Below are 52608 nucleotides of genomic sequence, written 5' to 3' on the forward strand. Positions count from 1 at the left end.
CTATTGCCGTGAGTGAAATCGGCAATATTTCTGAACGCAGAATATACCAGCTGGTTTCCGGTCTTCGGGGTTTGCCCACCTTTCTGGTCAATTCGCCCGGACTTAACAGCGGTTTTATGATTCCCCAGTATACCGCGGCGAGTATTGTAAGTCAGAATAAGCAACTCTGCACGCCGGCTAGTGTCGATTCTATTGTGTCTTCCAATGGTCAGGAGGACCATGTAAGTATGGGAGCCAACGCGGTGACCAAGCTCTCCAGAGTGGTAGATAATCTGGAACGCATACTGGCGATTGAACTTTTTAATGCCTCTCAGGCGATGTATTTTAGACTTCCTTTGAAAAGTTCAGAAAGCCTTGAAGATGTACTGAAAGCCTTTAGGACTCAGGTGCCCTTTGTGAATGAAGATAAAGTGATGGCCTCAGAAATACAAAAAGCAATAGATTTCATAAGAAATCATAAAATATAGTCAGTCGAGTAAGAATAACCCTAAATTTGCACAAAAAATAAATTATGACTAATAAAATGATTTCGTTTTTAAGCGTATTCGCAATTTTCCTTATAACCTCATGTGCCACTACGGTGGATTTTCCTACTTCGGAAACCGTTCCAGGTGCTGAAATAAGCGCAAAGATTAAAGTAGATGACAACAGCAATTACAGGATTGATCTGACGGCTGTTAACCTGACTTCTCCAGATCGCCTGAACCCTCCAAGAGAAATGTATGTGGTATGGATTGAAACCTCGAGAGGGACAAAAAACCTGGGACAACTGAAAATGTCCAGCGGTCTGTTTTCAAATGTCAGAAAAGGAACCTTAAATACCACCACCCCCTTTAAACCCCAAAGAATTATCATTACTGCGGAAAGTACTTCGGCTAACAATGAACCGAGTTCGTATGTAGTGACGTCTTCCAAAAACTTTGAAATGGATTGATTTCAGTAGATTCGTAAATAAGCATAACAACAAAAAACCATCCGCTTGTAGCGGATGGTTTTTTATTAAAAGAATTTAGAAGTTTCAAAAATTACATGTCGTCTTTAGCTTCTTCCAAAGTGATTACGCGTGTCACGGCATTAAAAGGACCTGGAATAGGTTCTAAATTTTCATCAACTAAAGTAAGCTGAATCTTATTTTTTCCCATGGGCATATTCTCAATAACGTGAGGGACCCATTCTGTAATTAAGTAATCGCTGCCATCGTTAACAGTAACTTTTACTTTATTACCTTCCTGGCTAATCTCTGTTCCTACTAAAAAGAAATCTAAAAGTACCTTTTTAGTATCTTCACCTTTATAAGTGCCTTTTGGTCTACTGTAAAACAGGTGTTCCGCTGTAAAATCAACATCCATTTTTTGATCTTCAGAAGGGTTTCCAGCTACAATTTTCTTAACTACAAAAGAAGTTGGATTTTTGACTGATTCGTGGTAAGATCTGGATAAAAAAGCCAACATAACATGCTCGCCTTCTTCAATTTCTTTACTAAACCCACTTTCATAATGAGCGGAATATGGACCATTGTCCAAAATGAAATGAATATGCTGACCATTTGCAGAATTAGCTAGACCATTTTCGCCGGCATTTTCTGTTTGAACTCCGAGTTCGTAGTTTTCTACGGTAAAATCAAAATCTACAGAGCCTGCAGGAACTTCTATGACATCTCCTCCAGGGTGAGTTAAAGCAGCCTCTGGATATTTTGGAGATTCTTCCTCAAGCGGTGAAATGGTAACGAGTGTATCGGTTACACCAACGGCATCCATTTTTTCATCGCTATCTTTCTTGTTTTCCTGTTTGCATCCTACAAGGATTAACAAACTAAAAGCAAAAGTTAATAAACTTATCTTTTTCATAATTGTTTATTTTAAAAATTTATTGTAAATGTAGCTTAAATACTGACCTTGCTCAAATTTATGAATTAACTTAACATTACTTTTAGTTTATCAGTTCTGAAAAAATTTCCAGATCCGAGATAAAGGTTTTTTGTACAGGACATCTATCACCAACCGCCAGTAAACGCTTCCTTTGTGACTCGTCCAGTTCACCTTTAATTTCTATTTTTTTATAAAAAAAATCTTTTCGTTTGGTTTTGCCGTCTTTATCATTAACTTTCTTTTTCTCATGACTCACGTGTACACGAACTTCTTCCAGTTTCCATTTTTTGTTCCTGGCATAAATGTGAAGCGTCATCGCAGTACACTCTGCAAGTCCGGCAGTTAGAAAATCATAGGGTGCCGGGCCAAAATTATTTCCTCCCTGTTCTTCAGGTTCATCACCTGTAAATTCAAAATCTCCAATCTTAAGATGTGTTGCGAATGTATCTTCATGTTTTAAAACTGCAGCCGACTGACTTTCAGATGACATGGCAGGACTCTCCGGTTTAGAGAGATCCAGGCAGTTGGAGGCCCAATGCCCTATGAGATTTCCAATATAGGAGGCGTCAGCATTTTCATTTAAAAGGTGGTCGGCCTTATCCAGGCTGATAAAACTTTTGGGGTGATGCGCCCATTTGTAAAGATCTTCGGCATTTTTGATATCCACGATTTGATCTTGCGGAGAATGCATAATCAAAAGGGATTTATCCAGATCGTCTATAAATGACTCTGTATCAAGTGAGCTGATATCTTCCAGAAAATGTTTTTTTATGGTGAAATCTCGTCCTCCAATGTTGACGACTGCTTCATCATTTTTAGTGATAGCATCTACGCTTTCTTTGATCAGGTTTTGAACATGCGCAGGCTGAGCAGGGCTGGCTATGGTAGCAACAGCTTTTATATGGCTCAACTTTTTAGCAGCAAACAAAGCTGCGGTTCCGCCAAGGGAGTGACCAATAATCAAACTTGGGGCCTGGTATTCCTGCTCCAGAAATTTTGAAGCTTGGATCAAATCTTCCACATCATGAGAAAAATTGGTGTCTGCAAATTCACCTTCGCTTTGCCCTAATCCAGTAAAATCAAACCTTAAGACGGCTATCCCCAGTTCGGTTAATGCGGAAGAAATCTCTCTTATGACTTTTAGGTTTTTTCCGCATGTAAAACAATGGGCAAAGATGGCAAAGGCTTGAGGATGTTGGTGTTTCGGGAACTGGAGTCGACCCACAAGCTGATCCCCATTCTTATTTTTAAATATCACTTTCTCAAGTCCCATATGTACCTATCTTAAAATTAATTTAGAAATAAGTTCCCGGCCCAGACTCTCGTTCAAAGTTTTTATAATTTTCTCCTTACCATAACTCAATTCTTCTCTCAGGGCAGACGAAGACAAATGCACAGTAAGGGTATTATTTCTGAATTTGATTTCGTTCGTATAATTTTTGATAGCAGGTCCAAGCTGAGTCATCCAGGCATTTTCAACATCAACCTTGTTCAAACCAGGATTTAATCTGTGTTTGTTTTTGAAAATCTCCATCAAATCTTTCATAGATTTTTCCTCGTTTGCTCTCTTATTCTTCATCGAAATCTATGTTTTGGGGTTCATGTCTTTTATAAGTATAAATAAAATTTTGTTCGTTTTTCACTACAAACCTGTCTTCTTCAATGCTTAGTAGAGTTTCAGTCCAGGTATCGTAATCACTTCGATACTCCAAGACCAAGCTGTCTTGATAATCTCTTACAGTGAAGTATTCCCGGTTTTGTGAGGATTTGTAATTTCCCAAAAAACTCGGCTGTACTTTTTTTCTGAATCCTGTGGAATCTTCAACGTGTATATAGTCCACCATTTGATTGATGGTATAGTTTTTTTCTCCATAAGGAGTCTCCGCCTTTTCTATTTCCCAAAAGCCGTTGAGTTTTGAAACCTCTTCAAAATCAGGTTTTGAGTTGCAGGAGAGCATCAGAAATACACTGATGAGTAAATAATTAACTTTCATCTTCTAGATTTATTATTTTATAGTGAGTTGCATTTTTCCTGACGACGTCTTCCGTGCGTTCGGGGTGTGTATCGCTGATACACATCTGACCAAGCTCTGCATCAGTGACCATTTTGACTATTTGGGATACCCGATCTTCATCGAGTTTATCAAAAATATCATCCATGAGCAAAATCGGCTTTACCCCATAATGAGATTTAAGAAAGTCATATTGAGCAAACTTTAAGGCTATTAAATAGGATTTTTGCTGGCCTTGAGAGCCAAATTTTTTGACTGAATGCGACTTAATTTTGAAGATCAGATCATCCTTATGCGTGCCATAATTTGAAAACTGACGTTGTAGGTCTGTTTTTAAACCCGATTTCAAGATGCTTTCAAAGGATTCTTCATCGTTAAACTGACTTCTGTAGGTCAGACTGATATGTTCTCTGGAGTTGCTTATTTCCTGGTATCGCTTTTGAAGAATGGGTTTAAATTCATCGATAAACTCCTGGCGTTTATCAAAAATAACCTTCCCAAGTTCTATAAGCTGGTCATCGTAAACTTCAAGGCTGGTTTCGTCATAGGTTCTGTTAGCTGCGAAATATTTCAATAAGGCGTTGCGCTGAGAAAGTACTTTGTTATATTTCAAAAGCGTGTCCAGATACAATTTATCGCCCTGTGAAATAACGCCATCCATAAATTTTCTTCGGGTTTCGCTTCCTTCCAGAATCAAATCCCGGTCGGTAGGGGAGATGATAACCAATGGAATGGTTCCAATGTGATCGCTTAATTTCTCGTAATCCTTCCCGTTTCTCCTAATCAATTTACGCTGCCCTTTTTTAAAAGAAGTGATTATCTTTTCGGTTTTATCTCCGTTGATGAAATTTCCTTCCAGCATAAAGAATTCCTCACCATGCTTTACATTCTGACTGGTGATGGGATTGAAATAACTTTTACCAAAGGCAAGATGGTAAATGGCATCAAGAATATTTGTCTTTCCAATGCCATTTTTACCAACGAAGCAATTTATTTTAGAATCGAACTCCAAAGTGAGCTGTTCAAAATTTTTATAATTGATAAGGCTAAGCTTTTTTAATATCATAGGTTTACTTCAACATTAATTTGCAGTAAATACTGGGTTTTCACTTCTTATTTCAAGAAAAGTTGAAATGTAAAAATATCAAATAAATAGTGTATTCTATATGGAATAAAATTATATTTTTGCTCACTAGAACAAAATACAATTATGGCATCATACAAGAAAAGAGGTTACAAACCGAATAACAAAGCTGAACGCGAAGAGAAGATTGAAAATGAATCTACAACAGCTGAAGTGTTTAAAACATTAGATGAAGGCGCAAGTTCTACTGAAAAGTTTTTAGCAAAATATCAAAAGCCTATTTTTGGAGTCATTATTGTGATTGCTGCTGTCATTCTCGGCTTTCTGGGATATCAAAAGTTTATCCAGGAGCCCAATGAGGAAGAAGCTGCAAATGAGATGAATCAAGCCCAGCAATTTTTTGACTCTGCCCTGGAAGCAACCGGAGCAAAACAGGATTCTCTTTTCAGCAGAGCTTTACAGGGTGGTAATGGAAAATTTGGTTTTGAAGATATTTCATCTAATTATAGCGGAACGAAAGCCGGAGAATTAGCCAATTATTATGCTGGCATAGCCCATTTGAATGTGGGGAATTACCAAGAAGCTATTGATTTTCTTGATAAATTCAATTTAGAAGACGAAATTTTAACGCCTTTGGCCAAAGGGGCTATAGGAGATGCTTTCTTGCAATTGGATCAGCCTGAAGAAGCTCTGGACTATTTTGAACAAGCTGCCAAGTTAAGAACAAACGAGTTTACCACTCCTAAGTTTTTAATGAAAGCTGCAGTTACTGCGATTAGTCTTAAAGAGGGAGAAACTGCAGAAAAGTACCTGAACAGAATTAAAGATGAATTTCCAAATTCTGAAGAAGCTAAAACAGTAGAAGTCTATTTAGGACAAGCAGAAGTGCTTTAATATGGCAACCTCTCAAAAAAATCTTTCGGTTTACGATAAGGAAAATCTTCCAGAGGCTAAGGATATGAAAATAGGTTTTGTGGTGTCGGAGTGGAATCCGGACATTACGGAAAATCTTTTTCAAGGAGGTTTCGATGCTTTAATGGATGTGGGAGTCTTTAAAGAAAATATCGTAAGATGGAATGTTCCTGGAAGTTTTGAACTTCCCTATGCGTGCAAGAAAATGCAGGAGAGCTTTGAAATGCTAGATGCCATCGTAGCTGTGGGAAATGTTATTCAGGGAGAAACCAAACATTTCGACTTTGTTTGTCAGGGGTTAACACAGGGAATAATGGAACTTAACCTGAAAGGAGATATTCCCGTTATCTTTTGTGTCTTAACCGATAATACCAAAGCTCAATCTGAAGCGCGTTCCGGCGGTATCCACGGCAATAAAGGAACAGAGGCTGCTATAGCTGCCATCAAAATGGCACAACTTCGTAAAGATGCTAAATTTTATAAGGCTAACTAAATTTGATTTAAATTCTCTTTCTTAAATAAGGCTTTAAGCCTAAAGAATTGATGAAATTTCTTTAATTTTGAAAATTCATCAAAAACTATGTTTAAACTTAAATCATTAAAGTTAAGGAAGAATTCCAGATACAATTATACTCCTCGCTATTATAAGGGTAAGGATACAGGAAATCCATATAACTTCGATTCAAAATTTGCTAAATACAAAGACACGCCTAATTCTGTTGATTTTGGTTCTCACTGGGCAGAAGCCAGAGAAAATTCCAGAACTAGATCGAACCGAGGGGTCAACAGGACCATTATTATTATCGCTCTTATTTTAACTTTTATCTTTTTATGGATCATTGATTTTGATCTGTCAATTTTTTCGTCAAAATAGTCAATGAATAGTATTATTCACTTATTACCAGATCATGTTGCGAATCAGATAGCTGCTGGAGAGGTCGTTCAACGTCCCGCTTCTGTAGTAAAAGAACTTTTGGAAAACGCGGTAGATGCCAATGCGTCTTCCATTACCCTGCTGGTCAAAGAAGGGGGTAAGACCTTAATTCAAGTAATAGATAATGGTACAGGCATGGGGGATACCGACGCCAGACTGTCTTTTGAACGTCATGCGACGTCAAAAATCAATTCGGCTGAAGATTTGTTTAGACTGCATACCAAAGGATTTAGAGGAGAAGCTTTGGCCTCTATCGCAGCGGTGTCCCATGTAGAAATGAAAACCAAAACCGATGACGAAGATCTTGGTTCTCATTTGATTATTGAGGGGAGTTCGGTTGTTCAGCAAGAGCCTTGCGTGACTCCAGCAGGAACCTCTATAGCCGTTAAAAATTTATTTTTCAATATTCCTGCGCGTCGTAATTTTTTAAAGTCGACAACAGTTGAGCAAAAGCACGTCATCGACGAATTTCAAAGAGTAGCTTTGGTCCATCCTTCTGTAGCCTTCAAATTGATTCACAATGGAAGTGAACTTTTTAATCTTCCTGTTGCGAATCACAGGCAGCGGATAGTTGGTGTGATGGGGGCTAAAACCAACGAAAAATTGGTTCCTGTTAAAGAAGAAACGGACCTGATCAAGCTAACTGGATTTGTAGGTAAGCCAGAGTTTGCTAAAAAGTCCCGAGGAGAACAATTTTTCTTTGTAAACGATAGATTTATCAAGCATCCTTATTTACATCACGCTGTTTGTAGTGCTTTTGAAGGTTTGCTTAAAGATAAGGCCTATCCCTCTTATTTCTTGTATTTGCAGGTTAATACCCAGTCCATAGATATCAATATTCATCCTACCAAAACGGAGGTGAAATTCGATAATGAACACGCCATTTATTCTATTTTAAGGAGCAGTGTAAAGCACAGTCTTGGTCAATTTAATGTGGCGCCGGTTCTTGACTTCAATAAAGACTCGAGTATGGATACAGATTATGGTCAGAATAAAACCACTGCAAAAATTCCATCTATCGAGGTGGACAGAAATTTCAATCCTTTCGAATCCGAAACGAAGTTGGGTAATAAGGCATTCCATATAGATTCCTTCAAGACAAAATCGACAGCCAGCTGGGAATCTCTTTATACCGAAACCGGAGAGGATCAGGATGACTTGATGGACATCGAAGTGGAGAGTGAACAAATTTCTCCTTCGCTTTTTCAGGCCCAGTCACCCACTTATCAATCATCAGGAACCTTTCAGCTTCAGCGTAAATATATAATTACCTCTACAAAATCTGAAATGCTCATTATAGATCAGCACAGAGCTCATTTCAGAATTTTATATGAAGAATTATTGAAAAATATCACTGCTCAGCCAGCTTTGAGTCAGCAGTTATTATTTCCACTTAAATTACAGTTAGATGCTAATGAAATCAGAGTGTTCAAGGTTCTGAAAGAGTCTTTGATCAATGCTGGTTTTTCAATTTCGGAGCTTGGAAAAGATTTTGTTAAAATAAATGGAATTCCGAACCGTTTACCTGAAAGTGAAACCTCAATTTTGTTAGATCAACTTCTGTCGGATTTTGAGAATGACATTCCAGATTCTGGATTTGACCAAACTGACAGGCTTGCAAAATCACTGGCTCAAAGTATGGCTATAAAAAATGGTAGTGTTCTCCAAAAGGAAGAGCAAACAGAACTTGTAAATCTGTTATTTTCTTGTAAAGAACCCATGTTAACTCCGCTGAATCGTTTAGTTTTCATAAAACAATCTGCTGCAGACTTCGATAAAAAATTTATGTAAATGGGAAGAATCACCGAAACGGTAAAAGTTTTATTAATAGCTAATATTTTATTCTTTTTTGGGGCTGAATATTTAGGAGATTATGCCTATAAAATTTTCGCCTTGTGGTTTCCGGAAAATCCGAATTTCGAATTTTGGCAAATCTTAACCCACATGTTTATGCATGGCAGCTTTTCGCATATTCTTTTTAATATGTTTGCCTTATACATGTTTGGAAGTTTGCTGGAGCAATATCTCGGCCAGAACAAGTTTCTTTTTATCTATTTTTCAGCAGGACTTGGAGCAGCAGGTTTACAAATTCTGTTTAGTTATATAGCTTTCAACGATGCTTATCAAGTCTATCTTGACGCTGGTGTAAGTCCAAATGAGATTTCAAATCTGTTTGAGAGTGTGATGTCTACAGGAGAATACAGAGTATATTCATCCATTCCCAAGGATGTAAGCACACAATTATTACGCAATTATGTAACCCCTATGGTGGGTGCTTCCGGAGCAATATTTGGAATTTTAGCAGCCTTTGCAGTGGTTTACCCCAACCTTCCTTTGTACATTATATTTGTTCCTATACCTATCAAAGCAAAATATTTAATTGGAGGTTATTTCCTGTTGAACCTGTTTTCTGCCATAACTGGAGTAACTTTGCTGGGACCGTCCAATACAGCTTACTGGGCTCATATCGGTGGTGCCGTAATCGGGTTTATCACCATGTATTACTGGAAGAAAAACTCATTTGATACTAATAGATGGAATTGATATGGACTGGAAGCAAAAAATAACCTATAAATACAACACGGCCGATACTTTAGAAAAATTGATCGGCATTAATGTTGCTTTGTTTATCCTGACATTTGTTTTTAGGACGCTGGGTTTTTTATTTAAAATTCCAACTGATTTTTTTGTGGAGTGGTTAGTGTTTCCAAAAGGCTTATTAGAATTCGCCTATAAACCCTGGACGATTATCACCTATGCGTTTATGCATTCCGGTATATTTCATATTCTGTCCAATATGTTAATTCTGTATTTCTCCGGAAAATTCTTTCTGACTTTCTTTTCAGGCAAACGCATGCTCAATCTTTACTTTTTAGGGGCTATCAGTGGAGCTTTAATCTACGCGCTAAGTTATAATTTGTTGCCGGCTTTTAGTGAAACTGGGCGATCCTATTTAATTGGGGCTTCAGCTTCAGTTATGGCTATTTTAGTAGCTATCGCAACCCAATCGCCAAATTTGGAAGTCAGGTTATTCTTTTTAGGCAACCTGAAACTTTGGTGGATTGCTGCTTTTTTAGTGGTTTTGGATGTTGTTCAAATCCCTATTTCCAATCCAGGTGGACACCTTGCACATTTAGGAGGTTCTGCAATCGGGTATTTATATATAACACAACTCAATAAAGGAAATGATATAGGGGCGTGGTTACAGTCGATTACAGATTGGTTTGCAGATTATTTTAAGCCAAAAACCAAAAAAGGCAACATGAAAACTGTGCATAAAACTTCTCGGAAAAAACAATCAAAAACTACTAGCAGAACAGACAATCAGAAAAAAATTGATCTCATCTTAGATAAGATTAGCAAGAGTGGATATGATAGCCTCTCCAAAGAAGAGAAAGATTTTCTTTTTAAAGCAGGAAAAGACATGTAATTGTCATGAAATCGAAACTCAATTTTTTTCAAAAAGTAATTTTTGCGTTCAATATTTTCTTTGCAGCTTGTTTGCTGATAGCATACATATTGCCGTTTGTTCCTCCAAAATTTTCTGCTTTTCTTTCCATTTTGAATTTAGGCTTACCCGTATTCATGCTTATTAATCTCGGCTTTGCCTTATACTGGATCTTAAGGCTAAAGCTGCATTTTATAGTCTCTATGCTATTGGTTTTGGGGGGGTATTCTTATGTAAACAAGATTTTTATATTCAAAGATAAGTCTAAAGAACAGGTGAAAAGCAGCTTGAAAGTTATGAGCTATAATGTGCGTTTGTTCAATGAATACGATTGGATCGATATAGATAATGTAGGTCAGAAAATTTCAGATTTTATCGCTGAAGAATCACCGGATGTTGTGGCTTTTCAAGATTATAAACGAACTGATGGTTTAGATATGAATGCTTTTCCCTATTCTTTTGAAAAATTTAAAACCAAATCTTCCAAAATAGGAATTGCCATCTACAGCAAATACAGAATATTGAATAAAGGATCTATAGACTTCCCCAATACGCATAACAATGCTATTTATGCAGATATTTTGATTCATAATGATACTCTTAGGATCTACGCAGCGCATTTAGAATCCCTGAAAGTAATTCCCGATGTAAAGCAACTGCAGAAAGAAAATCACCAAAAACTGATAAGCAGAGTGGGCAAATCCTTTATGAAACAACAAGAACAAGCCAGGATGCTTGCAGAAAATTTTGAAGATACAGACTTGCCTAAAATCGTTTGTATAGATATGAATAACACCCCCTTTTCCTACGTAGCGAATCAGCTTCTATCTCATAATTTAGAGGATGCTTTTATCGAGTCCGGTCAAGGACTTGGAAAAACATTCGATTTTGATTTTTTACCGCTTCGAATAGATGCTATTCTGAATGAGAAGAGTATTGAAAACATCGATTTTAAAAATTACGATATCAGGCTTTCAGATCACTATCCCATCATGGCCAGTTTCAAACTCAGCGACTAAGTTTTTGAGATTCAAGATAATCTAAAGCAGAAGGTCCTTTATTGAACAACAAATCCAGAATGCTAAGATTAGAGATGTAACCGTATTTTGGCTGAAATACTTGAATGAATTCTTCGAGGTCTGCTTTTTGTTTTCGTTTTGAATTTACAAGATTTCGTTGATTCTCATAAGTTTCAGCTGACATTTCAAAGGCTTCAGTAAACTTAAAATGGAAATCAAGATTGAGACAGTCAAAGACCGTCTGCATGCATTTCAGATTGAAATCCATCAAGAAGGTTGCTTTTTTTTCGAATAAATCTACAAATTCATCTTCATAAAACTCAAAGTAAGGCGAGCTTCTATAAGCTGCTTCTATGGACTTCCAATGTAAACGTTGCCACTTGAAAGCATTTTCAATTTGAATATCTTTATATTTCTGGTGTTCGTCCGTTTTATTTTCTCGATGCTTTATGGGAACATTTAGCAAAAGTTTTCCGTTAGCTCCATAGATGTACTGACGTGTTCTATAGGTTTGTTTCTGGTAATTATCATGTTTTTCCATTGCAAACTCATCGGATTGAGCGATGTGTGCATACAGGTCTATGGGTCCGAAATAGCAGGGATGAATAAGAACAGGTTTCAAAATTATTTCTTCTTTTTTATAAAGTAATTATAACCGATAATAAGAACTAAAGCAATTAAAAAATACACTAAATAAGAGGTGGGTTTTCCTTCACCACCTACTGTAGTGAATAATCTTTCCCATCTTACTTTATCCACCAGATTAGCTGCATTAGGGTCTAAACTCATCCATATAAACACAGGTTTGCCAACCACATGATTCTGGGGAACATAGCCCCAAAAGCGGCTATCTTCACTATTGTGTCGATTATCACCCATCATCCAGTAATAGTCTTGCTTAAAGGTGTATTCGTTTAAGGGCTCACCGTTTAGGTAAACCTGAGAACCCTTTAATTCCAGATGCTTCTCAATACCCATTTCTGATCCTTCATAAACCTCAATAATTCTGCGGTAAAGTGAAAAGCTCTCCTGGTCCAAGTCTACAGTTTGTCCGGCCTTAGGTATGTAGATGGGTCCAAAGTTATCTCGATTCCAATCTGCTTTTCCATTGTTTGGGAAAATGGCAGGATCCCTTTTGCCTTCCGGGGAAATAATACGCTGAACCGATTTAACGTTGGGATGATTTTTAAATTTCTCTAAATTTTCTTCAGTAATCGCATTGACTTGATAAAGATCGCGGTCCCTGTCCACCCATTGTAAGCCGTCTGTAATACCATAGATTTCAACCAGGCTACGCATATTAAAACCCTGACCTTTTCCCTGAACTAAATAGGAAAATTGAGGTTTAGCACGGTCTGGAAGTTGAAGAGGTGCCTTATTGACATAAATCTTTCCATCGATTATTTCCAATGAATCTCCGGCAACACCCACGGCACGTTTGACGTAATTCGATTTTTTATCGATCGGTTTGTCGTAATGTTTGCCAGACTGGTCTCTAAACATCCGAACCGTATCTACAGGCCAGTTGAAAACCACGATATCGTTTCGTTGCACATTTTCAAATCCAGGCAACCTCATATAGGGCAACTGTGGGGATTTCAGGTATGATTTCACGCCAGCGAGCGGTATGGTATCGTGAACCATCGGAAATGAAACTGCCGTTTGCGGAACTCTGGCTCCGTAGTGAAATTTGCTGACAAACAGAAAATCACCAACAAGTAATGTTTTTTCCAGGGATGATGTTGGAATGGTGAAAGGCTGCATGATGTAGGTATGAACTATAGTTGCTGCAACCACTGCAAACAAAATGGAGCTTACAAAATCTCCGGTTTTTGATTTGGCTTTCAGACTTCTATCCTCAATGTATTCGTGCTTTGTGAAATAATTGATATAGTAAGTATAAAGCCCTAAACTAAAGAGTTGTAGAAGGGTGTCTTTTGTGGAGTTTTTTCCAAAACTTCTGGCCGTCTCTACCCAAATCACAGGAAACATGATCAGATTGACGATAGGAATAAAAATCAAAAACACCCACCACCAGGGCCTGTTGATGATTTTAAACAGGACGATGGCATTATAAACAGGAATGGCAGCTTCCCACCATTTTCTTCCAGCACTCTGGTACAGTTTCCAGGTTCCAAAAAAATGAAGAACTTGAATAAATAAGATGAAAAGTAATATATCCGTAAATGACATGAACCTGTGAATTAAGTTGTAGAATTGAGTTGAAGTACATCCTTCATTGAATAAACGCCTTTGTCTTGCTTGAGGATCCATTCTGCTGCAATAACCGCACCGTGAGCAAAGCCTTTTCTAGATTTAGCATTATGTGAAATCGAAATGGTATCGATGCCTGAGTCGTAAATGACATCATGAAAGCCAAAAACACCTTCCTCTCGTTCAGCTTCAATACCAATTGAAAATTTATCGTTTTGAGGGGGATGATTCCAGGTTTGATAGTTGGACTCATTTATAATCTGATCTGCTAAGCTGATGGCCGTGCCACTTGGAGCATCTTTCTTTTCTAAATGATGAATTTCTTTCAGTTTGACTTTATATTCTTTGAGACCAGACATCATTTTGGCTAAATGAGAATTCAATTCAAAAAAAACATTTACGCCTATACTAAAGTTGGAAGCATACAGAAACCGGCCTGATTCTGATTTACAGACTTCAACTGCCTCTTCATACTGGTTGAGCCAGCCTGTTGTTCCTGACACGATAGAGACCTTATGCTCAAGACAGCTGGTGACATTTGTAAAAGCAGCTTCAGGAATACTGAAGTCTATAGCCACATCGGCTTTTTTCAACTGATCTATATCCAATTCGTCTGAAGTGATGTAGACAATCTCATGATTTCTGGAGCTAGCGATTTCTTCAACGGTTTTACCCATTTTGCCGTAGCCAAGTATAGCGAGTTTCATTTAATTAAATTTAAAATTTAAAGTTAAGCCATAGTCTATATTTCCACTCAAAAAATTGGGTTCAAAATTTGGACTTAGGGAAAGATCTCTGGAGACATCAAATTGACGAAGGTGAGCATCAACGTTTGCATCTACTATGTTCAGTAAATAAAAAGCTACAGTAGCTAAAATGGCAAATTCCTTATTTTGTCGAAACTGCTTTTGAGCGTTGATTAAACCATCGTTTTCTAAAATACCCTGAAATTCATCATCATCAAAACCGGCAAGTCTTCTCTTGAAAGCATCCCGATACCGGTCATACTGATTGTCGTTGAAGATAACCAAATACATACTGGTTCCAATGCCCGCATAGACCAAGGGAATCTTCCAATAGCTTCCGTTGTAGGCCTGGCCCAGGCCTGGTAATATAGCTGAATAAAAGGCTGATCTAGCAGGAGCTAAAGGATCGTAAAGATCTAGTTTAAAAGCATCTTCAGTGGAAATCATGCTGCTTTTTATATTTAAAGTATCCAGTTCTTGACCTGAAGCCAAACCTAAACCTGCAAAAATAAAAACAAGCGAAAATAAAAGATTACGAGTCACCTTGGATTAATTTTTTTATTCTTTGAAAATCTTCATCAGAAGAAAAAGGAACAATCAATTTTCCATTGCCTTTTTTGTTGATTTTCAATTCTACCTTAGCACCGAAATAAGAAGAAATCTGTTTTAGTGCTTTTTGCTTCTTTTCATCAACTTTAGGCTGTGGTTTAGTTTTAGATGGTTTAGAATCATCCTGAATTTTTCTCACTAAAGCTTCCGTTTCTCTTACGGAAAGTTTATTCTTTAGAATTTGTTCGTAGACCTCAAGCTGAACATCGGTATTGCTGATGTTGATGAGTGCGCGACCATGACCCATGCTCAAAAATCCATCTCTCATCCCTGTTTGAATGATAGGATCCAATTTTAGGAGTCTGAGGTAGTTGGCAATCGTAGATCTGTTTTTGCCTACTCTATCGCTTAATTCTTCTTGAGTCAGGTCGATCTCATCTATAAGTCTTTGATAGGACAGAGCCACTTCGATGGGGTCTAGATCCTGCCGTTGAATATTTTCAACCAAAGCCATTTCCAAAGATTCCTGATCGTTGGCGATTCTTATATAAGATGGAATCGTTTCTAAACCAAGCATTTTGGAGGCCCTGTAACGACGTTCTCCAGAAACCAGTTGGTATTTATTGAAATCTAACTTTCTGACTGTGATAGGTTGTATCACGCCAAGTTCTCTGATAGAGGAAGCTAATTCTTTGAGCGCCTCTTCGCTGAAACTGGTTCTGGGCTGAAAAGGATTTACTTCAATAGCTTCAAGACTTAACTCCACAATATTGCCTACGACTTTATCGGCATTTTTATCTTCTGCAGATTTGATGTCGTTTTCAGGATCATTGAGCAAGGCAGAAAGTCCTCTTCCTAAAGCTTTTTTCTTTGTCGTTTTAGCCATGAATCTATTTTGACTTTTTAATAATTTCTTCAGCTAGGCTTAAATAGTTGTTGGCACCTTTACTGGCGGCATCGTACTTTATGATGCTTTCACCATAACTAGGGGCTTCGCTTAAACGCACGTTTCTCTGTATAATGGTTTCGAAAACCATGTCATTAAAGTGTTTTTTAACTTCTTCAACGACTTGATTGGACAAGCGCAATCTGGAATCGTACATAGTAAGCAATAAGCCTTCTATATTGAGTTGCTGGTTGTGAATCTTTTGTACACTCTTAATCGTATTCAATAATTTACCTAAGCCTTCTAAAGCAAAATATTCACATTGAATAGGGATTAAGACCGAATCAGATGCGGTCAAAGCATTCAGTGTTAATAAGCCAAGAGAAGGGGCGCAGTCGATGAGAATATAATCAAACTTCGACTTTATAGGTAGCAAAGCCTCTTTCAGCATATACTCACGTCTTTCCATATCGACGAGCTCCAATTCAATCGCTACAAGATCGATATGAGAGGGGATGAGTTCTAAGTTTGGCGAATCGGTTTCAATGATAGCCTCTTCCGCATTTTTGGTATGCTCCAGAAGTTGATAAGTACCGATCTCCACTGATTCTATATCTATACCTAGTCCGGAAGTTGCATTGGCTTGAGGATCTGCATCGATCAACAAGACTTTTTTTTCTAAAACACCTAAAGCGGCTGCCAGGTTTACTGCAGTTGTTGTTTTACCAACTCCGCCTTTCTGGTTTGCAATCGAAATTATTTTACCCATTAAAATATATGAATTATAAGTTGTAAAATTACAATTATTTATGGCATTAGAAGAGGTCTAATTTATTATGAAGTTTTAAATTTTAAATTAAGTTTTCTTTTGACTACGAATCATTTGTTCCAATTGATCCCACATCTCTGGTGTAACCGCTTCAAGAAGATTGAACTGTCCAGCACCTTTCAACCACTCACCTCCGTCAATAGTAATGACTTCTCCATTGAGATACTGAGCAAAGTCGGATACCAGATAAGCAGCCAGATTGGCTAATTCCTGATGATCCCCAACGCGCTTAAGGGGAACTTTCTTAGCCAAATCAAATTTTTCCTTGAGTTCACCTGGCAATAGCCTATCCCAGGCGCCCTTTGTAGGAAAAGGGCCAGGAGCAATCGCATTGAAACGTATGCCATATTTTGCCCATTCTACGGCTAAGGATCTCGTCATGGCAAGCACTCCAGCTTTCGCAGTAGCACTAGGCACCACAAAAGCGGATCCTGTCCAGGCATAAGTCGTTACTATATTTAAGACGGTTTTATTGGACTGCTTTTGGTCTATCCAATATTTTCCTAAGGCCAAAGTACAGTTCTTGGATCCTTTCAATACAATATCTATAATGGTATCAAAGGCGTTAGCTGACAATCTTTCAGTTGGAGAAATAAAATTTCCAGCAGCATTATTCAATAAAACATCTACTTCACCAAAAGCCTCATGGGCTTTTTCAATCATCTGTTCCACTTCTTCGTAGTGCCTTACATCACACTGAACGGGTAAACACTTCCCTCCGGTTTCCGCTTCAAGAGCAGAGGCCGTGTTTTTTAATTTGTCTAGATTTCTACTGGTAATGACTACGTTTGCTCCAAGTTCCAAAAAGTAACTAGTCATTGATTTTCCTAAGCCACTTCCTCCACCTGTAACGATTATGGTTTTGCCTTTTAAGGCATCATCGCGTAACATTTTCTTTTTAAAATCCATCAGATATTTTTTTCCAATTTACAAATTAATGTTATAAAGTTAAGTTTTCTCTTGAACCTATTTTAATTGCTTAGTAATAAAATCAAAAATATAGCTAAGGAAAGTGCAAAGGTACTTAAGGCCACTTTTTTAAGTTCTGGATCCAGACGCTTAGGGTCTTTGTACTGCATAACTTTTTTTAAGTGAACGGCTAACGGAAGGAAAGCTAAAAGTGCTACTATAAGCCATATGGATTGACTGTAGGGATATATTATCAAGAAAACAAGAAGGCTTAAAAAGGCCAGAGTAATCAAACAAAAATGATAGATTTTGGCGAATTGTTTGCCATAGATGACCACCAAGGTCTTCTTGTTGGCATTTTTATCACCGTATTCATCTCTCATATTGTTCAGGTTGAGAACTGCACTGCTCAGAAAGCCAATACTTATAGCGGGGAATAGTAACCAGAAATCCATCTGTTTGGTCATCAAAAAATTAACTCCCAAAACACTGACGAGACCAAAAAAGATAAAGACAAATACATCGCCCAGACCTTTATATCCATAAGCAGAATTACCTACAGTATATTTAATAGCAGCTACAATTGCAGATGCTCCTAGGGCTATAAAAACCAAACTCAGAAAGAAATCATCTTTACCAAAACTCACGTAAACAAGAATCAAAGCGAATGTCGCCGTGATGACAGAGGTTAAAATAATTCCTTTTTTCATTTCCTTATCGGTGATGACACCGCTTTGTAAAGCCCTCATCGGGCCAATGCGTTCATCATTGTCGGTTCCCTTTATGCCATCGCCATAATCATTAGCAAAATTGGATAGGATTTGTAAGCCCAGAGTGGTTGCCATTGCCAGCCAAAATATAGCAGAATCAAATTCCCCTAATGGAAAAGCCAGGCCAGAACCTACGAGAATCCCGGAGAGGGAAAGCGGTAATGTGCGTAATCGCGCTGCAGAAATCCAGGCTGCGGTTTTACTCATAACTTTAAATTCCAGTGTAATTTGATGGCGTAATAGCTCTTAATTCAGCTTTTACAGAATCAGAAACTTCAAGAGAGTCTATAAATCTGGAAATGCTTTCTTCATCTATTTTAGAATTGGTTCTTGTCAAACCTTTTAAGGCTTCATAAGGATTTTCAAAATCTTCGCGCCTTAAAATCGTCTGAATGGCCTCGGCCACTACAGCCCAATTTTCATTTAAATCTCGTTGAATCTTGTCTGCATTCAAAACCAATTTATCTAATCCCTTGCCTGTGGATTTAAGTGCGATAAGCATGTGACCCATCGGTACACCGATATTTCTTAAAACGGTACTGTCGGTTAAATCTCTTTGCAGACGACTGATAGGTAATTTAGCAGAAAGGTGTTCCAGTAAAGCATTGGCAATGCCAAGGTTACCTTCAGAATTTTCAAAATCGATGGGATTCACTTTATGGGGCATGGCTGAAGAACCAACTTCTCCTTTTTTTATTTTCTGTTTGAAATAGTCCATGGATACATAACTCCAAATGTCCTTATCAAAATCGAGAAGTATGGTATTGAGGCGTTTCATCGCATCAAAAATGGAGGCCATATTATCGTAATGTTCTATTTGAGTAGTCGGAAAGGAGTGTTTTAATTTCAAGCGTTTTTCCACAAAATCTTTTCCAAAAGCCCGCCAGTCGATGTCTGGATAAGCTACTTTATGGGCATTAAAGTTTCCTGTGGCTCCGCCGAATTTAGCAGAGGAAGGGACAGCTATCAACTGTTTTAATTGTTCTTGTAGTCTCACTATGAAAACCTCGAATTCCTTGCCCAATCGGGTAGGGGATGCCGGTTGTCCGTGGGTTCTGGCAAGCATGGGCACTTTGGCCCATGCTTCAGCTTTAGCTTTAATCTTATTGATAACCTGTTCCAATTCCGGAATATAAACATCATGAATGGCTTCAAGCAGGCTTAGTGGAACCGCAGTGTTATTGATATCTTGAGAAGTTAATCCAAAATGGATAAATTCTTTGGATGTTTTTAAGTTCAGGTTATCCATCCGCTCCTTGATAAAATATTCTACAGCTTTCACATCATGATTGGTGACTTTTTCAATCGATTTGATATGCTCTGCATCTTCAAGGCTAAAATCCAAATAAATAGACCGCAAACTCGGGTACAGTGCACTGTCCACATCTTTTAATTGAGGAAGTGGCAATTCACATAGGGCGATGAAATATTCAATCTCTACACGCACTCTGTATTTGATCAAAGCATGTTCGCTGAAATAGCGGTTTAGAGATTTAGTTTTGCTAGCGTAGCGCCCATCTATAGGAGAAATTGCGTCAAGTGAATTCATGAATTCAAAATTAATTTTGCCAGCAAATATAAGCTTTCAGCAGCATTTTTTTTCAGTAAATAAGATTTACTTTTACGCCAAAATCTTGTCTGATTTTTTTACTTATGACTTTAACCCAGGAGTTTGGTGACCACTTTTTCCACGCCAGTTGTAGCATTCTCAGCAAACACGTGCACATGTTCTGATGCAGATATGGAAGGACTTGGATCGATAAAATAAATAGGGGTATGTTGTGGGGCAAAATCGATAAGCCCTGCCGCTGGATAGACTTGCATAGAAGTTCCCACTATGATGATAATATCTGTTTTTTTGATGATGTCTATGGCTTTGTCCATCATTGGCACAGCTTCGCCAAACCAAACCACATGCGGTCTTAATTGATGATTTTCGCTGTTCACATCACCTAATTTTAAGTCTTCGGTCCAGTTGTAAATGAGGTTTTCATCGTTCACACTTCTTGCTTTCATGAGTTCGCCGTGAAGATGAGTGACGAGAGAACTTCCTGCGCGTTCATGTAAATCATCTACATTTTGAGTGATGATATCAACTTCGAATTGTTTTTCAAGGTCAACCAAACGTCTATGAGCCTTATTGGGTGAAACTGTTTTTAACTGTTGTCGTCTTTTGTTATAAAACTCTAAAACCAATTCCGGATTCTGTTCGAATCCTTGTGGAGTAGCGACCTGCATGACATCATGACCTTCCCAAAGTCCGTCATGGTCTCTGAAAGTTTTGACACCACTTTCTGCGCTTATTCCTGCGCCAGTAAGTATGCTGATGTGTTTCAAAACGCTTATCTTTTTATAGCTCTGTAGTCTTCATAGCAGCTGCTCAAAGCATCAAGAACCTGTAAGTCATTGGCTGTGGTGATAAAGTCTCTGGAATAATTACACCTGTCCAAAACCTGATCGATGTCTTCTTTGCTAATTTGAAGCACTGCTGAAAGGGTTTCTCTGTCGAATTTATCCTGGAGAATATCTTGAATGCTTTCGTTCATTTTCATCTTGCGCAGACGTCTCATCTGTTGATCCTTTTTACTGAAGGTCTTATAGAGTAAATCAGCAGGATTGGAAATGGACTGCAAAACTTTTGAAATGGCACTACTTTGATAGTTTCCACCTTCGTAAGCATAATCTAAACCAGATATACTATACCTGTAGTTATCGTAGATAGGAATGTTTTTGGCGTCAATTTCTAAATAACCGGTAAGTTGAACTTCTTGTAATTTGACTTCCTGTAAGGCTATGGCAGATTCTGTCATTTTAATTTTGACATCACCAAATTTTACCCAGTCATCAGTTATTTTGACTTGTATAGATCTAAAACCAAGATAGGAGAAATACAGGGTGTCATTTATTCTAGCTTTGAGTTGAAATTCACCATCTTCATTTGTAGTAGATCCTTTTACTGTATTGATATTTACAATATTAACATTTTCAAGAGGTTTATCGTTGGCGGCATTCATCACAATACCTGAGATGCTAATCACTTCTTTTTGTTGACTCCAACTCATCATTGAAACCAGAAAAAGGCTAATAAATGTAATCGTGTATTTTAAATTCATATATTAAAAGTAGTCATTTCGAGGCAATCCTTTTGCATCGAAATGACTTTTTTAAATATTAATTTAGCTCTTTTTTCTTCTTCTTTCAAAAGAACTTTTTACGCTTGAACCTCCTGATTTTTTTCCTTTAAAATCAGAGGATTTGTTTTTATCAAAACGTTTTCTCGGTTTGCGATCTCCACGATCACGGCCTCCGCCGCCACCTTTTCTTCCGCTACCGCTTTTTTGGTCTTTCGTGATTTCAACATTCACATGTCTGCCTTTTAGCATAAAATTGTCGAAAGTACTCACTACTTTATCAACGTCATCTGTAGCGACATTAAAGAAAGAGAATGTATTTTTCACATCCACTTTAGCCACACCATCACGGTCTAGATTCAATTGCTCTTTCAGAAAATCTTTCATTGACATCCAGTTGAAACCGTCTTTTTCACCAATATTGATAAAGAAACGGGTTTCATCTCCATAATCCTTGCCGGAAGAATAAGATTCATCTGCAGAATGCTGAGTTATTTTTGGAGCATTTTTATAGTAATTATGGAATCTCGTAAATTCTACAGAGAAAAATTTCTTGATGATTTCTTCTTTGCTTAAATCTTCAAACTGAGCTTCCAAATCCGGGATAAACGAATCTATGTCCGGATTGATTTTTGTACTCTTAATTTCGTCTGCAAGGTGAAATAACTGGCGTTTACAAATTTCATCTCCGGAAGGCAATTCTTCCTGAGTGAATTTCTGACCGATAATTTTTTCAACCTGACGAATTTTTCTAACCTCACTTTTAGTAACGATTACCAAAGATTTACCTTCTTTTCCAGCACGACCAGTTCTTCCACTACGGTGGGTGTAAGTTTCGATTTCGTCTGGCAGTTGATAATTGATAACGTGAGTAATGTCATCTACATCAATTCCTCGAGCAGCAACATCTGTGGCCACAAGCATCTGAATTTGCTTCTTTCTGAAACTATTCATCACCATATCTCTTTGAGCCTGGCTCAAATCCCCGTGAAGGGCAGAAGCGCTATAACCGTCTTCAATAAGTTTTTCAGCTACTTTTTGAGTGTCTCTTTTGGTTCTGCAAAAGATCACTGCATATATATCTGGATTGGCATCCACTACGCGTTTTACCGCACTATAGCGATCACGTCCACCTACGATGAAATATTCGTGGCTAACGGATTTTGTCGATATGTTTTTTTGTCCTACAGTAATTTCTTTAGGACTTTTCATGAACTTTTTAGCAATCATCGATACTTCTTTCGGCATCGTTGCACTAAATAACCATGTATTCTTTTGGTCTGAAGAATGTGATAAAATCTCTTTGATATCTTCGAAGAAACCCATATTCAGCATCTCATCGGCTTCGTCAAGAATACAAATGTTGATGTTGGAAATATCGATAATATTTCTCTGGATCATATCTTTCATACGTCCAGGAGTAGCGACGATAATTTGTGCTCCTCTCTTTATTTGCCTGGCCTGATCTGTAATACTCGCTCCGCCATAAACCGCAACTGTGTTGAGATTTTGGTAGTATTTTGCATACTGTTTTAGCTCGTTGGTAATTTGCATACACAACTCACGCGTAGGAGAAAGAATTAAACCCTGTGTTTTTTTAGAATTAAGGTCGATATTCTGGATTAATGGGAAACCAAATGCCGCGGTTTTACCTGTACCTGTTTGGGCTAGCGCTACCATATCGGTAGGCTCTTCGAGCAAGACTGGAATCGTTTGTTCCTGTACTTCACTCGGGGACTCAAATCCTAAATCTTCAATTGCTTTCAAGATTTCAGGGCTTAAGCCTAATGATTCAAATGTAGTCATAAGTATTTTAAAAATAGGTGCAAAGGTACGTATTCCTAAACTGGTTATAAGGGCTATTTGTTTTTATTTTAAGCTTTTAGAAATTCTATGAGTTGTTGAAAGGCTAAACCGCGGTGACTTATCTTATTTTTTTCGGAAGCCGGCATTTCAGCAAAAGTCTGCAAATACCCCTTGGGCTTGAATATGGGATCATAACCAAATCCACCTGCACCCGAAGGTTCTTTTGTGATTTCTCCTTCACATAGGCCTGTAAATATTCTTTCTTTAGACCCATCCTTGAAGACAATAACTGTTTTAAACTGTGCTGAGCGATTTTTTTTGCCTTCCAGTTCCTTTAATAACTTCTTTTTGTTGGCTTCATCGCTTTTGTCCTGACCTGCATATCTCGCCGATTTGACCCCTGGTTTTCCGCCTAAAGCTTCCACTTCGAGTCCTGTATCGTCTGCAAAACAGGGCAAGTCGTATAATTCTGAAATCGTATCCGCTTTAATTTTGGCATTGGCCTCAATGCTTTCTCCAAACTCCACGATTTCTTTGGTGTAGTCCAGATCGTTTAAAGATAGCATCTGAATATGTCCTGGAAGCAAAGCTTGAATTTCCTTGACTTTATTGGGATTGTGTGTAGCGAAAATCAGTTTCATAAGAGTCCTTTTGCTTTGATTTCTAAATATTTATTGATGGTTTTGACCGATAAATCCTTTGGCTTGGTCAATACAGCTTGTATGCCATTTTTCTCCAGTTCTTTCACCATCAGCTGTTTGTTATAGACAAATTCCTGGGCGATGGTCTTTTCGTAAATCTCTGATAGTTTTGTCGTTGATTTATTTGCTAATTCATCCAATTCTGTATTTTCAAAAAAGATGACCACCAGAAGATGAGATTTAGCCACAGCGCGAAGGTAGGGCAGTTGCCTCTTCAAACTTGTCATGTGTTCAAAATTGGTATACATCATCAGCAGACTGCGCTGGGTGATTTTCCTTTTACTATGCGCGTAGAGCCTGTTAAAATCTGTGATCAGGAAGTTGGTTTGGATTCCATACAAAGTTTCCAGCAGGGTGTTGAGATGCGTTTTTTTGGACTGGGCCGGCACAAAATTTTCAATCGTGTTGGCAAAGGTGAGCATGCCGACTTTATCTTTTTTCTTTAATGCGATATTGCTAAAAGCTAAAGAGGCATTGATAGAATAATCCAAAAGAGATAAACCTTCAAAGGGCATTTTCATCACACGGCCTACATCTATTAGATTATAAATTGGCTGAGACTTTTCATCCTGATACTGATTTATCATCAGACTGTTGTGCTTTGCCGTTGCCTTCCAGTTGATCGTTCGTATATCATCACCAGTGACATAATTTTTGATTTGCTCAAACTCCATGGTGTGTCCAATTCTTCTGATCTTCTTCATTCCATACTGACTCATTTTATGATCGATGGATAAAAAGTCTAAGTCACGCATCTGAATAAAAGACGGATACACTTTGACCATGCCTTCATTTTCAAATCTATAACGTCGTTTTACCAGTTTAGACGTGGTACTTACATAACAATTGAGATATCCAAATTTGTATTCTCCGCGTTTTACGGGGGTAAGTGTATAGTTATAGTCTCGTTTTGAATTTTTTGTTAAGTATAGAGTTTTCAAAAAATCCCTCTTCTGAAATTGCTCCGGGATTTCATCTATAAGCTCAAGATGAATGGGAAAGTTGTATTTATTTTCCAAGTGGAGTTCAACCGCATTTGAATCGCTATTGGAAAACTTATCCGGTAAAATCCTGTCTGCAGAAAACTTTTCACCACTAAACAATCTAAAAACTTCACCTGATAATATTCCTGTAAATATAATGAGCAAGCCAGTGCTGATGATAAACAGGCTCTCAAACCAAAAGGAAAGCAAAAACAGGCCTGATAAACTGTACAGAATGGTATACACCAATCTGCCAAAATAAAGAGATGAAATAAATTGACGCACTATCGTGGAATTTCTACAGATTTATGAATAAGATCGATGACCTGTTCCGGGGTTGTGCCCTCCATTTCTTTTTCTGGTGATAGAATAATCCTGTGATTCAGTGTGGGTTTCAGGCTCATCTTGACATCTTCAGGGGTTACGAAATCTCTACCTTGAATAGCCGCAAAGGCCTTAGCCACTTTGAGAATGGAAAGTGAAGCTCTGGGAGAACCACCAAGCAATAAATGTGGATGTTTCCTGGTTTGCATAACAATTTCAGCGATGTAATCGAAGATTTTGTCTTCCACGACGATGTCATGGATTTGATCTCTGAATTTGAGCAGAGTCTCCACCTTCATCACAGTTTCAATCTCACTTAAGGCAAGCTTAGCTTTACGCTTATGCTGCAGTTTTAAGATATGGACTTCTTCTTCTAAATTTGGATAATCAATTTTCAATTTGAATAAAAACCGGTCTAGCTGAGCTTCGGGCAGGGCATAAGTCCCTTCCTGTTCTATGGGATTTTGAGTGGCAATCACCATAAACGGCGGTGGCATTTTGTATTCTTTCCCATCCATCGTGATTTGTTGCTCTTCCATGACCTCAAACAAAGCCGCCTGAGTTTTAGCAGGAGCTCGATTGATTTCATCGATCAGTACAATATTGGAAAAAATGGGTCCTTTCTTAAATTCAAAATCAGACTGATCTGCTTTTAAAATGGAAGTTCCAAGTACATCGCTAGGCATTAGATCTGGTGTAAACTGAATCCTGCTGAATTCCGTATCGATGGATTTGGCAAATAACTTTGAAGTGATGGTTTTAGCAATTCCAGGAACCCCTTCTATAAGCACATGGCCGTCGGTTAATAAACCCACGATAAGCAGCTTTATAAAATCGTCCTGACCTACAATGACTTTAGCGAGCTCATGCCGTATGGCATCTGTCGCCGATTTCAGTTCTTCTAAAGGGATTCTGTTAGTGAATTCTAGTGGATTTTCGTCTTGCATAATCTAGCTGTTGAAAGTTGTAATTTTAGTATCTAAGGTTTTTAATTCGTCCTCACTGACGACTTCAGAGGTATTGATGTGTTCAATATACTGAAATAATGTTTTTAAGTCTTCATAATCTTTAGCGGTTTTGGAAGACAGATCTTTTAGAAATGCCGAATCAATATCATGTGTGGATAGATGATAGGCAGACCTGATGTGTTCCAAAAAGCTTTTAATCTGTTTTTGAGCGATGGCTTTGTGGTCTTTTTTATCCAGGTACATCCCAGCGATGGTTTGAGTAAACTCATAAGACCGGTTCCGAACTGCCGGAATAATGGGGATGGGGCGTTGTTTTCGTTTTCCTCCAAAAAGCACAAACAACAGCGATGTGAAAATAATAAGGTAATAAGCTGATTTTAAATAAGGATTGGAAAGTAAATAATACAAAGGATTGGTAATCCTTTCTTTCCCGGATTTATAATAAGCATCCCAAAATAAAGGCTGATTTAAATTCAGGTAACCCAAAGTGCGAGCTGTATAATCGCTATTAGTTCCATCTACCATAAAATAATTGGTATAGATTTGCGGGGCGAGATGCAGAAGAAATTTTCCTTCTCCCCAGTCGACCTGAATGTAATTGGTGTGATTTGCCTTGTCGAGTTCAGCATTTTTGGCTTTTACAAGGCCGAGGGGTTTTGTTGTTGCTGAGTCTATTTCAGAAAAATAAAGGTATTCAAAGGCTTTTTTTGAGGTTTTAAATTGGGGTAGTTTTTGAAGTTTTTCTATCAAATTGAAGCTGGGCTGGTATTCAATTTCAGAATTGCTGACATGAAAAGTAACTTCTAAATCCAAAGTGTCTAAAAGTAATTTAGGAACACCTTCAGAAGCGATGAATACCGTATTTCCAGAGTCTGCCCATTCTAAAAGTGCGTTGCTTTCTTCATCGGTCAAGTTGACAAAATTGTTCAGGAAAAAGTAGGTGCCTGATTTTTGTAGGCTATCCTGAAATATTTGAAAAGGAGATTTCTTAAAATGCTCAATATCTGAGGTGACCGTCTGCAAACCTTTATAAAAAATTTCGGTCGCCAGCGCTCTATCATCGGTATGCACGTAACTCGCCGACCAGTCTGTAGGCTCGTCGGCTGTTTTGTCCATGATCATCACCAGAATGACAAGTCCAAAAAGTCCCCATAGCAAGCCTTTCGTTTTTTTATCCATGAGTTTTGCTGTTATGGATGTTGCGGATCAAATTTTCAAAACGCATTTTAGCGGCTTTAAAATCCGTCACTCCGAGTTTAAAATCACCATACCATACAAATTCATAGAATCTGGAGGCGTAAGAGAAATCTGACCGGATGTCTTGCTGAGTGATTTCAGATTTATAATCTGTATTGGTTTTCTGAAATTGATATTCGATGAAATTATAGTCTTTCAAATGTTTCAGAATATTCAAAAACAAATAGCGAGAAGCAAGTCTGTAATTCCCTTCAGATTCTGCTTCTTCAATTAAAGTGGATAAATCCTTTTGCTGAATTAAGCGCTCATCTTCAGATAAATTGAGTTCGCTTTGATCTGCTGGAGGTGATTTTTGACTGACGACATAATACTTATTGAAAAGCCAGGCGATGAGCAGGCCTAAACCGAGGATTAAAAGTATTTTTAAAACTAAAGCCATATAATTCCAAAAGTTTCCTTCAGAAATTCCCGACAGCAGCCATTCCAGGAATCTATTCCACTGCAGGCTTAGCCAGTGCTTGAATTTTTCCCAGGCAGATTCTTCTCGCACATTTTTAAAGTAATTATAAGCCTCATCTGCCTGATAAGCTTCGATAAGAGATTCATCAAATTCGATCACTTCCCGGCGGCTTTCTATACTATCGCCAGATTGAAAATAAGGAGAAGCCCATAGCGAGTCAGTCCCTATTAAATTCAGAATAAAAAGGAGAGCGAGTGAATAATAATATGGACTTGATTTAACTTCCAATACGGTCTATATCTTCTAAAGTTCCTGTTTTATTGTGAAATTCATTAAGGTTGAAATAAATCAAGGCGATGCTGACAAGGGTGGCCAAACCCAAAATATACTGGGCTAAAGAGGCCAAAACATATAGAGTCATGTATAACCAATTGCTGGCTAAGTTTGCCGTACCAGGTGTTCCTGCACCTTCCTGCAATGAAGTGAAAGTTTCTAAGGCACTTATCACAACCAGGGGTATGGAGAATAATCCACTGATGAGTGAAACCAGAATGGTAATGATAAGCAGGGTGGCAAATGTAATCCACCAATTTTGCCTGATGAGTTTAAAGCATTCTGAAAAAGCCTCTGAAAATGATTTTTCCTGAAATACGATGATGGGAAAAATCAAAGTAAGCGGAACAAATAAATATATTCCTGGAAGAATACATAAGAGAAAACCGATAAAAATCAGAACAATATACACGACAAAACTGCCGAGTGTTCTGGAGAAAAACAGCCCTATATACTGGCTGACTTCTTCGTCTTTGATCACGCCTTCGTTCTTGACATAACTCTTTATGATGCTATTGATGGTGGTTATGCTTAATGCAGAATAAGCCAGGGAGCTTAATAACATGAGTAAAAGAGCAATACCGGAGGTTGATATTAACTCAAAAAGAAAATTTTCTGCACCACCTTCTAAGATATTCCCGGTAAAACTGAGCGACTGGTACTGATAATATGTGCTTGCGGCTACAACGAGGAGTAAAAGCCAGCCCACATGTTTGAGATAAAGCCTGAAAATCGGTTTATATTCTTCTCTAATAAACATGAAGGTGTCTGAAATAATAGCGCCAAGATCACGCTCTTTTTTAAAGTTGATGTAGTTGTTTTGCATGTTGCTTATAAATTAGGTGAGGTAAAATAACATAATAATAAATGATTAAAATCAGGGATAGTGAAATGATTGAAATGGCTAACCAGTCTGGCATTCCAGTAAGCCGAGTCACAAATCCTTCCAAAAACCCTGCAATAATAAAAAAGGGAATAGTGCTGATTACAATTTTAAGTCCAGCTTTGACGCCCTGAATAAAAGATTGTAAACGGGTATAAGTTTTTGGAAACAGAAGGCTTTTCCCCATGACCAGTCCAGCACAGGCTGCTACAATGATAACCGAAATCTCTATAGTGCCGTGAATCCAAATGGTTCTGGCCGATTCCCAGAGCAGGCCCTGCTCATAAAAAAAATACTGGAACGAACCCAGCATAATGGCGTTTTGTAAGACTATATAGATAGTCCCTAATCCAGCAAGAATTCCTGCGACGAAAGCAAATAAGGCCACTTTTATGTTGTTGAGTGTGATTCCCAGAAACATATCGGTTTGGTTAGCTTTCTTATAAACCGCCATAGGATCTCCTTTTTCGATATTTTCTAAGGTAGAATTTACATAAGCGTCTCCCAAAATCAGCCTGACAAACCCGTCGTCTGAAGCTGCAGAATAGGCTCCAATTGCGCTAAAACCTAAGAATAACAGAAAAGCCAATAGTAAAGTTGAGCGATGTTGGTAGAAAAACAAGGGAAATTCTTTACAATAAAACTGATAAATCTTGTTTTTGGATTCTTTTTTGGTCTTGTATATCTTTTGATGCACTCCTACTGAAAGTTCGTTCAGGTAGGCTAAAGTCTCGCTGTTGGGATAAAAAGTTTGCGCATAATTGAGGTCTTCCGTCAGCTCAACATAGAGTTTGGAAAGTTCACTGGGAGAAATCCCCATATTATTTTGCACAAGCCTTTCAAATTTTAACCATTTGTCTTTATTTTGCTTGACAAAAGCCGCCTCTCGCATCTGTTTATAATTTATCCAAAGAAACACAATCTATGAGTCATTTTCAAATCGAAACCGCACAAAATGTAAAGATTCAACAACGTGTGGCTACAGTATGGGATAGAATTTTGGCATATCTCATAGATTTTATTGTAATTATGGCTTATATTCTCGCTACTGCTGCTATTATGACTGGCCTGATGGATGTCTCTCCGTTTGAAAGCATGGCAACTTCCCTGGTGCTTGGTTTACCTCCTTTTATGTACCATCTTCTTATGGAAACCTTTTTGAATGGTCAAAGTGTAGGCAAGGCCTCCCTGGGCTTAAGGGTTGTGAATCTTGACGGATCTAAGCCCCAGTTTTCGGGGTACTTGATACGATGGCTGCTGAGAATTGTAGAAATAAGTTTAGTGAGTGGCGCCCTGGCTATCGTGACTATATTAATGAACGGGAAAGGGCAGCGCTTAGGGGATATTGCTGCCAAGACTACGGTTATCACAGAACGTCGAAAAACAGGTTTTAAAAGCATGCCCTTATTCGACATCGATGATTCTTATCGCCCGCAGTATCCGCAAGTGGCAACTTTAAAAGATAAAGACCTGAGGCGGATTAAATCCATCTTTGAAAAAGCTCAAAAGAATAGTGAGCATTCTATACTAGTTAAGCTAGCCGATAAAGTTGCAAGCCAACTTCAGATAAAAACCGAACAGTCCCCAATAACTTTTATACAAACTGTATTGAAAGACTATCAATACTATAGCACGCATTAATGGAATATACTTTTATACTTGACATTCTTGGCGTGATTGCCTTCTCTATTTCGGGAGTACTTTCTGCCTTGAAGAAAAGAATGGATGCTTTTGGCATATTTATAATAGCCTTTGTGACTTCTGTAGGAGGAGGAACTTTAAGAGATGTTTTATTAGGAGTACCCGTGATGTGGATGCAGGACCTTACTTATGTGTATGTCATCATCATAACTGCTGTTTTAGCTGTTTTCTTTAGAAAAAAACTCTTTTATTTAAGGAAATCCCTTTTCCTGTTCGATACATTCGGTATAGGGCTTTATACAGTGGCTGGAGTAGAAAAGGGAATTGCAGAAGGACTTCCCGCTATAATTTGCATTGCCTTGGGTACAGTTAGTGCTTGTTTTGGAGGTGTGATTCGGGATATTCTGTGTAATGAAATTCCTCAAATATTCAGAAAGGAAATTTATGCCACGGCCTGTATTTTGGGCGGATTTAGTTACTTTGTCTTTTTAAAATTGAACCTGCCTTTAAGTCTTATTTTTATATTTTCCGGATTTGTGGTTATCCTTGTGAGGCTTTCAGCGGTGGTTTTTAAGTTGTCCCTTCCTTCGGTGTATAAAAAAGATGAGGATATTGAAGATTATTGGTGAATTTATCTCACCACTTTCATATCCATACCCACATTTTTAAGCGGCCATTCACTGTCGTCTGTCTCCAAGTCATCGATTTTTTCTATCACCTCCATACCATCAATAATTCTACCGAATACCGTGTGTTTACCATCAAGATGATAGGCTCCGTCCGGTTTGGTTACTACAAAAAATTCGAATGGAGACGAGGCATTACTTACATTTTGTTCGGCATATTTGGCAGCAGAAACCATCCCGTAATCGTGGGGATATTTAGAAATAGATTCATTAGGAATTAAATAATCTCCAACGGCTCTTCTGAATTGGTGAGTCGCCATTCTGTCGCTGTTCCCTCCCTGGACAACAAAATCACTATCAACTCTATGAAATACTGACGTGTCAAAATAACCGAGTTTTGCTAACCTTAAGAAGTTAGCACGATGGAGAATAGGTTCAGGGAAAAGCTCTATGGTAAAGGTTCCAAATTCTGTTTCCACATCTACTATTGTTTCGGGATTGTTTTCTCCATAGGCTTTCAGAAAGGGAATCAACTCTTCTTGCTCCACAAATTCTATCTGAGATAAATCTCGATCAGTTTTGCCATTTGATGGGATTTGGACTTCAACTTTTTCTACTATAGTATCTTTCTTTACTTCACTTTTTGTAGTTGAATTATCTTTGTTTTCTTTACAGGCGATAAAGGCAACTAATAGACATAAAAAAAAGAATGGATTTTTCATCATTAACGAATTTGGTTTCAAAATTAAAAAAAATAGAACTTCCTGGCGAATCTTTTCACTATCAACTCGCACCCCTATTTAGACAAGATGAGCTTCAGCGTATCGATTTAACTGAAAAGGATCCAAAATATGCCGGAGTGGTTTCGCTTTTATACCCGAAAAACGGTGAAGCTTTTATGGCGTTTATCTTAAGAAAAACTTACAAAGGAGTGCATTCCAATCAGATAGGTTTTCCAGGAGGAAGGTATGAAGAAGTCGATAAGGATTTGATGCAGACGGCTTTGAGAGAAACCGAAGAAGAAATCGGGGTTTCCTCCACGGCTATACAAATCATAAAACCCCTGACACAACTATATATACCTCCTTCCAATTTTTTGGTACATCCTTATTTAAGTATTGTAGAGGTAGAACCTATTTTTGTTCTGCAACAAAGTGAAGTTGAAAATCTCATTGAAATTCCGCTTTCTGTTTGCCTGGATAAAAGCAATTTCCATACTGAAATTATCGATGCGTCTTATGCTAAAAATGTAGAAGTCCCGGCTTATAATTTCAATGGACATGTGGTCTGGGGAGCTACTGCTATGATTTTAAGCGAAATAAGAGAACTCTTTTCAAGATTAACATAAGTCTATAAATCTGTATATTTGTTAATCAATATTTGAAACATGGGCTTATTCAAAAAAAATCCTTTTGGACATTATTTAATTTTAAAAAAATGGCTGATCAGGATCATGGGTGGACTTACTCATCAGCGTTATCAAGGTTTTAATGATCTTCAGATCGAAGGCTCTTCCATTATAAAAAATCTACCGGACAGGAATGTTCTCTTTGTATCCAACCATCAAACCTACTTTGCCGATGTCGTGGCCATGTACCATGTGTTTAATGCTTCCTTGAGTGGTAGAGATGATAACATCAAAAATGTTGGCTATTTATGGGATCCCAAACTGAATATTTATTATGTAGCTGCTGCTGAAACCATGAAAAAGGGTTTGCTGCCAAAGATACTGGCCTATGCGGGATCTATAAGTATTGACAGAACCTGGCGAGCAGACGGTCAAAGTGTTAATCGGCAGGTGAAAATGAGTGATATTTCCAATATTGGAAAAGCACTGGACGATGGCTGGGTGATTACCTTTCCGCAGGGTACGACCAAACCCTGGAAACCCATCAGAAAAGGTACTGCTTTCATCATCAAGAAATATAAACCTATTGTGATTCCGATCGTCATAGATGGTTTTAGACGATCCTTTGATAAAAAAGGGATTCGTATCAAAAAACGAAATATTCTTCAGTCTATGGTGATCAAAGAACCTTTGGAAATAGATTATGACAATGAAGAAATAGAAAGCATTATCGAAAAGATTGAATTTGCCATTGAGCAACATCCTTCATTCTTAAAAGTCATTCCAGAAAGTGAGATTAAGGCGCATGAATCGCTTAACGAACAGCGTCGTTATAGTGCCAAAAACAAAAAGGAATAAAAACAGATAGTTAAATCTAAACTAAAAAGTCAAATGATTTTTGATACTAGCTTGTTTGAATTTAAATTTAAACAAAACATAAAATCATGAAAACTTTAAAATTCAATAACAACGATCAACTAGATGTTATAGGTTTAGGGACTTGGAAATCTGAACCTGGTGAAGTCAAAAAGGCTGTGAAACATGCTTTGAAAACTGGTTACAGGCACATAGATTGCGCTGCGATATATGGTAACGAAAAAGAAGTAGGGGAAGCTTTAAAAGAGATTTTTGAGGAGGGTAACATCAAAAGAAATGACGTTTTTATAACGTCTAAACTTTGGAATAATGCTCACCGTAAAGAAGATGTAAAACCAGCTTTGGAGAAAAGCCTTAAAGATTTACAGCTCGATTATTTAGATCTGTATCTCATGCACTGGCCGGTAGCTTTCAAATCTGATGTAGAAGGCTTTCCTGAGTCTGATGACGGATTTCTTTCTTTGGAAGAAGTACCTCTCAAAGAAACCTGGGAAGCAATGGTGGATCTTAAAAACCATAACTTGGTTAAGCACGTTGGAGTCTCCAATTTTAGTCAGAAAAAATTAAGTCAGCTGATGAAAGAAACCGATTTTGTTCCTGAAATGAATCAGGTTGAATCTCATCCTTACTTACGACAGGCAGAATTGGTGAAGTTTTGCCATGATAATGGGGTTTTAGTGACAGCTTACTCTCCACTTGGCAGCCAGGATCGGACCGAGGAGATGAAAGCAGATGATGAGCCAACGCTTTTGGATAATAAGGTAGTAAAAGCAGTTGCCGATAAGCACAGCGCAACACCAGCTCAAATCTTAATCAGTTTTCATTCTGAAAGAGATGTGGCTACCATTCCAAAATCTGTCCATAAAGACAGAATCGAAGAAAATTTCGAAAGTCAAAAGGTGAGTTTAGATCCCGACGATATGAAAAAACTCAGCAGCCTGGGCAATCACTATAGATATGTCAAAGGAGATATCTTTAAAACCTCTGATGGGAAGTACACTAATGTTTTTGATGAGTAATCTTAGGGAATGCTGAATAACGAATATTGAATCCTAAAAGTCAGAGTGGAATAGCTTTTAATTGAGTTCGTTTTACTCTGATTTTTTTATTTGAAATTAAATCGAATGCGATGCTTTTAATTCCAAAATAAATTCCACTCACCACCTGCCTTTGCCAAGGAACGCAGGCAGGCTCACCACTACCCATGTACCGAAGCTCCAGACTGGAAAGACTCCAGAATTTCGGCTTCATAATCCAGCAAGTCCGACCATTTTTGGTTTACTTCTTCAACATCGTGATACTGCCTGGCAAATCTTAAAAACATGGTGTAATGATTTGCCTCGCTGATCATCAGTTTTCGGTAAAACCGTCTCAGTTTTTCGTCGCTCAACTCTTCAGACAAAAGTCTGAAACGCTCACAACTCCTGGCTTCTATCAGGGCAGCGTAGAGCAGACGATGTGCAAGCTGAGTCTGTCGGCTGCCACCTTTGGGGAAGAAAGTAACCAAACGAGCCACATAATCGTCTTTTCGATCTCTGCCCAAAGGAATATTTTTTTCTTTCAAAAGGTCATGTACCATTTTAAAATGGCTCATTTCTTCCTGAACCAGTTCGGTCATTGCAGTCACAAGTTCGGTGTATTCAGGAAAAGACACGATAAGGGAAATGGCTGTAGAAGCGGCTTTTTGCTCGCAATAGGCATGATCTATAAGAATCTCATCTATATTTTTTTCAGCGATGTTTGCCCATCGCGGGTCTGTAGGTAATTTAAGTCCAAGCATAATCTTTATATATCTAAATCAAAAGTGGTTCTCAATAATTCCAGATTTGGATTTTTCTCACACAATTTTTCAAATTTCTCTCGTGGTGTATAAACATATTTCTTTTCAGACTTATGATTGACAGAAATGTCGAGGCTTATCGATGTATTTTGAAGCCTGTCTTTCAAATAAGTCATCAAATCACCCTGGTCCTGAAGCAAATTCAATCTCATGGAATCATTGGGAAGTTCAAGTTTTATTACAACTCCGTCGAGTTTTGGTCTGGCCGTTCCCATCACCGAAGCCACAATTTTACTTCCGTTATTTCTCAAGACCTGAATAAAATCGTTCCAGGCGTTCAGCATATCCTCTTCATTAAATTCCGAAGTCAATTGCTCTTCTTCAGGCTTGTCTTTTTTTAGTTGTTCCTTAAGTCTTTTCTTTTCCTGAATGCTCTTGATAGAGAGACCGTTTACCTTTTTGGGAAGATTCTTCAGCAGGGGATTGATTTTTTCCCGGGGTTCTTCCGCGAGTTGAACCTCTTCTGATTTGCCTGACTGTGTCTCGGAGGCAGGTTTTGTCTCCGTTAACTTAATGTCTTCAGCAGATGAGCTTTGAGCTTCAGACTGAGTAGGCTTAACGTCCGGAGCTGGAGTAGCTTCTGACAACTTCTCTTTCAGCTCTGCATCAGGTTTCTCTGATGCCTTTTCGGCTGGTTCTGATGGAATAGGCTGGGGTTTAGTTACTTCCGAAAAATGCGAAGACGCTTCTTCAACCTCTCTCGGACTTAAGATGTGGTGTTTAGTCTTTTTTTTTTCGGGGGAGTCAAGATCCGAAAGCGAAGCCAGCTTCATGAGACAAAGCTCCACATGTAAACGCTGATTTTGACTCAGTTTGTAATTGAAATCACAGCTGTTCGCTAAATCAATACCCTCTTGTAAAAAAGGATATGAAGTGGCCTGAGATTGTTCAAAGTATTTGGTTTTGGTGCGTTCACCAACTTCCAGTAAAGCAATGGTCTGTTGATTTTTGGACACCAGTAAATCTCTGAAATGCGAAGCTAATCCAGCGATAAAATGCTGTCCATCAAAGCCTTTAGCCAGAATTTCGTTAAAGTAAATCAGAACTTCAGGGATATTATTTTCAAGTAAAAGATCTGTGGTTCTGAAGAAGGTTTCATAATCCAAAACGTTCAGGTTTTCTGTAACCGCTTCACGCGTCAAATTATTCCCGCTAAAACTGACGACCCTGTCGTAGGTGGACAAGGCATCGCGCATGGCTCCATCCGCCTTTTGAGCAATGATGTGAAGTGCATCTTCATCTGCATTAACCCCTTCTTTTTTAGCGATTTCAGCTAAATGCTCTTTGATGTCTCTAACGGTAATTCGTTTGAAATCAAATATCTGGCAGCGCGACAAAATAGTAGGAATGATTTTATGCTTTTCTGTAGTCGCTAAAATGAAAATGGCATGCTTGGGTGGTTCTTCCAGTGTTTTTAAAAAGGCATTAAAAGCTGCCTGAGATAACATGTGTACCTCATCGATGATATAGACTTTATATTTTCCAGTCTGCGGAGGAATTCTCACCTGATCGGTAAGATTTCTAATGTCATCTACAGAATTATTGGAAGCCGCATCCAGTTCAAAAATATTGAAGGCAAAATCTGTGGATGCATCATCTGTAGCATCCTGGTTAATTTTCTTGGCAAGAATTCTCGCACAGGATGTTTTCCCCACTCCTCTGGGTCCTGTAAAAAGCAGGGCCTGAGCCAGATGATCATTCTTAATGGCGTTGAGCAATGTGTTGGTAATCGCTTTCTGTCCAACGACGTCTTCAAAAGTTTCCGGTCTGTATTTTCTAGCAGAGACAACAAAATGTTCCATGTCACAAATATAGTTTTATGAAAAGTAATCGGCAACGCCAGATCAATTTAAATTAAAAATAATAAAACAGTATAGTCTAAGCTTTAATGAAGTAAAATATCAGTAAATAGATCTGCTGATTAGCGCTTAAACGCTTTTTTCATCGTTTTTAGCGATGATCCAAATGGCATGCACAATACCCGGAACAAATCCTAAAATGGTAAGTAAAATATTGAGCCAGAAGGCTCCACGGATGCCAACGGTAAGAAAAACGCCAAGCGGAGGAAGTATGATCGCAAATATAATTCTAAGAATATTCATAGGTCTTTTTTTGATTGTTTGGATAAACTTATAGAATAATCTCACGGATAGCAAACTATTTAAGATTTAACCAGGCTGTTTTCATAAATTGAAAATGAAATTAGAATCTTCAAGGTTTTGATTTCATTTTTATAAATTAGAGTCCTAAATTTTTATGCACATCCTTATGAAGAACCTATTTTTAGTTCTGATGCTAGTTTTTAGTTCAATTCAAACTTTTTGTCAGGGGACTATGCTTTTGCGACAGCCCACTTTATCGGCAGAGCATGTGGTTTTTGTCTATGCCAACGATTTATGGAAAGCACCACTTACCGGTGGAGATGCCATTCGCCTGACCAGCAATGCAGGTTATGAATCTTCTCCTCATTTCTCTGATGATGGAAAATGGATTGCCTTTAGTGCCGAATATGGGGGTAATACCGACGTGTATGTCATTCCTGCAGAAGGGGGGTCTCCAAAACGGCTGACGTATCACCCGGGTGGAGATTATGTTCAGGGCTGGACTCCTGAAGGAGAGGTTTTATTTCGCACAGGAAGGAAAGCACATCCTACCAAAACGTCTCAGTTGTTTACGGTCTCTATGCAGGGCAGTTTTCCTGAACCCCTGGTCGATATCAGAGCTTCCTATGGAGAAGTTTCTCCTGATGGAACCTACCTGGCTTACACGCCCATCACGTCCTGGGATCCGGAATGGAGAAATTACAGGGGAGGACAGGCTATGCCCATTTGGATATTGAATTTAGAAAATCACGAGTTGACGAGAACTCCCCAGCTAGACAGGGAAAGGCATCTTGACCCGGTTTGGGTTGGACAAAAAGTGTATTACTTATCCGAACGCGATTATGTGAATAACATCTGGAGTTATGACATGGCCTCTCAAAAAGAAGAGCAAATCACGTTTCATAAAAAATTTGACATCAAAAGTCTGGATGCTTTTGGAGATCAGATTGTGTACGAGCAGGGGGGGTATTTGCATAGCCTGAATATAAAGGATAAAACAACTACACAATTAGCTATCAATGTGGCGGGAGATTTAAACTTCAGCAGAGAACGCTGGGAAGAGGTCACCTCGGGAAATGTAAGTAACCCAAACCTTTCTCCTAAGGGCAAACGCGCTGTTTTTGAACATAGAGGGGATATTTTTACCTTTCCCAAAGAGGAGGGAAGCTGGAGAAATATTACGCAGAGCAGCGGTGTGGCCGACCGGTTTCCAATCTGGTCGCCCCAGGGCGATAAAATCGCCTGGTTTTCTGATGCCAGTGGAGAATATGAGCTGGTCGTTGCCAATCAGTTTGGTGAAAATAAAAGAGCCTACGCGCTTAAAAATCCTACCTTCTATTTCACACCAGACTGGTCGCCAGATGGAAAATTAATTAGCTATACCGATACTGACTATAACCTGTGGTATGTCAATTTAGAAAATGGCGAAGTTATAAAAGCGGACACAGATCGCTATGCACATCCTAACCGGACCCTCAATCCTAACTGGTCCCCGGACAGCCGATTTATCGCTTATGAAAAGCAGCAAAACAGCCATTTTAAAGCCATCTTTATTTATGATACGCAGTCTAAAAAAACGCATCAGGTCTCCGATCCTCTGGTCGATGCTACCTCGCCTCAATGGGATCAAAACGGGAAATATTTGTATTTTCTGGCCAGCACCGACTATGGTTTGAGTTCAGGCTGGTTAGACATGAGTTCTTACGATCCGTCTGTAAACAGAGCTTTGTATGCCACTGTTTTAAGTGCGGACGGACAGGCTCCAAATTTACCTGAAAGTGACGAAGAAGAAATCAAAAAACCGGAAAAGGAAAAGGCCGAGGATGATAAAGACAAAAAGAAAGAAGAGACCCTTGTAAACATTGATTTCGAGAATATTCAAAACAGAGTAGTAGCCTTAGACTTACCGGTACGTAATTATCAGTTCATCCTAAGTTCGAAAGAACAGCAGCTCTTTATCGCCGAATCCGTTCCGAATCAAAGCGGTTTAAAAGTGCACAGCTATGATGTCAAAAAGGAAAAGGCGGAAGATTTTGAAGCGGGTGTAAGTCAGATGGTGCTTTCCAAAAACGGGGACTATACACTGTTTCAAAAGGGAGGTTCCTGGGCGATTACCGACACGAAAGGAAAAGCAAAGCCTGAAGATAACTTATCGGTTTCTGCCAAAATGCATGTCGTACCTCAGGCTGAATACGCTCAGATTTTCAAGGAAGCCTGGCGGTTTATGCGCGATTTTCTGTATGTGGATAATGTACATGGTGCGCCATGGGATAAGATTTACAGCTGGTACCAGCCCTGGGTAAAACACGTGAATCACAGGACAGATTTGAATTATCTGGTGGATATCATAAGCGGTGAAGTGGCCATTGGTCATTCGTATGTATCTGGAGGAGATATGCCGGATGTACAACGCGTTCCCGTCGGTTTGCTGGGTGCTGATTTCGAAATTGAAAACGGCTTTTATAAAATCAGTAAAATCTATGATGGCGAACACTGGAATCCTGATTTAAATGCACCTTTGGGTTTAACAGGACAAGAAGTCAAGGCGGGAGATTATATTTTAGAAGTGAATGGCAGTGCTATTTCGGCCCAGGATAATATTTATGAACATTTCGCCCAAACGGCTGGCAGAACGGTTTCTGTACTGGTAAATAGAGTCCCGTCAAAATCCGGCGCAGAAAGAGTTTATGTGAAGCCTGTAAGGAGTGAAAATGACCTTCGCTATATAGACTGGGTAGAAAGCAACAGGAGAAAGGTAGGTGAGCTATCTGAGGGTAAGCTGGCTTATGTGTATATCCCTAATACGAGTAATCCGGGTTTTACAAGTTTCAACCGGTATTATTTTGCACAGCAGGATAAAAAAGGGGTGGTCCTGGATGAAAGAAACAATGGCGGAGGTTCTGCAGCCGATTATATGATTGATATTTTGACCCGAGAACCTATGGGTTATTTCAACTCTAAAGTTGGAGATCATCGTCCATGGACAACACCTATTGCCGGCATATGGGGCCCAAAAGTGATGATTATCAATGAACGAGCGGGTTCCGGCGGTGACTTACTGCCTTATATGTTCAGGAAAAAGGAGATTGGTCCCTTAGTTGGAACCCGGACCTGGGGTGGTTTAGTCGGGACCTGGGATACACCACGCTTTATAGATGGAGGAAGAATGGTGGCTCCCCGGGGTGGTTTTTATGACACCGAAGGAGAGTGGGCCGTGGAAGGTGTGGGTGTAGCACCAGATATTGAAGTCATAGATGCTCCAAAATATGCCCTGAAAGGCATAGATATACAGTTGCAAAAAGCTGTAGAAGAAGCTTTAAGGCTTTTAGAAACCGAAGAATTTGAATTGCAGCCTGAACCGGAAGCCCCGGTAAGATGGAAGCGACCTGAAGGTTACGATAAGGATTAATCGAACACTACGACAGATCGGAAAACGAATCGTGGAAGGAAACACTCTTTTGCGGTTCGTTTTTTTTTTGGCTAAATCACCTTTAACATCACATAATTGGGGTTGGAGTGCTTGTCACTGATTTTAAAATCATGCTGACCAATGACTTTAAATTCATTTTTCTGATAAAATTTAAGTCCCTTTTCATTTTCGGTCCAGACGAAAAGCCATAAGGCTTTTTGGTCCTGGGATTTCGCAAGGTCCAGATTGTGCCTGAGAAGTTCTTCACCAAGTCCAAGGCCATAGAAGTCCTTTAGAAGATAAAGCCTTTCAAATTTGGCGACAGGGGAGAGTTCAGTAGCGGGATGCGATTCGTTCAAAATCAGTTTCGAATAGCCTGCGAGTTGATTGTCCACATAAATTTTACTAAAAAAAATACGCGGATTTAGTAAAGCTTCAGACAAGGTCTCTGTGTTGAAATGGGTTTGGGTATACTTCTGAATATCTGCAGGTTTGGCACTGTGGCCGTGTGATTCTACAAAGGTCTTCACACTTAAGTCTGCCAGGGAGTTTACTTCAGATGAACTTAAGGCCTTAATGAGGATTGACATCGTTTAGATTTTCTGCAAATAAAAGCAATAGCATCAAGATATCTTTATAAACAAAGTTGAATTATCTTTGAACATTAAGCAAATTCCAAACAAAATCAGCATAATGACCTATCATCACCTGAGAAATGCAACTGCAGTTATTCAAACAAAAAATGATTTTATTCTGGTAGATCCCATGCTTGGCGAGGTGGGAACGATTGAGGCATTTACCAAAGAGCGTTTTCCTCCTGTACGAAATCCGCTGGTAAAGCTTCCTGAAAATACCGAATTTTTATTGCAAAAAGTTACCCATGTGCTCCTAACTCATCAGCATGCAGACCATCTGGATGAGCCAGGTATTTCTTTTTTAATAGAAAACAACCTTCCGGTCACCTGTAGTGTTATGGATGCCAAAGATTTGAAAGAAAAGGGCCTGAACGTAGTCCTGGAACTGGAGTACAACAAGCCCCGGGCCTTTTTGGGTGGAACGATTGAGGGAATTCCTGCGCGTCACGGTTATGGCAAAGTAGCTGAGTTGATGGGGAATGTGACAGGATTTTATATCAAAATGCCGAATGAGCCGGGTTTATATTTAGCCTCAGATACTATTTTGACGGATGAGGTGGCCAGAGTGCTGGTGGATTATCAACCTGATATCTCTGTTATTCCCTGCGGTTCTGCTCAACTGGATGCCTATGAACCCATTCTGATGACAGTAGACGATATCCTCAGATTTACCAACCTGAATCTTGGAACAACGATTTGCAATCACCTGGAAGCCTTGAATCACTGTCCGACTAGGAGGGAAGACTTAAAATTAAGATTCAAGGAACAAAAACTTAGTCAAAAGGTGTGGATTCCTGAAGATGGAGACTCCAAAACTATCAACTTACATTAAAACTATTATTTTATGAAAACTTATTCAATCACTTTCATTGCCTTATTCATGTCATTATTCGGTTTTGGGCAAGCAGTGGTCGGGGACTGGTCTGGAAAATTGACCTACGCAGGAACTTCTGTAAATGTAAATTTCAAAGTTTATCAGACTGAAAAGGGATTAGCTTCGATGTTTAGTGTGCCTCTACAAGGCCTCAGCGATTTTAAATCTACCTCCACCACCTATAAGGACTCTTTGTTTTTTGTAGATTTAAAACCCTTGGGCATTCAATATAGAGGCCGGTTAGCGGGTAATGATACTATTCTGGGTAATTTCAATCAGAATGGTCTAAGTATAGAACTAACACTCTCACGTACAGATTTAACCAAAAACCGACCTCAGGAACCTCGGCCACCCTTTAACTATTATGTAGAAGAAGTCGTTTTCAGAAATAAAAAAGATAGTATAAACCTTGCCGGGACGCTTACTTTGCCAAAAAAGGAAGGACAATATCCTTTAGTTATACTGATTAGCGGTAGTGGACCACAGGACAGGAATAGCTTTATACTGGGACATAAGCCATTTTTACTTTTAGCTCACGAACTGACTCAAAGTGGAATAGGTGTATTGAGATTCGATGAAAGGGGAATCGGTGAGTCTGAGGGTAAGTTTCAGGATGCAGAACTTGATGATTTTGTTAACGATGTAGCATCAGCCTTTGATTTTCTGAAGGCCAGACAAGATGTAGATTCTAAGAAAATAGGCCTTTTGGGGCATAGCATGGGAGGCATTATAGCACCTAGAGTGGCCATAAAAAAAGATATTTCTTTTTTAGTTCTATTGGCAGCTCCAGGCATAGATGGAGATAAAATGATGTTACAGCAGAGAGCAGATTTATTGAAATTGAGAGGGCTTAGTGATGCTCAAATAGAACAATCCAATGAAATCTTTGAGAAAACCTATGAATTTATAAGAAAAACAAATTCAGGAGGAGACCAGTTTAAAAATGAACTTTCTCAATTTTTGACAGATAATTACTCAGATATGATAATGGAAAAACAGCTCTCCATGATGGTTGAACAAATTTCGAGTAAAGAAATTTTAGGTCTTTTAAGAAATCGGCCCTCTACTTATCTGAGCATGGTGCAATGTCCTGTACTTGCTATTGGCGGAAGTAAAGACGTTCAAGTTTCTTCTGAAGAAAACCTTGCAGCCATTGAAGCAGAAATTAAAAAAGGAGGAAATGCTAAAGTTGAGATTAAAGAGTTTGAAAATCTCAACCATCTGTTTCAGGAGAGCGAAACCGGAGATTCTACAGAATACGAGCTGATTGAACAAACCATATCGCCAAAAGTTTTGAACTATATTAAAGAGTGGTTGAATAAAACCCTGGAATAGATGAGGAATGCTATTTAAAAATTTAAAATGCACTTCAGAAATTCAAAATATAAATTTCGACTAAAAATGTATCTTTATAGAAACAACCAAATACAAGCACTATGAAAAGCTTATGTTTCATTATTGGTATACTATGTTCTGTAAACCTGATGTCAGCTCAATCTATTGAAGGTTCATGGCGCTTAATAAGTCTTAATGATGAAGCTGTTACTGACAGGGAAGTTATAAAAATTGTCACAGAAAATTATTTTGCCCTAGGATCTAAAACCTTAGCAGATAATTCTTTTCTAGGAGCTGCTGGAGGCGAGTATAAAATAAAAAATGGCAAGCTTATCGAAAAAAGAGATTTTGATACTTACGATGCTTCTAAAATTAACGAAGAAAGAGCATATAAACTTTCCTGGATTGATGAGGCTAAGCTCAAAATTTCTGATGACAATCACATCAAAGTATGGCAGCGATTATCTAAGGAAGAGGATAAACTATCTGGAAACTGGGTGATTACTGGAAGAAAACGAGGCGATAAGATGAATGAAATGACTCCTGGAGATCGTAGAACGATTAAAATCTTAAACGCTAATCGCTTTCAGTGGGTAGCTTTTAATTCAGCCACCAAAACTTTTATGGCTTCAGGAGGTGGAAAATATTCCGCTAAAGAGGGAAACTACGTAGAGCACATCACTTTTTTTTCTAGAGATGAAAACAGGGTAGGAGCCGATCTGAATTTCGCATTTGAAATCATCGATGGGAAGTGGCATCATAAAGGGCAAAGTTCCAAAGGGCAGCCTATTTATGAAATCTGGTCTCCCTATGCTGAGGCTTATCCTACAGCTTTTATGAGACAGAATTAAAGAGAGCTAAAACGGATTTAAATTGTCTTGTGATTCATTTTGATATCATAATTCTTTGTTGCCGTTTGTTGCTGTCTTTTCGTTTTTATTTACATTTGTTTAATAATGAGTGAGCTTTTACTTCACTTAAATACATATAAATGCAAAATGATATTCTTATCAACCATATACCTCAATCTCTCAAAAATTCTAAACTTTATGATGTTGTTGTAACAGATTTAGACGGTCATTATATTTTTGTGAATGCTGCATTCCAAAATCGGTTTTCATTTATTACCAATGATTTTATTGGTAAACACTCCACTATAACTATGCATCCGGAGGAATACTTAAAAACGAAAGAAACAGTCATTAAGTGTCTTTCCCATCCGCAGCATTGTTTTCCTGTCGAACTCAGAAAACCTTTACCAAATGGGAAAGGCTATAACTGGACACAGTGGGAGTTTTCAGCTATGCTGGATGAAAATCAACAAGCTGTTGGTATTCTATGCGTTGGCTTTGACATTACCGGGCCTGGGCATAATAATCTGAAACTTAAAGAGTTTCAGACAAAGCTGACCAAGACCATAGAGTCTATTCCTCACCCCCTGCTTATTTTGGATGCTGAACAAACCATCAATTTTGTCAACACCGAATTTGAGCTTGTCTTTGGATTTTCAATTTGTGATATAGTCGGTAAAAAATTGGATCTCCTGTTCCCCAAACATCTTGAAGAAAAATATAAAAGACTAATTGATAATTACGTCACCGAAAATCCTAAAAAAATAAGGGTGAATCACTTTCGTACTTTTAAAAACAATGCCAATGAAGACCTAACGGTAGGTGTTAGTTTAAACAGTTTTCTGGACGATGACAATCTGAACATTATAATGATCATTGAAGATTTGACAATGGCTAAGCAAAACCAAGATATAATAATCAATCAAAACAATGCCTTTAGACAAATCGCCTGGAAACATTCTCATGAGTTGAGAAAACCTGTGGCTAATATTTTAGGACTATCCAACTTACTAGATCTTAAAAATTTAAAAAGCGATGCGAATTATAAAACCATTTCTTTTCTAAAGGAAGCGGCCAGTGAACTTGATTTTATCACTCAAAGCATAGTGAAAGAGGCCAATGAAAATGAGTACGAGATCAAATTCAAAAAACATAAACGCAATTTGTTCTAAAAATAGGTGTCGCATAATAATTTACGCAGATATTTCCCGAACGGGGATTAACTAAGTTATTACCAGTTTCATCACATAGAAAGGATGCTTATTTTAATCAACCGACAAAATCACGGGGTATTTTAATAGACCTCTTTTTTAGTTCATGTATTCAATGCTAATTGTGGAATTTTTTTTCAAACTGAATTTACATTTTGAAAACTTGGGTCTTCCAAACCATGTCTGTTTTGACGCACCAACAGGTTCTTTAGGTATGCCGATAAAATTGGTATCAAGTTTGGCATTTCCGTTTAAGTCTTGAAAAACTGAAATGGCATATTCACCTTCCTTTAAATTTTTAAAAGTGATTTCAGCAGTAGAATCAAACTTTTCAATTTGGGCTGTTCTCAACGCTTTTTCATTATTGCTTGGAAAGCTTTCTGCATTGTCATGAAGAGAAAGGTAAATAGTGCCAGTATTTTCTTCTATATCCTCTACAATCACGTTTAGACTAATATCCTGAGCAAGTCCGGTATAATGCATACTTATTACTAAAAGATTAGCAAGAAGCAGTTTTATTGAATTCATTCTAAAATGTGTCATAGCTCTTATCTTATTTTCACTATAAAAATATGAAACCCCTGGATTTAAAGCTACTACATATGGCTTAAAAATATCATAATGAATTTCCAATTAATTTTATGCGTCTGTCTCAGCAAAACAAAAAAGCCCTTCCTAACATAGGAAAGGCCCTGTGAGATTATTTCCAAAGATTTGTTCCTTAAGAATTAGAATTTATGCGCTTCTATATTGCTTCTCATCCTGTCAATGTCCTCTTTCATTTTAGAAAGAATGTCTAAATACTCAGGATTCTCCTTTAATTCGGATGAGAAAGGAGAAACATTCTTTATCCAGTAATACTGTCTTCCTCCTGCATTAAGATGTTGCTGAAGGCTGGCGATGGCTTTTTCATCTTCTCCTATAAAAGCATAATAATCAGCTATATATATAAATATCTCCGCCCCCTGTTCATTATTTATCGATTGCAAAGCGCCGCTGCTTTGCAGCATTTCCATTCCCTGTCTCAATTCTGAAAGATACCTTTGGCTTTTTTCTGCCTCGCCCAGTTTGTCATGCACGTAAGCAGCATACATTAAAAATAGATATCGCCAGGTTCCGGCATTTTCTACTACCTTTAAAAGTTTTTCAATATTTACCGATGCTTTCTCGTATTCCCCTGCTTTTGTTTGAAAAAAGAAAGCACAAGTTGGTGCCCCCGGGAATATCTTAGCAGGGTCGCTAATTTCAATCATTTGCTCTACTGCTCTTAAAGCCTCATCATTCCTGTTTTGCATGGTATAAATAAGCCCTAAGCGACATTTTTCACTTCCAATCATCATTGCATCGTCTGGATATTGACCATATAACTCACCTGCTCTTTCTTCAGCGGTTTCGAACATTCCTAAATAGGCGTATGCTTTTACAAGATTTTCATAAAGCATATATTGGTCTGGCTTCTCGTCCAGGATATTTTCGTATAATATAATAGCTTTATCATATTCACCTTCAGCCCATACGGTGTTCGCCTGTTTGATAAATTTATCCTCCACCTCTGCATTCTGAACAGATTGAGCCTTAGCTTGAAAGAATTGGAGGCTGACAAGTAGAATCAAAAGATAAATTTTTGTAAGATAGATTTTCATAATTCAGATGGTTTAGGTTGTACGTAGTACATTTATAGAAATAATACATTAAATGTATGTTAAAAATAATTAATCATTATAAATTTAAGATAAATTATGCAAATATTACAATACTTGTTATTTCCCCGTGAACAGGATTCAGAATGTGGTTTATGCTTAGAGACTTAAAGATGAAGAAATAAAAGGGGTAATAAAATTATTCTACGATGGATAGTTCAGCCCAGGATCAATAAGGGTGAGCGGCATCTGGCATTCTTTTAGGAAAATCTATTCAGATTTGAGGAATTAACAATATAATTGTATTTTTTGCTATTTTAAGATTAGTAATTAATAAAATATATACGGAATCATTTTTATTTTAATAATTGTTTGATCATTTTTTAATTTTATTTATTCATATTTACATTGCACGGTTTCCTTATACGCTGTTGTTTCTTAAGTATGGAACAAAAAAATCTTATTTTACTTTATCTTTTTTTGTGTAGTGGCCTCATTGCATTTCCTCAAGATCCGGAAATTGTTTTTAAAAATATAACCATCGATGATGGGCTTTCACAAAACAGCGTTATCGATATTGCTCAGGATAACCTGGGTTTTATGTGGTTTGCTACACAGGAAGGTTTGAATAGATATGATGGGAATGAATTTAAAATTTTTCCAAAATCTTTTGATGATATTACCGATCCCGATAATTCAAAATTAGGTAAACTTCTCATTTACAGAGAGACTCTTTGGATTATTTCAAAGGGGGGGAATTTGGAAATAATGGATTTGGCTACTGAAAAATTTAAGTCTGTTAATTATTTTGGATCATCAGGAATAAAAATTCCGCCCTTGAGTTTTATATTTATTCAGAAAAAGGGAAGAATTTGGATGGGCACTGAAAGTAATGGCATTTATATCGTCAATGAAAATTTTGAAGTCATCCAGCATTTTTTCGCAAATGGACCTGCTGGTGATAAAATAGTCTCAGGTAAAATAAATAAAATTTTTAAAGATAATTCTGGTAGATTCTGGATTTTAACAAAAAATGGTATTAATGTATACTTTGATGAAGAATTAAAAAGTTACCTGGAAGGGGTTAACTCCAACGCCATAATCGAAGATTCTGACGGAGACATTTGGCTAGGATCACTGGGAAAAGGTTTATTTCGCAAACCAAAGGATTCTGAAAATTTTCATAAGGTTTTAAAGATGGGAGATGGATTGGAAATACCTGGAGACTTAACCGTAGAGTCACTTTTCCTCGATTCAAAAATGCGTCTTTGGGTAGGAACATATGGGAATGGTCTTTATTTATTGGAGAAGTATTCAAAGCGGGTCACTCAGTTTATGCCAAACAGAAGAAATCCTCATTCCATTGGTTTTCAGGATATATTGTCTATTTATTCAGATAGTAAAGGAGGTATTTGGATTGGAACTGATGGAGGTGGTTTAAGTTTTTATGATGAATCATTTAAAAGTTTTAAGATTTTAACCACCCATAATGTTCCTGAAGATATTGCAATTGAACAAATCAGAGCCATTACAACAGATGATGATGGTTTCATTTGGTACGGGACATCAGGAAATGGCTTTGCAAGATTTCAACCCTCGGGAAATACTTTTCAATCCTATCATTTAAAGCCCTACAAAGACGGGATTAATAATTATGATAGAATCGTAGCCCTCCATTCCTTTGGTGCAAATGATTTATGGATAGGAACTCAAAGTAACGGCACCATTTTATTTGATCGAAAAACAGATAAAATTATAAAGTGGTTTACAACTGAAGCAATTCAGGATAATCTTTTACTTCCAGACGATACCGTTTGGTGTTTTTTACAGGAAAACAAACATACGGTTTGGGCTGGCTCCAGATTTTCCGGACTTCTTTTGATACACAGGGAAAAAGGTATGATTGGACAATACTTTGAGAGCCGCAATGATAGGGAAAATGTGCGGGCTATTGCCAGGATAAATGATTCTCTTCTAGCAGTAGGTTACGAGAAAAAAGGCATTAAGTTGTTCAATACAAAAACGGCCCATTTTCAACCTCTAATTCAGGATTTTATTGCTAATAAGCTTAATGAAGTAGAGATCAAAAGTCTTTATTATTCCAATGACCTTCTTTGGGCAGGTACTTCGGGAAATGGTTTATTGGTAATCAATTTAAAATCGGGGAATGTTCAATTATTTACGGACGATACTGAGCTTCCTAATAATATGATTTATGGAATACTTCCAGAAAGCTCCCAAAAAATTTGGGCCAGTACAAACAGAGGAATCTTTAGCCTGTCCTTTGAAAATGAAAAAGACAAAATAGAAATAAAAAAACTGGATCTTTTTACCCGTAAAAACGGATTGCAAAGCAATGAATTTAATACCGGCGCTTTCCATAAGAGCAAGGAAGGGATTTTGTTTTTTGGAGGTATTTCCGGAATGAATTATTTTAATCCTATAGATTTGCCTTCCAGAAAAAATGATATAAAGGTTATTATTCATGAGGCAACTGTAGATAATATATCCCTTAAAAATGAAAAGTCTATTACGTATACAGATCGACTAGAACTTGGATACAATCAAAATTCAGTTGCATTAAATTATACAGGCTTAAACTTTTTAGCTTCTGAAAAATTAAAATACTCTTATAAACTTGAAGGGTATGATTTAGATTGGATTCATGCCGGGACGAGGAAATATACTGCATACACTAATCTAGCACCAGGGGATTATGTTTTTCGGGTAAAATTAACAGATGCACTTACCGAAGAAACTCCTGTGACAAGCCTTGGAATTTCAATAGCAACGCCTTACTGGCTGGAAACCTGGTTTAGATTACTTTTAATCAGTTTGTTCCTTTCCCTAATATACGCTATCTACAAAATCCGTTTGAACCAGATTCTTGAAGTTCAAAAGGTAAAAGATACGATTTCTTCTGACTTACATGATGATCTTGGGTCAAGACTAACGACCATACATTTACTTTCAGCCGTTTCCCAACCACTATTTAAAAAAAACCGCGCCGTATTAAAAGTTTTAGATAAAATTGATAGTGAGATTTATGCTTCAACGGAGGCACTTGATGAGATCGTATGGAATATTAATAACCAAAATGAGAGTCTCCTGGATGTGATCGCCAAAATTAGGCGCCATACAAGTGAAATTATGGAAAGTTCAAACATTGCTTATGTCATTAATACTCCTGAGGATTTGGGTAAATACAATATGGGGATGCAAAAAAGACGTGAGTTGCTTCTTATTTGCAAGGAACTTGTGAATAATATTAGAAAGCATTCGAAAGCTCAACAAGTCGAATTAAAAGTTTTTAGAGAAAATAAAATGCTTTCAATTGTTGTAAAAGATGATGGAATAGGTTTTAATCTGGAACAAAAAACATCCCGAAACGGCCTTTCGAATTTAAAGAATCGTGTTAGGAAATGGAACGGTTATATAGAAATTTGTTCAAAACTGAATGAAGGAACCCTAATAGAAATTAAGATTCCTTTTGATAAGAAAAAATGGTATAAGGTGGATAGGTTTTTAAAAATATAATTTATCCCCCTTATAGGGGATTGTGCAGAGCCAAATTTGTTTATAATTTTAAAAAATGAAGATAAAGCTAGTTATTTTTGAAGATAATCATCAATTACGGAAGTCGCTTGAAATCCTTCTAAACACTAGTGAGAGCTATGTTGTTATCGGAAATTTTCCTCATGTTTCAAAGGCTAAAGAGATCATTCTGGATCTTAGACCGCATTTGGTAATCCTTGACATTGATATGCCAGGGAAAGATGGGATTACGGCAATACCGGTTATTAAGGAAATAGATCCAGAAATATTTATTCTAATGTATACCCAATTTGAAGATGACGAAAAAATTTTTAGAAGTCTTTGTGCTGGTGCCGATGGATATATACTAAAAAAAACATCCCCTTTAAAGCTTATTCTAGCTCTTGATGAAGTTAGAAAAGGAGGGGCTCCCATGTCGCCCGCAATAGCTAGAAAAGTATTGGCTTCTTTTCACACTTCTGTTAAGGATAAGATAAATTATAACCTTACATCTAGGGAGACAGAGGTTCTTAAATATTTGATCAAAGGCTGCAGTGTAAAATATATTGCTTCAGAACTGTATATAGCATATGAAACCTGTAGGTCTCATTTAAAAAACATTTATACGAAACTTCATGTGAACTGTGGTAAAGAAGCAATTGCGAAGGTATTGGCAGAAAAAATCGAACTGTAAAATAATTTTTATTTGGATATTGTATTTATGATATTTCTCCTGACTCGATTATTTCTTACCATGTAAAAAACTAATTCTAGTTTTAGTTTTTCGATTTATTGTAAAAAACGTCAAGTACTTTCTACTCTACCTAGGTAAGGAATACCCCAATTAAATGAAATGCTATCTAGGCAAAATCTCTTTTATCTTATTATGCCGTTAAATATCCCCTTTAAAGGGTATTGAAGTCAATTACTAGTTGTTATAGTTTTACCTCGGCTTCTTGAAATTAAGTATTCCTCCAATTCCTTAACTCCCTAATGTTATGGATTATGTGGTCCAAAATTCAAGGCTCCTCATAGTTTTCTTAAAGTGGATCAACATTACATATCATTCATCTAAATACACCTCTCATGAATATTTTAAATCTTTTCTCTCCCCATTTTTCGTTTAAGAATTTTATTGATAAAAAAATATTTAATAAAATATTTTTCCTTCTGAGTTTATTTTTTGTTAACGAAACAGCCGCCCAACTTAACGGAACCTATACAATTGGTACCGGCCAGAATTACAACACTTTCAATGAGGCAATTGATGAATTAAATACAATAGGGATCTCAGGGCCTGTTACCTTTAAGGTAAGTTCGGGTATATATGATGAAAAATTGAGTTTTTTAAATTTTCCAGGCAACAGTTGTGAAACTCCTGTGGTTTTTGAATCAGCAAGCGGAGTGAACACCGATGTGGTTCTTCAACATACTTTTACTGCCTACAATGATTTTGTAATCGAGATCAATGGTGCCGATGGGATCAGTTTTAAGAATATGACCCTTACCCACACGGCTAATGTTTACTACGGCCGGATCTTCAATATTCTTGGGGGTTCTGATTGTTTGGTTTTGAGTAATAATGTGATTAAAGGAACTAATCTCAATGATGCTTTGATTTATTCACGAGGTCTTAATAATTCTCATACATATGATAGCAACAGCTTTGATACAGGATCTTATGGTATAGACAAGAATGGAACAAACACAAGTTCGAGGG

53 protein-coding genes (1 of these 53 cut by a window edge) are annotated in these 52608 nt (G+C 37.8%); 22 read left to right on the forward strand and 31 right to left on the reverse strand.

Annotated elements, in window-relative coordinates; all coding sequences use genetic code 11:
• Together hutH and BLP81_RS09170 are read left to right on the forward strand one after the other, a co-directional pair.
• Positions 1-467: the 3' end of a histidine ammonia-lyase gene (gene hutH, locus BLP81_RS09165; protein WP_093368166.1), read on the forward strand. 1024 nt of this gene lie to the left of the window's left edge; 467 of the gene's 1491 nt are visible here — the last part of the coding sequence; the start codon falls outside the window, past its left edge; the stop codon is at positions 465-467.
• A gap of 44 nt (positions 468-511) precedes the next feature.
• Positions 512-934, forward strand: a complete 423-nt coding sequence (locus BLP81_RS09170; RefSeq protein WP_176752705.1) for a hypothetical protein — start codon at positions 512-514, stop codon at positions 932-934.
• 91 nt (positions 935-1025) lie between these two features.
• Here BLP81_RS09170 and BLP81_RS09175 read toward each other — a convergent pair whose 3' ends face one another.
• The 5 genes from BLP81_RS09175 to recF form a co-directional block, all read right to left on the reverse strand.
• Entirely contained in the window at positions 1026-1847 is an 822-nt protein-coding gene (locus BLP81_RS09175; protein ID WP_093368167.1) for a hypothetical protein, read from the reverse strand.
• An 82-nt stretch (positions 1848-1929) separates the two neighbouring features.
• Entirely contained in the window at positions 1930-3141 is a 1212-nt protein-coding gene (locus tag BLP81_RS09180) for a bifunctional alpha/beta hydrolase/OsmC family protein (RefSeq protein ID WP_093368168.1), read from the reverse strand.
• A gap of 6 nt (positions 3142-3147) precedes the next feature.
• On the reverse strand, positions 3148-3447 hold the full coding sequence (locus BLP81_RS09185) for a DciA family protein (protein WP_093368169.1): 300 nt from the start codon (positions 3445-3447) through the stop codon (positions 3148-3150).
• The gene (locus tag BLP81_RS09190; RefSeq protein ID WP_093368170.1) at positions 3437-3862 is read right to left on the reverse strand and encodes a hypothetical protein; all 426 of its coding nucleotides are present in this window, start codon (positions 3860-3862) and stop codon (positions 3437-3439) included. The genes BLP81_RS09185 and BLP81_RS09190 overlap by 11 nt, the downstream gene beginning before the upstream one ends.
• Positions 3852-4946, reverse strand: a complete 1095-nt coding sequence (gene recF / locus BLP81_RS09195; protein ID WP_093368171.1) for a DNA replication/repair protein RecF — start codon at positions 4944-4946, stop codon at positions 3852-3854. Before recF ends, BLP81_RS09190 begins: the two co-directional genes overlap by 11 nt.
• 144 nt (positions 4947-5090) lie before the next feature.
• On the opposite strand from recF, the gene BLP81_RS09200 reads away from it, so the two are divergent.
• The 7 genes from BLP81_RS09200 (at position 5091) to BLP81_RS09230 (ending at position 11277) form a co-directional block, all read left to right on the forward strand.
• Entirely contained in the window at positions 5091-5858 is a 768-nt protein-coding gene (locus BLP81_RS09200) for a tetratricopeptide repeat protein (RefSeq protein WP_093368172.1), read from the forward strand.
• Position 5859: 1 nt separating this feature from the next.
• The gene (gene ribH / locus BLP81_RS09205; RefSeq protein WP_093368173.1) at positions 5860-6369 is read left to right on the forward strand and encodes a 6,7-dimethyl-8-ribityllumazine synthase; all 510 of its coding nucleotides are present in this window, start codon (positions 5860-5862) and stop codon (positions 6367-6369) included.
• 87 nt (positions 6370-6456) lie between these two features.
• On the forward strand, positions 6457-6750 hold the full coding sequence (locus BLP81_RS09210; RefSeq protein ID WP_093368174.1) for a hypothetical protein: 294 nt from the start codon (positions 6457-6459) through the stop codon (positions 6748-6750).
• A gap of 3 nt (positions 6751-6753) precedes the next feature.
• On the forward strand, positions 6754-8601 hold the full coding sequence (gene mutL, locus BLP81_RS09215) for a DNA mismatch repair endonuclease MutL (RefSeq protein WP_093368175.1): 1848 nt from the start codon (positions 6754-6756) through the stop codon (positions 8599-8601).
• On the forward strand, positions 8602-9354 hold the full coding sequence (locus BLP81_RS09220) for a rhomboid family intramembrane serine protease (protein WP_093368176.1): 753 nt from the start codon (positions 8602-8604) through the stop codon (positions 9352-9354). It abuts the gene before it with no gap.
• 1 nt (position 9355) lies between these two features.
• Complete coding sequence (locus BLP81_RS09225) at positions 9356-10240, forward strand: rhomboid family intramembrane serine protease (RefSeq protein WP_093368177.1); 885 nt, start codon at positions 9356-9358, stop codon at positions 10238-10240.
• Positions 10241-10245: 5 nt separating this feature from the next.
• Positions 10246-11277 carry an endonuclease/exonuclease/phosphatase family protein gene (locus tag BLP81_RS09230; protein ID WP_093368178.1) on the forward strand — a complete coding sequence of 344 codons (1032 nt, stop codon included), beginning with the start codon at positions 10246-10248 and terminating at the stop codon, positions 11275-11277.
• On the opposite strand, the gene BLP81_RS09235 is transcribed toward BLP81_RS09230, so the two are convergent.
• From BLP81_RS09235 to BLP81_RS09325, 19 genes are all read right to left on the reverse strand, one after another.
• Entirely contained in the window at positions 11267-11899 is a 633-nt protein-coding gene (locus BLP81_RS09235) for a WbqC family protein (RefSeq protein ID WP_093368179.1), read from the reverse strand. The genes BLP81_RS09230 and BLP81_RS09235 overlap by 11 nt on opposite strands.
• Positions 11900-11901: 2 nt before the next feature.
• Positions 11902-13470, reverse strand: coding sequence for a signal peptidase I (gene lepB, locus BLP81_RS09240; protein WP_093368180.1), 1569 nt, complete (start codon positions 13468-13470; stop codon positions 11902-11904).
• 11 nt (positions 13471-13481) lie between these two features.
• Positions 13482-14198, reverse strand: coding sequence for a 4-hydroxy-tetrahydrodipicolinate reductase (gene dapB / locus BLP81_RS09245; RefSeq protein WP_093368181.1), 717 nt, complete (start codon positions 14196-14198; stop codon positions 13482-13484).
• Positions 14199-14780 carry a DUF5683 domain-containing protein gene (locus BLP81_RS09250; RefSeq protein ID WP_093368182.1) on the reverse strand — a complete coding sequence of 194 codons (582 nt, stop codon included), beginning with the start codon at positions 14778-14780 and terminating at the stop codon, positions 14199-14201.
• Complete coding sequence (locus tag BLP81_RS09255; RefSeq protein ID WP_093368183.1) at positions 14770-15672, reverse strand: ParB/RepB/Spo0J family partition protein; 903 nt, start codon at positions 15670-15672, stop codon at positions 14770-14772. The genes BLP81_RS09250 and BLP81_RS09255 overlap by 11 nt, the downstream gene beginning before the upstream one ends.
• Positions 15673-15676: 4 nt before the next feature.
• On the reverse strand, positions 15677-16441 hold the full coding sequence (locus BLP81_RS09260) for a ParA family protein (RefSeq protein WP_093368184.1): 765 nt from the start codon (positions 16439-16441) through the stop codon (positions 15677-15679).
• A gap of 87 nt (positions 16442-16528) precedes the next feature.
• A complete protein-coding gene (locus BLP81_RS09265) occupies positions 16529-17410 on the reverse strand; it encodes an SDR family oxidoreductase (protein ID WP_093368185.1) in 882 nt (293 codons plus the stop codon).
• Positions 17411-17472: 62 nt separating this feature from the next.
• Positions 17473-18387, reverse strand: a complete 915-nt coding sequence (menA, locus tag BLP81_RS09270; protein ID WP_093368186.1) for a 1,4-dihydroxy-2-naphthoate octaprenyltransferase — start codon at positions 18385-18387, stop codon at positions 17473-17475.
• A 4-nt stretch (positions 18388-18391) separates the two neighbouring features.
• Entirely contained in the window at positions 18392-19729 is a 1338-nt protein-coding gene (purB, locus tag BLP81_RS09275; RefSeq protein ID WP_093368187.1) for an adenylosuccinate lyase, read from the reverse strand.
• A 110-nt stretch (positions 19730-19839) separates the two neighbouring features.
• Positions 19840-20517: a Sir2 family NAD-dependent protein deacetylase gene (locus tag BLP81_RS09280; protein ID WP_093368188.1), complete on the reverse strand. Its 678-nt coding sequence runs from the start codon at positions 20515-20517 to the stop codon at positions 19840-19842.
• 5 nt (positions 20518-20522) lie between these two features.
• Positions 20523-21293 carry a carboxypeptidase-like regulatory domain-containing protein gene (locus BLP81_RS09285; protein ID WP_093368189.1) on the reverse strand — a complete coding sequence of 257 codons (771 nt, stop codon included), beginning with the start codon at positions 21291-21293 and terminating at the stop codon, positions 20523-20525.
• A gap of 63 nt (positions 21294-21356) precedes the next feature.
• Positions 21357-23117: a DEAD/DEAH box helicase gene (locus BLP81_RS09290; protein WP_093368190.1), complete on the reverse strand. Its 1761-nt coding sequence runs from the start codon at positions 23115-23117 to the stop codon at positions 21357-21359.
• Positions 23118-23185: 68 nt separating this feature from the next.
• A complete protein-coding gene (gene rdgB / locus BLP81_RS09295; RefSeq protein WP_093368191.1) occupies positions 23186-23758 on the reverse strand; it encodes an RdgB/HAM1 family non-canonical purine NTP pyrophosphatase in 573 nt (190 codons plus the stop codon).
• Positions 23755-25086, reverse strand: coding sequence for a DUF58 domain-containing protein (locus tag BLP81_RS09300; RefSeq protein ID WP_093368192.1), 1332 nt, complete (start codon positions 25084-25086; stop codon positions 23755-23757). Before BLP81_RS09300 ends, rdgB begins: the two co-directional genes overlap by 4 nt.
• Positions 25086-26072: an AAA family ATPase gene (locus BLP81_RS09305; RefSeq protein WP_093368193.1), complete on the reverse strand. Its 987-nt coding sequence runs from the start codon at positions 26070-26072 to the stop codon at positions 25086-25088. The genes BLP81_RS09300 and BLP81_RS09305 overlap by 1 nt, the downstream gene beginning before the upstream one ends.
• A 3-nt stretch (positions 26073-26075) precedes the next feature.
• Complete coding sequence (locus tag BLP81_RS09310; protein ID WP_093368194.1) at positions 26076-27272, reverse strand: DUF4350 domain-containing protein; 1197 nt, start codon at positions 27270-27272, stop codon at positions 26076-26078.
• Entirely contained in the window at positions 27265-28038 is a 774-nt protein-coding gene (locus tag BLP81_RS09315; protein WP_245686442.1) for a hypothetical protein, read from the reverse strand. Before BLP81_RS09315 ends, BLP81_RS09310 begins: the two co-directional genes overlap by 8 nt.
• On the reverse strand, positions 28028-28909 hold the full coding sequence (locus tag BLP81_RS09320; RefSeq protein WP_093368195.1) for a hypothetical protein: 882 nt from the start codon (positions 28907-28909) through the stop codon (positions 28028-28030). Before BLP81_RS09320 ends, BLP81_RS09315 begins: the two co-directional genes overlap by 11 nt.
• The gene (locus tag BLP81_RS09325; protein ID WP_093368196.1) at positions 28884-29858 is read right to left on the reverse strand and encodes a stage II sporulation protein M; all 975 of its coding nucleotides are present in this window, start codon (positions 29856-29858) and stop codon (positions 28884-28886) included. The genes BLP81_RS09320 and BLP81_RS09325 overlap by 26 nt, the downstream gene beginning before the upstream one ends.
• Positions 29859-29890: 32 nt before the next feature.
• Between BLP81_RS09325 and BLP81_RS09330 the strand changes: the two genes are divergently transcribed.
• Together BLP81_RS09330 and BLP81_RS09335 are read left to right on the forward strand one after the other, a co-directional pair.
• A complete protein-coding gene (locus tag BLP81_RS09330; RefSeq protein WP_093368197.1) occupies positions 29891-30607 on the forward strand; it encodes an RDD family protein in 717 nt (238 codons plus the stop codon).
• Positions 30607-31236: a trimeric intracellular cation channel family protein gene (locus BLP81_RS09335; protein ID WP_093368198.1), complete on the forward strand. Its 630-nt coding sequence runs from the start codon at positions 30607-30609 to the stop codon at positions 31234-31236. The genes BLP81_RS09330 and BLP81_RS09335 overlap by 1 nt, the downstream gene beginning before the upstream one ends.
• 2 nt (positions 31237-31238) lie before the next feature.
• On the opposite strand, the gene BLP81_RS09340 is transcribed toward BLP81_RS09335, so the two are convergent.
• Positions 31239-31955 (reverse strand): peptidylprolyl isomerase, encoded by a 717-nt coding sequence (locus tag BLP81_RS09340; RefSeq protein WP_093368199.1) that lies wholly within the window; start codon positions 31953-31955, stop codon positions 31239-31241.
• Between BLP81_RS09340 and BLP81_RS09345 the strand changes: the two genes are divergently transcribed.
• From BLP81_RS09345 to BLP81_RS09355, 3 genes are all read left to right on the forward strand, one after another.
• Complete coding sequence (locus tag BLP81_RS09345; protein ID WP_093368200.1) at positions 31943-32581, forward strand: NUDIX hydrolase; 639 nt, start codon at positions 31943-31945, stop codon at positions 32579-32581. The two genes, BLP81_RS09340 and BLP81_RS09345, sit on opposite strands and share 13 nt — an antisense overlap.
• A gap of 39 nt (positions 32582-32620) precedes the next feature.
• Positions 32621-33439, forward strand: coding sequence for a lysophospholipid acyltransferase family protein (locus BLP81_RS09350; RefSeq protein WP_093368201.1), 819 nt, complete (start codon positions 32621-32623; stop codon positions 33437-33439).
• A gap of 86 nt (positions 33440-33525) precedes the next feature.
• A complete protein-coding gene (locus BLP81_RS09355; protein ID WP_093368202.1) occupies positions 33526-34476 on the forward strand; it encodes an aldo/keto reductase in 951 nt (316 codons plus the stop codon).
• Between the two features lie 179 nt (positions 34477-34655).
• Here the strand turns inward: BLP81_RS09355 and miaE are convergent, their stop codons facing one another.
• The 3 genes from miaE to BLP81_RS09370 all read right to left on the reverse strand — a co-directional run bounded on the left by miaE (position 34656) and on the right by BLP81_RS09370 (position 37399).
• Positions 34656-35237: a MiaE family protein gene (gene miaE, locus BLP81_RS09360; protein ID WP_093368203.1), complete on the reverse strand. Its 582-nt coding sequence runs from the start codon at positions 35235-35237 to the stop codon at positions 34656-34658.
• A 5-nt stretch (positions 35238-35242) separates the two neighbouring features.
• Positions 35243-37099 carry a DNA polymerase III subunit gamma/tau gene (locus tag BLP81_RS09365; protein ID WP_093368204.1) on the reverse strand — a complete coding sequence of 619 codons (1857 nt, stop codon included), beginning with the start codon at positions 37097-37099 and terminating at the stop codon, positions 35243-35245.
• Between the two features lie 126 nt (positions 37100-37225).
• Entirely contained in the window at positions 37226-37399 is a 174-nt protein-coding gene (locus BLP81_RS09370) for a YqaE/Pmp3 family membrane protein (protein WP_093368205.1), read from the reverse strand.
• 166 nt (positions 37400-37565) lie between these two features.
• On the opposite strand from BLP81_RS09370, the gene BLP81_RS09375 reads away from it, so the two are divergent.
• Positions 37566-40808, forward strand: coding sequence for a S41 family peptidase (locus BLP81_RS09375; RefSeq protein ID WP_093368220.1), 3243 nt, complete (start codon positions 37566-37568; stop codon positions 40806-40808).
• 71 nt (positions 40809-40879) lie between these two features.
• Here the strand turns inward: BLP81_RS09375 and BLP81_RS09380 are convergent, their stop codons facing one another.
• Positions 40880-41398, reverse strand: a complete 519-nt coding sequence (locus BLP81_RS09380; protein WP_093368206.1) for a GNAT family N-acetyltransferase — start codon at positions 41396-41398, stop codon at positions 40880-40882.
• A gap of 103 nt (positions 41399-41501) precedes the next feature.
• Between BLP81_RS09380 and BLP81_RS09385 the strand changes: the two genes are divergently transcribed.
• The 4 genes from BLP81_RS09385 (at position 41502) to BLP81_RS09400 (ending at position 45675) form a co-directional block, all read left to right on the forward strand.
• Positions 41502-42275: an MBL fold metallo-hydrolase gene (locus BLP81_RS09385; protein WP_093368207.1), complete on the forward strand. Its 774-nt coding sequence runs from the start codon at positions 41502-41504 to the stop codon at positions 42273-42275.
• Positions 42276-42287: 12 nt separating this feature from the next.
• Complete coding sequence (locus tag BLP81_RS09390) at positions 42288-43652, forward strand: alpha/beta hydrolase family protein (protein ID WP_093368208.1); 1365 nt, start codon at positions 42288-42290, stop codon at positions 43650-43652.
• Between the two features lie 101 nt (positions 43653-43753).
• Entirely contained in the window at positions 43754-44503 is a 750-nt protein-coding gene (locus BLP81_RS09395) for a hypothetical protein (protein ID WP_093368209.1), read from the forward strand.
• 140 nt (positions 44504-44643) lie between these two features.
• Complete coding sequence (locus BLP81_RS09400) at positions 44644-45675, forward strand: PAS domain-containing protein (RefSeq protein WP_093368210.1); 1032 nt, start codon at positions 44644-44646, stop codon at positions 45673-45675.
• Positions 45676-45813: 138 nt separating this feature from the next.
• Here BLP81_RS09400 and BLP81_RS09405 read toward each other — a convergent pair whose 3' ends face one another.
• Together BLP81_RS09405 and BLP81_RS09410 are read right to left on the reverse strand one after the other, a co-directional pair.
• Positions 45814-46347: a DUF2141 domain-containing protein gene (locus tag BLP81_RS09405; RefSeq protein ID WP_093368211.1), complete on the reverse strand. Its 534-nt coding sequence runs from the start codon at positions 46345-46347 to the stop codon at positions 45814-45816.
• 95 nt (positions 46348-46442) lie between these two features.
• Positions 46443-47357 (reverse strand): tetratricopeptide repeat protein, encoded by a 915-nt coding sequence (locus BLP81_RS09410; RefSeq protein ID WP_093368212.1) that lies wholly within the window; start codon positions 47355-47357, stop codon positions 46443-46445.
• 441 nt (positions 47358-47798) lie between these two features.
• On the opposite strand from BLP81_RS09410, the gene BLP81_RS09415 reads away from it, so the two are divergent.
• The 3 genes from BLP81_RS09415 to BLP81_RS09425 all read left to right on the forward strand — a co-directional run.
• Entirely contained in the window at positions 47799-50891 is a 3093-nt protein-coding gene (locus BLP81_RS09415; RefSeq protein WP_093368213.1) for a sensor histidine kinase, read from the forward strand.
• Positions 50892-50946: 55 nt separating this feature from the next.
• Positions 50947-51582 carry a response regulator gene (locus BLP81_RS09420; protein WP_093368214.1) on the forward strand — a complete coding sequence of 212 codons (636 nt, stop codon included), beginning with the start codon at positions 50947-50949 and terminating at the stop codon, positions 51580-51582.
• A 392-nt stretch (positions 51583-51974) separates the two neighbouring features.
• Positions 51975-52608 (forward strand): hypothetical protein (locus BLP81_RS09425; protein WP_218118875.1); only part of this gene is annotated, 634 nt, incomplete at its 3' end.

Source organism: Psychroflexus sediminis, assembly GCF_900099815.1.
Taxonomy (GTDB): Bacteria; Bacteroidota; Bacteroidia; order Flavobacteriales; family Flavobacteriaceae; genus Psychroflexus; species Psychroflexus sediminis.

What these genes read in the sequence shown, in the direction of transcription:
- BLP81_RS09170 (WP_176752705.1), top strand. Translation starts at nt 512, where the DNA reads ATGACTAATAAAATGATTTCGTTTTTAAGCGTATTCGCAATTTTCCTT.
- BLP81_RS09175 (WP_093368167.1), bottom strand. Translation starts at nt 1,847, where the DNA reads ATGAAAAAGATAAGTTTATTAACTTTTGCTTTTAGTTTGTTAATCCTT.
- BLP81_RS09180 (WP_093368168.1), bottom strand. Translation starts at nt 3,141, where the DNA reads ATGGGACTTGAGAAAGTGATATTTAAAAATAAGAATGGGGATCAGCTT.
- BLP81_RS09185 (WP_093368169.1), bottom strand. Translation starts at nt 3,447, where the DNA reads ATGAAGAATAAGAGAGCAAACGAGGAAAAATCTATGAAAGATTTGATG.
- BLP81_RS09190 (WP_093368170.1), bottom strand. Translation starts at nt 3,862, where the DNA reads ATGAAAGTTAATTATTTACTCATCAGTGTATTTCTGATGCTCTCCTGC.
- recF (WP_093368171.1), bottom strand. Translation starts at nt 4,946, where the DNA reads ATGATATTAAAAAAGCTTAGCCTTATCAATTATAAAAATTTTGAACAG.
- BLP81_RS09200 (WP_093368172.1), top strand. Translation starts at nt 5,091, where the DNA reads ATGGCATCATACAAGAAAAGAGGTTACAAACCGAATAACAAAGCTGAA.
- ribH (WP_093368173.1), top strand. Translation starts at nt 5,860, where the DNA reads ATGGCAACCTCTCAAAAAAATCTTTCGGTTTACGATAAGGAAAATCTT.
- BLP81_RS09210 (WP_093368174.1), top strand. Translation starts at nt 6,457, where the DNA reads ATGTTTAAACTTAAATCATTAAAGTTAAGGAAGAATTCCAGATACAAT.
- mutL (WP_093368175.1), top strand. Translation starts at nt 6,754, where the DNA reads ATGAATAGTATTATTCACTTATTACCAGATCATGTTGCGAATCAGATA.
- BLP81_RS09220 (WP_093368176.1), top strand. Translation starts at nt 8,602, where the DNA reads ATGGGAAGAATCACCGAAACGGTAAAAGTTTTATTAATAGCTAATATT.
- BLP81_RS09225 (WP_093368177.1), top strand. Translation starts at nt 9,356, where the DNA reads ATGGACTGGAAGCAAAAAATAACCTATAAATACAACACGGCCGATACT.
- BLP81_RS09230 (WP_093368178.1), top strand. Translation starts at nt 10,246, where the DNA reads ATGAAATCGAAACTCAATTTTTTTCAAAAAGTAATTTTTGCGTTCAAT.
- lepB (WP_093368180.1), bottom strand. Translation starts at nt 13,470, where the DNA reads ATGTCATTTACGGATATATTACTTTTCATCTTATTTATTCAAGTTCTT.
- dapB (WP_093368181.1), bottom strand. Translation starts at nt 14,198, where the DNA reads ATGAAACTCGCTATACTTGGCTACGGCAAAATGGGTAAAACCGTTGAA.
- BLP81_RS09255 (WP_093368183.1), bottom strand. Translation starts at nt 15,672, where the DNA reads ATGGCTAAAACGACAAAGAAAAAAGCTTTAGGAAGAGGACTTTCTGCC.
- BLP81_RS09260 (WP_093368184.1), bottom strand. Translation starts at nt 16,441, where the DNA reads ATGGGTAAAATAATTTCGATTGCAAACCAGAAAGGCGGAGTTGGTAAA.
- BLP81_RS09265 (WP_093368185.1), bottom strand. Translation starts at nt 17,410, where the DNA reads ATGGATTTTAAAAAGAAAATGTTACGCGATGATGCCTTAAAAGGCAAA.
- menA (WP_093368186.1), bottom strand. Translation starts at nt 18,387, where the DNA reads ATGAGTAAAACCGCAGCCTGGATTTCTGCAGCGCGATTACGCACATTA.
- purB (WP_093368187.1), bottom strand. Translation starts at nt 19,729, where the DNA reads ATGAATTCACTTGACGCAATTTCTCCTATAGATGGGCGCTACGCTAGC.
- BLP81_RS09285 (WP_093368189.1), bottom strand. Translation starts at nt 21,293, where the DNA reads ATGAATTTAAAATACACGATTACATTTATTAGCCTTTTTCTGGTTTCA.
- BLP81_RS09290 (WP_093368190.1), bottom strand. Translation starts at nt 23,117, where the DNA reads ATGACTACATTTGAATCATTAGGCTTAAGCCCTGAAATCTTGAAAGCA.
- rdgB (WP_093368191.1), bottom strand. Translation starts at nt 23,758, where the DNA reads ATGAAACTGATTTTCGCTACACACAATCCCAATAAAGTCAAGGAAATT.
- BLP81_RS09305 (WP_093368193.1), bottom strand. Translation starts at nt 26,072, where the DNA reads ATGCAAGACGAAAATCCACTAGAATTCACTAACAGAATCCCTTTAGAA.
- BLP81_RS09310 (WP_093368194.1), bottom strand. Translation starts at nt 27,272, where the DNA reads ATGGATAAAAAAACGAAAGGCTTGCTATGGGGACTTTTTGGACTTGTC.
- BLP81_RS09320 (WP_093368195.1), bottom strand. Translation starts at nt 28,909, where the DNA reads ATGCAAAACAACTACATCAACTTTAAAAAAGAGCGTGATCTTGGCGCT.
- BLP81_RS09325 (WP_093368196.1), bottom strand. Translation starts at nt 29,858, where the DNA reads ATGCGAGAGGCGGCTTTTGTCAAGCAAAATAAAGACAAATGGTTAAAA.
- BLP81_RS09330 (WP_093368197.1), top strand. Translation starts at nt 29,891, where the DNA reads ATGAGTCATTTTCAAATCGAAACCGCACAAAATGTAAAGATTCAACAA.
- BLP81_RS09335 (WP_093368198.1), top strand. Translation starts at nt 30,607, where the DNA reads ATGGAATATACTTTTATACTTGACATTCTTGGCGTGATTGCCTTCTCT.
- BLP81_RS09345 (WP_093368200.1), top strand. Translation starts at nt 31,943, where the DNA reads ATGGATTTTTCATCATTAACGAATTTGGTTTCAAAATTAAAAAAAATA.
- BLP81_RS09340 (WP_093368199.1), bottom strand. Translation starts at nt 31,955, where the DNA reads ATGAAAAATCCATTCTTTTTTTTATGTCTATTAGTTGCCTTTATCGCC.
- BLP81_RS09350 (WP_093368201.1), top strand. Translation starts at nt 32,621, where the DNA reads ATGGGCTTATTCAAAAAAAATCCTTTTGGACATTATTTAATTTTAAAA.
- BLP81_RS09355 (WP_093368202.1), top strand. Translation starts at nt 33,526, where the DNA reads ATGAAAACTTTAAAATTCAATAACAACGATCAACTAGATGTTATAGGT.
- miaE (WP_093368203.1), bottom strand. Translation starts at nt 35,237, where the DNA reads ATGCTTGGACTTAAATTACCTACAGACCCGCGATGGGCAAACATCGCT.
- BLP81_RS09365 (WP_093368204.1), bottom strand. Translation starts at nt 37,099, where the DNA reads ATGGAACATTTTGTTGTCTCTGCTAGAAAATACAGACCGGAAACTTTT.
- BLP81_RS09370 (WP_093368205.1), bottom strand. Translation starts at nt 37,399, where the DNA reads ATGAATATTCTTAGAATTATATTTGCGATCATACTTCCTCCGCTTGGC.
- BLP81_RS09375 (WP_093368220.1), top strand. Translation starts at nt 37,566, where the DNA reads ATGAAGAACCTATTTTTAGTTCTGATGCTAGTTTTTAGTTCAATTCAA.
- BLP81_RS09380 (WP_093368206.1), bottom strand. Translation starts at nt 41,398, where the DNA reads ATGTCAATCCTCATTAAGGCCTTAAGTTCATCTGAAGTAAACTCCCTG.
- BLP81_RS09385 (WP_093368207.1), top strand. Translation starts at nt 41,502, where the DNA reads ATGACCTATCATCACCTGAGAAATGCAACTGCAGTTATTCAAACAAAA.
- BLP81_RS09390 (WP_093368208.1), top strand. Translation starts at nt 42,288, where the DNA reads ATGAAAACTTATTCAATCACTTTCATTGCCTTATTCATGTCATTATTC.
- BLP81_RS09395 (WP_093368209.1), top strand. Translation starts at nt 43,754, where the DNA reads ATGAAAAGCTTATGTTTCATTATTGGTATACTATGTTCTGTAAACCTG.
- BLP81_RS09400 (WP_093368210.1), top strand. Translation starts at nt 44,644, where the DNA reads ATGCAAAATGATATTCTTATCAACCATATACCTCAATCTCTCAAAAAT.
- BLP81_RS09410 (WP_093368212.1), bottom strand. Translation starts at nt 47,357, where the DNA reads ATGAAAATCTATCTTACAAAAATTTATCTTTTGATTCTACTTGTCAGC.
- BLP81_RS09415 (WP_093368213.1), top strand. Translation starts at nt 47,799, where the DNA reads ATGGAACAAAAAAATCTTATTTTACTTTATCTTTTTTTGTGTAGTGGC.
- BLP81_RS09420 (WP_093368214.1), top strand. Translation starts at nt 50,947, where the DNA reads ATGAAGATAAAGCTAGTTATTTTTGAAGATAATCATCAATTACGGAAG.